The 57671-nt window shown below is 32.7% G+C and carries 34 protein-coding genes and 1 pseudogene (2 of these 35 cut by a window edge); 13 read left to right on the top strand and 22 right to left on the bottom strand.

Translation table 11 applies throughout. The annotated features are described in order from the left end of the window. The 12 genes from BN863_RS18045 to BN863_RS10425 all read right to left on the bottom strand — a co-directional run. Positions 1-237, bottom strand: the 5' portion of a protein-coding gene (locus BN863_RS18045; protein WP_051774695.1) for a Dabb family protein. The gene continues 1290 nt to the left of window position 1, outside the view; only the first 237 of its 1527 coding nucleotides appear in the window; its start codon is at positions 235-237; its stop codon lies beyond the left edge, outside the window. A 4-nt stretch (positions 238-241) separates the two neighbouring features. Then, a complete protein-coding gene (locus tag BN863_RS10470; RefSeq protein ID WP_038530289.1) occupies positions 242-742 on the bottom strand; it encodes a GlcG/HbpS family heme-binding protein in 501 nt (166 codons plus the stop codon). Positions 743-830: 88 nt separating this feature from the next. Continuing rightward, entirely contained in the window at positions 831-1403 is a 573-nt protein-coding gene (locus BN863_RS10465) for a Crp/Fnr family transcriptional regulator (protein ID WP_038530286.1), read from the bottom strand. A 44-nt stretch (positions 1404-1447) separates the two neighbouring features. Beyond that, positions 1448-3268 carry an arylsulfatase gene (locus BN863_RS10460; RefSeq protein ID WP_038530283.1) on the bottom strand — a complete coding sequence of 607 codons (1821 nt, stop codon included), beginning with the start codon at positions 3266-3268 and terminating at the stop codon, positions 1448-1450. A gap of 11 nt (positions 3269-3279) precedes the next feature. Further along, the gene (locus BN863_RS10455) at positions 3280-4635 is read right to left on the bottom strand and encodes a hypothetical protein (protein ID WP_051774694.1); all 1356 of its coding nucleotides are present in this window, start codon (positions 4633-4635) and stop codon (positions 3280-3282) included. Positions 4636-4733: 98 nt separating this feature from the next. Further along, on the bottom strand, positions 4734-5174 hold the full coding sequence (locus tag BN863_RS18810) for a hypothetical protein (RefSeq protein WP_051774693.1): 441 nt from the start codon (positions 5172-5174) through the stop codon (positions 4734-4736). After that, positions 5174-8050, bottom strand: a complete 2877-nt coding sequence (locus BN863_RS10450) for a glycoside hydrolase family 2 protein (protein WP_038530282.1) — start codon at positions 8048-8050, stop codon at positions 5174-5176. The genes BN863_RS18810 and BN863_RS10450 overlap by 1 nt, the downstream gene beginning before the upstream one ends. Positions 8051-8202: 152 nt before the next feature. Then, positions 8203-9789, bottom strand: coding sequence for a sulfatase family protein (locus tag BN863_RS10445; RefSeq protein WP_038530279.1), 1587 nt, complete (start codon positions 9787-9789; stop codon positions 8203-8205). A 10-nt stretch (positions 9790-9799) separates the two neighbouring features. Further along, a complete protein-coding gene (locus tag BN863_RS10440; RefSeq protein ID WP_084817517.1) occupies positions 9800-11194 on the bottom strand; it encodes a sulfatase-like hydrolase/transferase in 1395 nt (464 codons plus the stop codon). A gap of 3 nt (positions 11195-11197) precedes the next feature. After that, on the bottom strand, positions 11198-13696 hold the full coding sequence (locus BN863_RS10435; protein WP_038530277.1) for a glycoside hydrolase family 2 TIM barrel-domain containing protein: 2499 nt from the start codon (positions 13694-13696) through the stop codon (positions 11198-11200). Between the two features lie 29 nt (positions 13697-13725). Then, complete coding sequence (locus tag BN863_RS10430) at positions 13726-15258, bottom strand: sulfatase-like hydrolase/transferase (RefSeq protein ID WP_242404017.1); 1533 nt, start codon at positions 15256-15258, stop codon at positions 13726-13728. A gap of 110 nt (positions 15259-15368) precedes the next feature. Then, the gene (locus BN863_RS10425) at positions 15369-19679 is read right to left on the bottom strand and encodes a hybrid sensor histidine kinase/response regulator transcription factor (protein ID WP_084817516.1); all 4311 of its coding nucleotides are present in this window, start codon (positions 19677-19679) and stop codon (positions 15369-15371) included. 233 nt (positions 19680-19912) lie between these two features. Here BN863_RS10425 and BN863_RS10420 point away from each other — a divergent pair, with 233 nt between their 5' ends. The 10 genes from BN863_RS10420 (at position 19913) to BN863_RS10375 (ending at position 34517) form a co-directional block, all read left to right on the top strand. Continuing rightward, positions 19913-20923 (top strand): zinc-binding alcohol dehydrogenase family protein, encoded by a 1011-nt coding sequence (locus tag BN863_RS10420; protein ID WP_038530272.1) that lies wholly within the window; start codon positions 19913-19915, stop codon positions 20921-20923. A gap of 6 nt (positions 20924-20929) precedes the next feature. Next, the gene (locus BN863_RS10415) at positions 20930-22582 is read left to right on the top strand and encodes a UxaA family hydrolase (protein WP_038530270.1); all 1653 of its coding nucleotides are present in this window, start codon (positions 20930-20932) and stop codon (positions 22580-22582) included. Positions 22583-22599: 17 nt separating this feature from the next. After that, the gene (locus tag BN863_RS10410) at positions 22600-24039 is read left to right on the top strand and encodes a tagaturonate reductase (protein ID WP_038530268.1); all 1440 of its coding nucleotides are present in this window, start codon (positions 22600-22602) and stop codon (positions 24037-24039) included. A gap of 18 nt (positions 24040-24057) precedes the next feature. Beyond that, positions 24058-24885 carry an amidohydrolase family protein gene (locus BN863_RS10405; protein WP_038530266.1) on the top strand — a complete coding sequence of 276 codons (828 nt, stop codon included), beginning with the start codon at positions 24058-24060 and terminating at the stop codon, positions 24883-24885. A gap of 11 nt (positions 24886-24896) precedes the next feature. Continuing rightward, positions 24897-25844 carry an aldo/keto reductase gene (locus tag BN863_RS10400; protein ID WP_242404016.1) on the top strand — a complete coding sequence of 316 codons (948 nt, stop codon included), beginning with the start codon at positions 24897-24899 and terminating at the stop codon, positions 25842-25844. Between the two features lie 168 nt (positions 25845-26012). Next, positions 26013-29240, top strand: a complete 3228-nt coding sequence (locus BN863_RS10395) for a glycoside hydrolase family 2 TIM barrel-domain containing protein (protein WP_038530264.1) — start codon at positions 26013-26015, stop codon at positions 29238-29240. Between the two features lie 210 nt (positions 29241-29450). Then, positions 29451-31001, top strand: a complete 1551-nt coding sequence (locus BN863_RS10390) for an alpha-L-fucosidase (protein ID WP_038530262.1) — start codon at positions 29451-29453, stop codon at positions 30999-31001. Positions 31002-31104: 103 nt separating this feature from the next. After that, positions 31105-32421, top strand: a complete 1317-nt coding sequence (gene fucP, locus BN863_RS10385; protein ID WP_038533475.1) for an L-fucose:H+ symporter permease — start codon at positions 31105-31107, stop codon at positions 32419-32421. A gap of 7 nt (positions 32422-32428) precedes the next feature. Further along, entirely contained in the window at positions 32429-32779 is a 351-nt protein-coding gene (locus BN863_RS10380) for an L-rhamnose mutarotase (protein ID WP_038533473.1), read from the top strand. 43 nt (positions 32780-32822) lie between these two features. Continuing rightward, positions 32823-34517, top strand: a complete 1695-nt coding sequence (locus tag BN863_RS10375; protein ID WP_038530260.1) for a sulfatase family protein — start codon at positions 32823-32825, stop codon at positions 34515-34517. Positions 34518-34784: 267 nt separating this feature from the next. Here BN863_RS10375 and BN863_RS10370 read toward each other — a convergent pair whose 3' ends face one another. The 6 genes from BN863_RS10370 to BN863_RS10345 all read right to left on the bottom strand — a co-directional run bounded on the left by BN863_RS10370 (position 34785) and on the right by BN863_RS10345 (position 44496). Next, on the bottom strand, positions 34785-35651 hold the full coding sequence (locus BN863_RS10370; protein WP_051774691.1) for a hypothetical protein: 867 nt from the start codon (positions 35649-35651) through the stop codon (positions 34785-34787). A 461-nt stretch (positions 35652-36112) separates the two neighbouring features. Beyond that, entirely contained in the window at positions 36113-37171 is a 1059-nt protein-coding gene (locus tag BN863_RS10365) for a cytochrome-c peroxidase (RefSeq protein ID WP_242404015.1), read from the bottom strand. Positions 37172-37175: 4 nt separating this feature from the next. Next, positions 37176-38570, bottom strand: coding sequence for a DUF2231 domain-containing protein (locus BN863_RS10360; RefSeq protein WP_051774688.1), 1395 nt, complete (start codon positions 38568-38570; stop codon positions 37176-37178). Positions 38571-38605: 35 nt separating this feature from the next. Further along, positions 38606-39712, bottom strand: a complete 1107-nt coding sequence (locus BN863_RS10355) for an NHL repeat-containing protein (RefSeq protein ID WP_193363879.1) — start codon at positions 39710-39712, stop codon at positions 38606-38608. A 7-nt stretch (positions 39713-39719) separates the two neighbouring features. After that, entirely contained in the window at positions 39720-41231 is a 1512-nt protein-coding gene (locus BN863_RS10350; RefSeq protein ID WP_038530257.1) for a DUF1501 domain-containing protein, read from the bottom strand. 19 nt (positions 41232-41250) lie between these two features. After that, complete coding sequence (locus BN863_RS10345; protein ID WP_038530254.1) at positions 41251-44496, bottom strand: DUF1553 domain-containing protein; 3246 nt, start codon at positions 44494-44496, stop codon at positions 41251-41253. A gap of 162 nt (positions 44497-44658) precedes the next feature. Here BN863_RS10345 and BN863_RS10340 point away from each other — a divergent pair, with 162 nt between their 5' ends. From BN863_RS10340 to BN863_RS10330, 3 genes are all read left to right on the top strand, one after another. After that, complete coding sequence (locus BN863_RS10340; RefSeq protein WP_038530251.1) at positions 44659-45528, top strand: helix-turn-helix domain-containing protein; 870 nt, start codon at positions 44659-44661, stop codon at positions 45526-45528. A 28-nt stretch (positions 45529-45556) separates the two neighbouring features. Continuing rightward, positions 45557-46423, top strand: a complete 867-nt coding sequence (locus tag BN863_RS10335; RefSeq protein ID WP_038530249.1) for a helix-turn-helix domain-containing protein — start codon at positions 45557-45559, stop codon at positions 46421-46423. A gap of 156 nt (positions 46424-46579) precedes the next feature. Further along, positions 46580-48712, top strand: coding sequence for a thioredoxin domain-containing protein (locus tag BN863_RS10330; RefSeq protein WP_242404014.1), 2133 nt, complete (start codon positions 46580-46582; stop codon positions 48710-48712). A gap of 177 nt (positions 48713-48889) precedes the next feature. Here BN863_RS10330 and BN863_RS10325 read toward each other — a convergent pair whose 3' ends face one another. The 4 genes and pseudogenes from BN863_RS10325 to BN863_RS19000 form a co-directional block, all read right to left on the bottom strand. Further along, a complete protein-coding gene (locus BN863_RS10325; RefSeq protein WP_038530246.1) occupies positions 48890-52234 on the bottom strand; it encodes a VCBS repeat-containing protein in 3345 nt (1114 codons plus the stop codon). A 141-nt stretch (positions 52235-52375) separates the two neighbouring features. Continuing rightward, positions 52376-53860: a RagB/SusD family nutrient uptake outer membrane protein gene (locus BN863_RS10320; protein ID WP_158408993.1), complete on the bottom strand. Its 1485-nt coding sequence runs from the start codon at positions 53858-53860 to the stop codon at positions 52376-52378. 41 nt (positions 53861-53901) lie between these two features. Beyond that, on the bottom strand, positions 53902-56919 hold the full coding sequence (locus BN863_RS10315; protein WP_038530240.1) for a SusC/RagA family TonB-linked outer membrane protein: 3018 nt from the start codon (positions 56917-56919) through the stop codon (positions 53902-53904). A 590-nt stretch (positions 56920-57509) separates the two neighbouring features. After that, positions 57510-57671, bottom strand: a pseudogene (locus BN863_RS19000) (DUF3604 domain-containing protein); its annotated part runs 102 nt beyond the window's last position; the annotation flags it as partial.

The raw sequence follows: 57671 nt of genomic DNA, 5'->3' as shown, positions 1-57671 counted from the left end.
ACTTATTGGAGTTAGTATACCGTCTTCATCTAAACTAAAGACATCAATATTACCAACACCACCTGCAAATACATAATGAGAGCCGTCTTTCTCATAGCTTGTTACAGAAACCGTATTTTTGCCAGATATACTTTTGAAGTCTTTTCGGTAAATCATAGCATTATCTGTGACCTGAGAGAAGCTCATTTGTGATAATACTAAAAGGCTAAGAAGAAATATCTTTTTTATAAGATTCATGATTTTAGTTTTTTAAATGATTTAAAATAGCATTTGCTCCTGCAAGGGCAATATCATGATCTTCTTCTATGGTGCCCCCGCTTACGCCAATAGCTCCAATAATATTTTTGTTTTGATCTACTATCGGGATCCCTCCGGGGAAAGTAATTAGGCCACCATTAGAATGTTCAATATTATATATAATTCCTCCTGGTTGACTAAGTTTTCCTAAATCGCCCGTAGCCATATTGAAATAGCGCGATGTTTTTGCTTTTTTTATAGCAATGTCTATACTACCAAGAAACGATTCGTCCATTCTTATAAACGTTTTTAGGTTTGTGCCAGCATCAACTACGGCAATGTTAACGAGAACATTTAATTCTTCTGCTTTTTGTTTAGCCGTTAAAAGTGCTTTTAAAGCATCATTATGTGTAATATCATTCGATATTTGGGCTTTTGCTAAACTCGATGTTAATGCTACCATAATTAAAATGATACAAATTTTAAAATGTTTTAATGAATTCATTATTCTAATTTTTTATGAATTACAAAGATTAGAAACCACTAAGAGAAAAGAGTTGAACAAGTTCAACACCTATAAAATAAATATAAGATTAAGACTGCTTTTTTATCTTGCTCAAAAATTCGTGTCGGATGCCAAGGTAACCAGCTATTTGTTTATCTGTTAGCTTTGATGCAATGTCTGGATATTTTTTAATAAAATGAGAATATCGTTCTTTTGCGGTGAATGAATGATTATTTATTAACCGCCTTTGCCATGAAACTAAAGCTTTTTGAGACATTATTCTAAAAAGTTTTTCAACCTTTGGAAACCTATCGTATAGCGCCATTTTATCTTGCTTATTAATTAAAAGCACCTTACTATCTTCTAAAGCTTGCATATTTAAATTAGAAGGAATTTGATTCATAAAACTATCAATATCCATTAGCCACCAATCTTTAGCTGCAAAATATAAGGTGTTTTCATTACCTTTTTTATCGATAATAAATATTCTGAAACAACCTTCTAAAACAAAACCTTCAAATTTGCATATTTGACCTTGAGTTAACAAGAATTCCTTTTTTTTAATGGATTTTGAGTGAAATAGTTGGGTGAATTCTTCTAATTCCGTGTTAGAAAATGCTACATTTTTAGTTATATTTTCTATTAATAAATTGTTTGTCATTAAGCGCTTTGTTCTAAAATTTTTATATACACCATGTATTCATTTTATATTTTTTTGATATATGCATAATAGGCCACATTAGAGTTATCATCAGAGGTGCTGAACTTGGCCTCAAATTTTGTTTTTCCAGCTTTTAAATTAACATTGAACTTGGCTTCAAAATCATTTTCTTGAATTGAAATTTCAGATTTTATTTGATTTTCAAACTCAATGGAAGCTTTTACAAAATTCAAATTTTTTCCTTTTGGAATATCGTTTTCCAAACCAGGTAGGTCTTCTTTTGTTATAACAGGCGTGGTTGCATTAATCGCTAAATTTGATTCCTTTGGATAGCGCCTTAAAGAGACCTCGTAATTTCCACTCTTTAAAATATCGACACTCCAATAACCATGAGCAGTAATACCTTCTCTAACGTATATCTGGTTCCACGGATAAGCTCCTGATTCAGCATGTATATCGTGCGCTGTGAGTGTAATTGGATTTTCATGTTCAGAGCCTATTTTAAAGTAAATCTCCTTATCAAAATCTTTTGAAACTTGGGTCCACCAATTTTCATAAAAGGCTTTCATTTCGTTTACTTTTTTAGGAAACTCTGCTGAGATATTGTTTTGCTGTCCTTGATCTGTAGAAACATTATATAATTCTTTCCCGTTAATCAATCTCCAATGGTCTTGCATCACAGCAGAATTTTTCCATTTTTCAGGATGTTGCACGCGTTGGGAGTCTGTTACCAGCATTCTGTTTTTTAAGGAATCTTTTTCTCTTAAAAGTGGTACTAAACTTTGTCCGTCTATAGGTAGATGATTTTTAGGTAAATCGATGCCACACATTTCTGCTAAAGTGGGCATAATATCTAATTGTGCAGTTAAGGTTGAAAAATCTTTAGAAGTTGAAATATTTCCATTTTTCCAGTGTATAAAAAATGGCACTCTATGTCCACCATCATATTCACTTCCTTTTGTACCTCTCATATTAGCATTAAAACCTGTTGTTTTTCCGTTTTTATTATAATACCCAGCAGAAGTGCCATTATCTGTCATGAAAATTAAAATGGTATTATCTGCAACATTTAATTCTTTTAGCTTTTTTCTTAGTTTACCAAAATTGTCATCAATATTAGTAATCATTCCATAAAAACGTTTTTGTGTATCTGCTAATACATCTTCACCTAAATCTTTATATAAATTGTAATATTCCAGAGGTACATTATATGGGCCGTGTGGCGCGTTGGGAGCTATATAGCAGAAAAAGGGTTGGTTTTTATTTGTTTCGATAAAATTTAAAGCTTCGTTAAAAAACACATCGGTACAATAGCCTTGATACTTTTGAGGTTTTCCATTATGAAAATAAGTATCGTTAAAATAGGTGTTGTTCCAATAATCAGGAGTTTGCTGAACACCGCCACCACCATGCATTACCGTTTCTTGAAAACCTCTGTGTTCTGGTCTAAAAGGGTAGTTGTCTCCTAAGTGCCATTTTCCAAATCCACCTGTTTTATAGCCAGCTTCAGTAAACATATTTGCTATGGTTTTTTCGTTTTCTCTCAACAAAGACCATCCGCCAACGGTATGCCAAACACCTGTGCTATTGGCGTATCTGCCAGTCATTAATCCAGATCTTGTAGGAGCACAGGTTGGACCAACATGAAAGTTAGTTAAATGATAACTTTCTTTATGAAAATTATCAATATTAGGTGTTTTTATAATTTTGTTCCCATGTGCCCCAACATCACCATAGCCTTGATCATCAGTAATAATTAGAATTACGTTAGGTTTTGATGTGTTAGCAATTGGCAAGTTTTGTTTTTTTTCTGAACTACAACTCGTGATGATTAAAAAGCAAACTAAAATTTTTATAATTTTCATTTTATTGGTTGTTAATTCATGTTTTCAATATTTAATATCACAGAACTCACAAATCCGCCAGAATCTGGGAATGTTAATTCTATTTTATTAATTTGGGTATTAATATTTCTAATATTTGTAGGAATTGGAATTACTCCAAAAAACTGTTCGCGTCCTGCTTGGTCGTATCCTGCCCAATTGGATGGAACCTCTATAATTTCTCCATTAATTTTAACAGTGGGTTTTTTACTTAAATGATGCGCTCTACCAAGCCCCATTTTTATTATAGCGTTACCTTGTGTACTTGTTTTTACATTTTCAATAGTAAAAGTTATGGGTTGATTTGCTACAATAGGATGTAAACAGGTTTTTGAATAATGATTAGTTTCGGTGATTATGTTGGTAAAATTAACAGCATTAATACAATATTCTAGAATTATAGTTTCGCCGGTTTCTAAAGCGACTTTATCTAAAGGCATTTTGTTTTTTAAAAACTCGAGTTGTGGCGTTCCGTTTTCTGAAATAAAAGAGCGTCTAATTGTTAAGTCAGTAATAGATGACTTACTTTTATTTAAATAATCTAGATGTATAGTTTCTTTCGTATCTGATAAATTATTAAGCGCAACATATGCCTTTTCTTTGGTACTAAAAGCATGGACTTGAATATCGGGATTATTTGATGTTGAATACATTCTATTTCCACTAACATCTTTCCACAACTCCCAAAATTTTAATAGATGGGTGTACTCATAAGTACCGTCTTTAGTTTTTCGTAATAAAACCCAAGGGTAGGGTTGACCTTCTTTATTTTCTTCAGATTTATAAAACCATTCCGCCTTACCCGTAATAAAAGGTACAGCTTTTAATAACCGATCTGGTTTGTCTAGAAGAGACATAAGAATTTTGTTGTAAGACATTAGGCATATGCCATTAAGTTCTGGGGAATAGGGGGTGCCTTGTAAGCCTTTTGCGGTATACCCATATTCAGAAATTAAATGTGGTTTTACTTTACCCCATTTTTGAAAACTATAAGATTCGATTAAATCTAAAATAGCTTCGGAATTACTGCCAGATCGAAAATTAAAATCACCTTCTACGTTTCTCCCATCATAAATATGTGTTGCAAAAAAATCCATATTTTCACCCGCCAAATCCATAAAAACTTTCATTCTTGTATTCCATATGGCAAAATTATTTTTATCGTATTCTGGCCATGCTGCACTATAACCTCCAACAAGTATATTGGGTATTTCTGCTTTAACTTTTTCGGCTACTATTTTATGAAACTTAGACATTTCAATAATAACGTCTTCTGTTTCTTTGTACGTTTTAACAAAGTCTTTTGCGTGAACAAAAGGTTCATTCATTACTTCATAATATTTAGGCATTACCGGATATGCATTTTTAATGTATTCTGCATTAAATGCTGCTGCTTTTTGGTAATCTCCTTTATATTGAAAAGCTTCTCTTGGATGGTCTGTAATGATTAAATCTGTGGTTTTATACTTATTATATAGCAGAGCTTTTCGTGCCTTTCTGAGTTGTTTATACCTAAATTCAGTGCGTTTTCAATGGATAAGTTATTCTTATTTAATTTTGAATAGGGGCGGGGTCCACCAAAGGTTCTTCCAAACTTAATACCTAAATCGTCGAATAAATATTCGGGATTATCTGCTAATCCATTATCAGTATACGACCCGTGGATTGCAAAGTATTTTTCTCTGTTTAATTCGCTTTCAGAACCTATAAATTTTTGAGTTGTAAAATCTATATTTACGATGTTTTTTTGAGAAAAACACACAAGTGTTACTAGGTAGATAACGGAAAATAATAGGTGTTTTTTATATTTAGTTTTTCCTTCTGTTATACGAATAATAGTGTTATTTGCACCATACTGACTTTTAAAAATAATGTTCTTATTCTTCATTATTTTATTTGTTTAAGTATGAAACCATTTAGCCAAAGCGTACCTTTTTGATTGATACTTTTAAACTTCAATACAACCGGATTGGTACCATCAGATTTAAATGTAGATTTAATTGAAAGCGGATTACGTTCGCCACTACTATCATTGTCGTAGTAATTTACAATATGATCATCGGATATTCTGCTAAAACTGCCATCGACATCTTCAACACTAACTTCTATTTCATTCGTTAATTTGATGTCGGATTTTCTTGCATGATGGAACGTTTCTATTGCATATTCCCCCGCTTTTAAGTTTGTTAATTTTAAAGATAATTCTCCACTTTCTATATACACACCATCAGTACCTACAAAACTCAAATCACCAATCATACTCGTACCATTTCCTAACCAATTTATAGTTTGATCTGCACTTATTTCTACTTGAATATTGGTGTCTTTTAGTTTGTGTTTTAATTCATTATTTGAGCTTCCTGTCCATTCTTGCCATTCAAATTGTACCAATTGTTTATCTCCACCAATATCCACACGTTCTATAGGGAAATCGTAAATCGCTTTAGCATGGTTTGCAATTTCGTTGGTATTAAAATCAACGGTATTAATAGATGCTTTTCCTGTTTTTAGTCCATTTGCCTTTGCTGTAATTGTAAGAGTTCCAGGTTTATCTGTTCCTTTTACATAAATGGCAGCTACACCATTATAAACAAGCGCTGGATTTGCATAAATTTTACCATTATCAATTAGCTCACCAGCACCAGATACAGAAAAATGAATTTCATTTTTAGTTTGAGTTACAACTTCGCCATTTTCATCTAAAATAGTAGCATAAACTAATCTAATATCAGATCCACCGGCATAAAATGGCTGATTGTTTATATTAAAATCAATTCTTATATGATGTGGTTTTCCTTCTTTATGTCTTACAAATTCTGTTGCTTTTTCTCCGTTCGAATAACCAACAGCCTTTAATGTGCCATTTTTCCAATTATATTTAAATGTAAATGACGGATGATTTAAATTGGTTTTGGTAATATCATTATCGGGAAATTGTTTAGCAATAAGTTTTCCGTCTTGATATAACTCTACTTCTTGACAGTTACTAAACACTCTAACTTTTCCGTCTTTCGACGCTGTTTCATCTGCAATATGCACTATTGGTTTTTTTACAAGTTCTGATTGATACCAATAATAAACGGGCTTAGGTACTCTATAAGGTGACAATACACCATAGGTTGTCATAAAATCTCGTGACCATTGATCGTCTACAATATCTGGTTGTAAATGGTTATAATCTGCACCTAACCACGTAATGGCTGCAAAATTATTTTTATTGCCTTTATATCTTGAAATGTGAAATTGATTGACTTCGGCATTAGGAGAACTTCCATGTTCCATGACCATGGTAAAAGCACTTTCAGGAAATTCTGTTCTTCTGTAATCCATTGTAGCATGCACGTCTGTAACACCTTCATTTTTTGGTCCATCCCATGGTGCAGAAGCAGAAGCTGTTAATCTGAAAGGATCTTCTTCTTTAGCAACTGTTTGCATTCTAGGAACAGGACCCCTATGATTAATTCCTGCTCCCCATACAATAATTGATGGGTGATTTCTATGATTACGAATCATAGTTCGCGTTGCTTGTTCTAAGTTTTCAAACCACATGTCATCTCCCCATTCAATCCATGTTGAAGGTTCTTCATAAACAAAAATTCCTAATTCATCGCAGGCCTTAATAAAGGCATCATCTTGTGTATAATGGGACAATCTTATAATGTTCATACCTGCTTTTTTGTATTGCAATGCTTCGTTATAATGAAATGAATTAGGAACGGCGTCTCCAATATTAGGATAATTTTGATGGCGATTTGCACCCACTAAAAAAAGAGGTTCTCCATTTAAAACAAACCCTTTGCCTTTTTCTAAAGAAAATTTTCTAAATCCGAATTTGTTTTCTACAAAATCAACAGGTGTTTCGTTATCATAAATTACTGAATTTACACGGTACAAATAAGGTGAATCTGGAGACCATAAATGATAATCGTCTTCAACGGTTGTAGATTGTCTAAACGTATGTGAAGAATTTGCAGCAATGCTTGTTTCTGAAATTAATTTTTTAATTACAAACCCATCATTATTAATAATATTGGTAATTATCTTACTTTTTTTAGCCGTATTATTTTCATTTTTTACAGTTGTTTTAATCGTAACCGTACCATTATTTTTATTTACAGTAGGTGTTGTAATATGTACGCCAGCATCAAAATCTTCCCAATTAAAATTGACATGTAACTTATTAGTAGTTACCAAATACACATCTCTGTAAAGTCCACCAAATTTCACATAATCGGTTCTATGTGGGTCGGGTGCAATAGTTTGGTTATAAGTGTTATCTGCTTTGATAGCAATGGTGTTTTCTTGTCCAAATTGCACAAAATTGCTAATATCGAAATGAAAAGGGGTATAGCCATTTACGGCATAATTGCCCACTTTTTTTCCGTTAACCCATAACTCTGTTGCATTATGTACAGCTTCAAATTCAAGAAATATTTTTTGAGAATTATCAGCTTCAATTTTTAGTTTTTTTCTATACCAACTGACATCACGGAGGTATTTTTCTTGTACCCACGTTTCCTTAATACTATCGAGTTCATAAGAAACTAATTGTGGGGTGTGAGGCACTGAAACATTTTCCCAATTACTGTCATCAAAATTTATACTGGAAGGATGGGGTTCAAGGTCTCCTAAATGAAATTTCCAACCTAAATTAAGATTTGTTTTTGTTCTATTTCCTACTTCAAAACCTGTGGGTAACAAATTACTCTGAGCAAAATTTATTTGACAGAATAGAAGTCCAATAATTAAGAATTTGATTTTCATTTTTTGATGTATAAATTTGATTTACACCAAAAATATTTATTCTTTGCTTTTGCTTTAATTATATATGGTTAGATTGTTATAACATATGGTTAATATTAGAAAGGGCTTTGAATTTTCATTCAAAGCCCTTCTGTTTTAAAGTTTTTTACAATCTATTTTAACTCTAGTTCTTTTATTTCTACTTCTGTTTTTCCTCTTATTTTTTTGTAAATAGCAGTCAATTCATCCAATTTTTCTGGGTTACTTTGAGCTAAATTATTTTTCTGAGCATGGTCTTCTTTTAAATTATAGAGTTGAAATTCGCTAGAAATTCCTAACTCAATATTAACCTGGGTATTTATAGGGTTACCTTTGTAAGGCGGTATCATTACCCAGTTTCCACTACGTAAAGCCGTTTTTTGACCAGCTTCAATTATTAGATTTGTTTTTCCTGTTTTAGAGTTTCCTAAAAGAACATCTATAAGTTGATCACTATCTTCTGTTTTTATGTTACTTGCTGTTAATTTAGCCAAAGAACTTAATAAATCTACTTGGCAAATTAAAGCATCAGAAACCGAAGGGGTAATTTTGCCTTTCCAATATGTAAAAAATGGTACGTGGGTACCGGCATCAAATAAACTATATTTTCCACCTCTTAAAGCGCCTGCAGGTTTGTGATTACCCAATTTTTCTACTGCATCATCATAATAACCGTCATTTAAAACAGGTCCATTATCACTTGTAAAGATTATTAAAGTGTTTTCTAACAATTGTTCTTTTTCTAAAGTCTTTATAAATTCTCCAACTATCCAATCGGCCTCAAGAATAACATCTCCTCTAGGGCCCATTCCAGATTTGCCTACGAATCTTGGGTGTGGTGTACGTGGTACATGAGGTTGTTGTAGTGCATAATATAAAAAGAACGGATTTTCTTTATGTTGCTTAACATAATTTTGTGCTTCTACTAAAAAGTGATCTGCCATATCTACATCACTCCACTTCGCTGATTCACCACCTGTCATAAATCCAATTCTAGGAATACCATTAACAATACTGTTATTATGGCCGTGGTGCCATTTCATTTTAGTTAACTCTGGGTTGTCTTTTCCTGTAGGCTCTCCTTCAAAATTCTTAGCATAATTAACTTCAATAGGATCATTAGGGTCTAAATTATCAACGCGTCCATTTTTAATATATACAGTGGGAACGCGGTCTTGAGTAGCCGCCATAATGTACGAATAATCAAATCCAACTTCGTTAGGGCCAGGAGAGACGTGGTCGTTCCAATTAACATGTCCTGTACCTAAACCTAAGTGCCATTTACCAACAATTCCGGTTGTATAACCTTGTTGTTTTAACATTTTTGGAATTGTTGTTTGTTCAGGGTTAATAATTAAAGGCGCCGTTCCTGGAAGGATTTGAGCATCCTTATTTCTCCACGGGTAAACTCCTGTTAAAAGTCCATATCGGCTAGGAGTACAGGTTGCAGAAGTTGCATAAGCGTTAGTGAATTTTACACCACCATTTGCTAGTTTATCTATGTTAGGTGTACTTAATTCGGTAGCACCATAAGCACTAAGGTCTCCATATCCTAAATCGTCTAAATATATAATAACGATGTTGGGGTTGGATGTGTTTTCTTTAGGACTTACTTCTGTTAGGTTTGTTTTTTTTTCCTGTTTGCAACTAAAAACCGTTAAGAGTATTGTTGTCAATACAAAGCAAAGGTAGATTTTTTTGATTTTTATATTTTGAATCATATTGTGATAATTATTTATGTTTTAATGATTTGTTTCGTGTTGCTTCCCATCTTTGTTCTTCTTTTTTAACATTTTCAGCATGCGGATCGAACCAACCTGGAGCAATGTTTTTTGAATCCCATTGTCTGTATGCTTCTTCTAAATTTGCAATTATTTGAGGATGTGTTTCAGAAATGTCGTAACGTTCTAAATTATCATTTTCTAAATCGAAAAGTAATGTTTTGTTTTTATAAGCACTTTTATAAAGTTTGTATTTCCCTTTTCTTACAGCATATTCAAAATTACCAGAAGACCTCCAAAAGAGAGCATCATGTGGTTTTTTAGTTTTAACATCGTTAATATATGGTAAGAGATCTACCCCATCAAGCTGAACTTCTTTGGATGCTTTTCCATGAGCGGCATTTAAAAAGGTTGGAAATAAATCTAGAGACGAAATAATTTCAGAATAGGTTTGTTTAGCCTTAATTTTTTTAGGCCACGTAATAAAAAAGGGAACTTTTATACCGCCTTCAAACAACATGCCTTTATGCCCTCTAAAAGGCCTGTTATCTGCATGTTCAACTCGCCCTCCGTTATCACTTAAAAACACAAGAATGGTGTTTTCTTTCATTCCGTTTGCAACAAGAGTTGAATCAATCTTACCTACGTTTGTATCTACCGCATTAACCATGGCTGCATATACACTTCTTCCAGCATATTCTATATGCTTTGTTTTATCGAGATAGGCTTTTGTTGCTTGGTCTGGTGCGTGAGGTGCATTATACGCTAAATAAATAAAAAAAGGTTTATCGTCTTTTTTTGTTATAAAATCTATGGCTTCGTTTGTAAAATCGTCGGTTAAATAAGTAAGTTCATCTTCGGGTACTACCTTACGATCTCTGTATACCGTCTGAATTTCATTTTTTGACTCACCCCAATAATTCATACCTCCTCCTGGAAACCCGAACCAATGGTCGAATCCTTGTGCAGGTGGATATAAATCTGGATGATCACCTAAGTGCCATTTACCGATAGCACTTGTTCTGTATCCTTGTTCTTTTAAGGCTTCAGGGATCATTTTTTCTTTTAGAGGCGTGCCAATGGTTGCATCATTTTCTCCATCATAAGGCATATTGCAGTCATGCCCGAAACGTGCTTGATACCGTCCTGTTAATAGCCCTGCTCTAGAAGGACTACAATAAGGATGAGATACATAACCGTTAGAAAAGATTACACCTTCTGCGGCTAAGGCATCTAAGTTTGGAGTAGGGATATCTGTGGATCCATTAAAACCAACATCAGCCCAACCTTGATCGTCTGTTAAAATGACAATAATATTAGGTTTGTCTTGAGAAAACCCCTTATTAGATGCCAAAATAAAAAGTAAAATAATTAAGCTATTTCTTAAATATATATATGTATTCATAATTTATTTGGTTTCTATGGTTAAGCTATCTGAATCTAAAGTTTTTGACGTGGCCTCAATATGAATTTCTCCCATGTCTTTAGTCGATTTTACGATTAATAAACATTGTCCATAAAATGCTTTAATAAAGTTTTCTTGAAATGATTCTAATGAGGCCGAATTTCCATTCCCAACAGCTTCTAAAACTCCAGCTCCTTTTACATGAAAATTTACAAGGTTATCTGCATTAGGGCATAGATTACCATCTTTATCTTCTATACGAACAGTAATAAATGATAAATCTTTACCATCTGCATCAATAGATGATCTATCTGCTATGAGTTTTATTTTTGCAGGTTTACCAGCTGTTTTTATTTCCTTGGAAACGATTTCCTTTCCATTTTTGTAGGCAATAACTTTAATGCTTCCGGGCTGATATGGTACGTTCCAAGATAATCTGTATTTAGATTTATATATTCCTTTTTTAAATTCATAACCTGAATCTTTAAACCCTCTATATTCTGTGAAAACGTCGGTTAAATCTTTACCTTTTATTTTTTTACCAAAAGATTTTCCGTTAACAAATAATTCAACTTCATCACAATTCGTGTAGGCATATACAGGTATTGTTTGTCCTTCTTTGCCTTCCCAATTCCAATGTGGTAAAACGTGAACCATTGGTTCTGTTGTCCATTGACTTTGGTATAGGTAAAATCTGTCTTTTGGGAATCCACATAAATCAACAGGAGCAAAGTAAGAGGCGTGAGAAGGCCAATCGTCATTCCAATAACCATTTGTGGAATTATCTCGTCCACCATAAGGTGTTGGTTCTCCTAAATAATCGAAACCGGTCCAAATAAATTCACCTAAAGAATGAGGATTAGCTTCTTGAGCTGCAAATTCTACATCTGGAGAATATGCCCATGGTGGCCCCACGGTTACATCATAGCTTGAAACTTGACGAGTTTCTCTTTTTACGTCGGAATCTAGAGGTAAATCGTAATATCCTCTTGTGCTTGTTTGTGAAGATGTTTCAGAACCATAAAAAATCATTTCAGGATTTTGCTCTCTAATTTCTCCGTAGTATGCAGGTTTGTAATTTACTCCTACTACATCAATTTGATGTGCTAATTTATTTACAAATGACGCAGGATAGTAGTTAAAACCAGCAGTAGTTGGTCTGGAGTTGTCTTCGTTATGGCAAATGTCGTTTAACATTTTTGCTATTTTCCAACCATCTTTTTTACCCTGCTCTAAGATTTCATTACCAATACTCCACATGATAACAGATGGGTGATTACGATCTCTTTTAATCATATCTCTTAAGTCGGTTTCTGCCCATTGGTCAAAATATTTGTGATATCCGTTTGGTACTTTAGCTTCTTTCCATTCGTCGAAAGCTTCATCTATTACTACTATTCCTAATCTGTCGCATACTTGTAGGAGTTCTGTAGATGGCGGATTATGACTAGTTCTTAATGCATTTGCACCCATTTGTTGCATGATTTGCATTTGACGCTCTGTAGCTCTATAATTTACAGCAGCACCCAAAGGTCCTAAATCGTGGTGCATACATACGCCATTAAGTTCAACCGCTTTTCCGTTAAGGTAAAACCCTTCTTTTTTAAAAGCAATGGTTCTTATTCCAAACTCAGTTTCAAACTCATCAACCAGCACATTATCTATTTTAATTCTGCTAATGGCTTTGTATAGATTAGGTTTTCCAATATCCCAAAGAAGCGGATTAGGGACATTTATGACTTGAGTTTGTTTATCTTGGGCGTTATTTGAAAGTGTTATTTTTTTAGATGAAACCGCGACACTTGTGTTTTTTGTATCTAGAATAGTCGTTTCTAAAACAACCTCTTGTGTTTTATTTGTGGTATTTTTAATTTTAGTTTCGATGTTTACTTCTGCCATATCTGAAGTGACTTTTGGAGTAGTAATAAACGTTCCCCATTGTGGAATGTGAACGTTCTCGTTAATTTTGAGTCTAACATTTCGATAAATTCCCGCTCCTGGATACCACCGTTCTGATAAAATTTCTGGAGCCAGTTGTACAGCAATTACATTGTTTTCTCCAAATTTAATAAAGGGGGTTAAATCGTATTCAAATCCACTATAACCATAATGGCGTTCTCCTACATTATGACCATTAATAAAGACTGTAGAATTGTCCATTACACCATCAAATTCAATAGAGACGTGTTTGTTTTGATATTTTGAGTCAATCGTAAAATGTTTTCTATACCATGCAATACCATCTATTGGTAATCCGCCGTTACGGGCGTTGTTCTTCTTGTCAAACGGGCCTTCTATGGCCCAATCGTGTGGTAGGTTTAGAGTTCTCCAAGAGCTGTCATCTAAAGCAATTGTTTCACCGTTTGGAATAGTGTCTTTTAAAAACAACCAGTTTTCGTTAAAATCTTGATCAGGAACGACTTCAATTTCATTTTTGTTGCAAGAAAAGAGTGTTAAGATTCCGATTAGTGTAATTAAAGAGATGTATTTATAATTTTGCATACTTATTGAATTATAAAGTGTTTGTAAGTTTAATGAGATGGAAAACAATCTGAAATATCTAAAGGGTCTTCCATCTGTTTTTGAAGTTGTTGTAAGTCCTTAAAAAGAGAGATAACTCTGTTTCTTTCTCCTGATAGATTTGCAATGTCATGAATTTCTTCAGGGTCTGTATTTAAATCGAAAAGTAAGACTTTCTTTATTTTAGGAAAAACTAACAGTTTGTAATTATCTTTTCTAATCATGCGTTGTACATCTAAATATGCGCCATATATAGCATCGTATTTGCTTTGGTTTGACTGTGCTTTAGCAAGATCTAGAAAAGTGCTAAATTCAATATATTTTGGTTTATCTATTCCCGCCAAATCAAGAGTCGTTGCCATAATGTCTTGTAAATACACATCGGCATTGTTTTTTTTATTTTTAGGAATATCTGGCCCTAAAATAATAAGCGGAGGTCTTATGCTATGGTCAAACAAACTTTGTTTACCTAGTAAGCCATGTTGTCCCATTGCTAGTCCATGATCTGCGCTAAAAAAGATATAAGTATTGTCCATTTTTCCTGAAGATTTAAGGGCCTCAAGTATGCCACCTATTTGAGCATCTACATGAGTTATACTCGCATAGTATTCTTTTGTGTGTGTTTTTATAGCAAGTTCTGTTCTCGGGAACGGAGCTAATGCTTCATCTCTTAAATTATCGCCATTACCAATATCATTTCTAAAGGTATATTCGGGCATATAATTATTTGGGAGTGTTAATTCGTCAAGATTATATAAGTCTTGGTATTCTTGAGGAGCTTGTCTAGGATCGTGAGGTGCATTAAAGGCAAGATACATGAAAAATGGTTTGTCAGTATTTTTAGCCGTATCAATAAAAGAGATGGCATCGTCTGCAAGTACTTCACTCCAATGTTTTCCTCCATCCCAAAATCCACCTTTAGAGCTATCTGTTGGAGACCAAGATGTATCGCTAACACTCAGTGGTCTATTGTAGCCATTAGGCATTATACTTGCAGAATTTCTGTTTTTTACTTGTGCTAAAGAATCAAACTTAGCAATCATTTTATAGTGATTCCATGCATCTTTAGGCATTCCTGGCCTGATGTGTTTTGTGTGATTAAATATTTTATCGGCCTTTGCATCAACATGCCATTTTCCAGTCATATAAGTTTCGTAACCCTGATTTTCTAGAATTTTACTCCATGTTTTATTTAGTGAATCGTTTTCCGTCCAATGTTTTCTGAAATTATTTGCTCGCCAAACCGATCTCCCTGAGTTAAGCATTGTTCTTGAAGCTGTACATACGGCGCCACTCCATGAGCCCATATTATAGGCATGCGTAAATGTCGTACCGGCCTCGACTAATTTATCTATGTTTGGAGTAATAATTTCTTTGTTTCCTAATGCGTGGATGGATGTATTAGCTTGATCGTCGGTGAAAATAAATACAATGTTTGGTTTGGTTTTCTTAGCTATTTTTTCAGATTTATTATTGCAAGACGAGAGTATGATTGCTAAGATTAAAACACAAAATTGATATTGCATATAATAAGGAATTGTCATAGTTAATTTGCTTAGAAGACCTATTAGTTTACTAAGCAAATTTGAGATTTCTATCCTTGAATACGAATCACAGATGGTTTTTTAAGTAAAACAAATGTTTAAGCGTGTTCTTAATCTGCCGGAGTATCATCATTTTGACTAAGTCTTAAATACTTACTCGGTATAACTCCAAATTGTTTTTTAAAACATTTAGAAAAGTATGAAGCTGTGTTAAAACCTGTCATGTACATGATTTCTTTTACAGAAAGATCACTCTTTTCAAATAACTGTACTGCGCGTTTTAATCGAATGTTTCTTATAAATTCACTAGAAGTAAGACCTGTAAGTTCTTTAATCTTTAGGTACATATTACTTCTACTCATATTCATTTCTTTCACTAGCATTTCTACACTAAATTCAGAATTCATCATGTGTTTTTCAACGATTTGAATGGCGCTTTGAAGAAAGACTTCATCAGGAGATGTTACTGTAACTTCATTTGGTTGAAGCGTAATTTCTCTATTAAATTTTTTGCGAAGTTCTTCTCTATCTTTTAAAATGTTTGAAAGCTTTAATTCTAAAAGTTCTAAATCAAAAGGTTTTCTTATATATGCATCTGCACCTGTTTTTAAACCTTCTATCTCTTTTTCTTGCGATGTTTTTGCAGTTAGCATGACTACAGGGATATGACTTGTCTCTTGCGATCCTTTTAATTTATTACAAAATTCAATACCATCCATTACAGGCATAACAAGATCTGTAATAACAATATTAGGCATAAATTTTTTAGCTAATTCTAAGCCGACTTCTCCATTTTCAGCTTCATACACATAATAGTTTTCTCCTAATCCTTTTTTTATAAAAGATCTGATGTCTGGATTGTCGTCTATAATTAAAAGGAGTGGCAATTTAGATCGCGACCTTGTCATGTTTTGATCTATTATATCATCCATAAAACTTATAGCATGCGACTCTGCATCGACTTGGCTTATAAAGGTGTTGTCTTCAAATACTTCATGAAAATTAAGTTCAGAATTAGCTTCAAAGGTTTCTTTGTCTTTAGGTAGCCAAACTAAGAACGTAGAACCATTTTCTGAATCACTTTTAACTTTTATTATACCTTGATGTAATTCTACTAAGTTTTTGGTGTAAGATAAGCCTATTCCTGTGCCTTTTGTTTTAGCAGCAGTTGTTAGATTTATTTCAGTATAAAAACGCTCAAATATATGTTGAATTCTATGTGCTGGAATTCCAGGTCCTGAATCCTGAACTCTAATTACAATATATTTGGATTGCTCCAAATTAGTTTCGATATCTGTAGGTGTTTCAAAATCGTTTCCATCAAAAATATCAAGTGTAATGGTACCGTTTTCTGGAGTGAATTTAAAGGCGTTAGATAATAAATTATTGGTAATTTTCTCTACGGCATCAGGATCAAACCATGTTAGTATTTTATCTTGTGATGCTTTTATATTGAAGTGAATATGTTTTTTCTGGCTTAAAAATTGGAAGGGTTCTCCAACTTCTATTAAAAATGCTACGATGTCATTTTTACTTATATTTAGGTTCATTTTTCCAGTATCCATTTTCCTAAAATCCAATAACTGATTTACTAAGCGTAACAAATAATCTGTATTCTTTCGCATTAATAAATATTGATCTTTGGCTTCTTTAGTACTAACTTCTGCACCTTTTTTTAGTAAATAATCTAAGGGGCCTTTAATTAAAGTTAAAGGTGTCCTGAATTCATGTGATATATTGGTGAAAAACTCTAATTTTAAACGATGAATTTCTTCGTGTTTTTCTTTCTCTAAATGTTGAAGTTCTAATTTGTGCTTTTCAGTTGAACGTATAATGGTAAATCGTCTAAATGCTAAAAGTAATGCAACAGCTAAGAGTAGGTATAGTACTTTAGCAAGACTAGTTCTCCACCATGGTGGAGACACCTTTATTTTTAATTCTAACGGAGTTTCGTCCCATACTTGATCGTTATTAGATGCTTTAACTTTTAAGGTGTAGGTGCCAGGTTCTAAATTAGTATAAGTCGCATATCTATTGTCTGATGTAGTGTAAATCCAATCGTCATTAAATCCTTCTAACTTATAAGCATATTTGTTTTTTCTAGAAGCAGCGTAGTGTAAAGCTGCAAACTCGAATGAAAAACTATTTTCACTATATTTTAGCTTAATTTCATCGGTAGAATTAATGGATTGGTTTAAGATTACTCGACCATTTATTTGTTCCCCTATATGAACAGGTTTATTAAAGATTGAAAAGTTTGTAAAAACGGTTTCAGCATTTATTTCGTTACTAATAATTTTGTCTGGATAAAAGGCATTAAAACCATTTACACCACCAAAAAGCATTCTATTATCTTGTGTTTTAAAGGCAGTTAGTTCACTGAACTCATTACTTTGTAATCCGTCATTTACGTCATAGTTTTGGAATGTTTCGTGTTCAATATTAAATTTAGATAACCCTTTGTTAGTCGATAAATATAAATTGTTATGGTCGTCTTCTAATATGCCTTTTATTACATTATTAGGAAGCCCTTCATTAGTAGTGAAAGTTTTAAAATGTAATTTTTTTCCATCGTCTTGGGGGATCACTTTATTTAGTCCACCTCCAAAAGTCCCTATCCAGATATCTCCAGATTGACTCTCAAAAATGGTTAAAATGTAATTATGACTTATTGAGGAGTCATCTTCAGGATTATTTAAATATGTATCAAATACAGGGGATTTAGATTGAAGTTGGTCAGGTGTTAAACGAGCTAGACCACCACCTGTAGCGAACCATATATTCTTTTTAGAATCTTGAAAAATGTAACGAATTATATTATTAGGTAAACTACGTTCATCATTTGGGTTAGCTTTTATTTCATCTTTTGTAAATGTAGATTCATCATTATTAATTAACCAACGGTTTATACCACCATTATAGGTTCCAATCCAAATGTTTTTATCTTGATCTTGAAGAATTGAAAAAACACTGTTAGATACGCCAGTTATTGGTTTTAAATCGTCTTCAGTGTAAATCGTTTTCTCTGATAAATCAATTTCAAATAATCCAGGGGTATTTTCACCTCCAACAAATAATTTTCTAGAATCTTTTAACTGAATTTCCTCTATGGCAAAAACTTTATTAATTTTAGAAAAGTGTTCAAATTTGTTGAAACCATTATTTACGTCTTCTTTGTATACTAGATTAAGCCCACTACCTTCTGTACCAATCCACAGATTTTGAGAGCTGTCTTCAAAAATTGATCTAATTTTATCATTACTTAAACTGTTAGGGTCTAAATTTTTCTTAATGTGTAAAAATTGCTTTCTATGTGGGTCAAACTTGTTAATACCACCACCATTTGAACCTACCCAAACAATCCCCGTATGATCTATAAATACAGATTTTACTGTATTTCTACTTAAACTATAGTTTGGGTTTTTTTGATCGTATTTGTATATGCTTACTAATTTTGGAGTTTCGGTTTCAGATAGGTTTGTAAATTCAATTAAACCATTGTCTGTTCCTGCCCAAATATGGTTGTCTGATATCGCAACTGTATTATAAACACCTTCATAAATAAACTGAATAGGGTTGGTTTCATTATTTGGTAAATAACGATATATACCGTTGGCGGTACCTAATATTAAATTTCCAAAACTATCTTCGGTTATAGTTTTAACATTAATGTTTGGTAAATTTATAAGTTGATTTACGGGTTGGAAATAAATATCGCCTTGAGTGTCTCTTGAGAGTTTAGATAAACCATTCACGCCTCCAATCCATACTTGATGCTTACTGTCTTCATAAAAGACATTTACATTATTAGTGCTTTTTATAGGTAAAGCACTGTTTTGGTAAAGATTGTAATGCTTAAAAGTAATTGAATCTAAAGGAACGTTTAAATCGGCCATGTCTATTCCTTTAGAATTTCCTACCCATAACCTGTTGCTGCTATCCTTATATAGAGACGTTATATAATCACTTTGTAAACTAGAGTCATCTGTTTTAAGATGTTTAAAAATTTTAAACTCTTCAGTATTTTGATTAAAATAATTTAAACCACCACCAGTTGTACCAATCCATAAGTTTCCTTTAGAATCGTCGATTATTTTCCAAATTAAATTACTACTAATGCTTTTAGGGTTTTTATTGTCGGGTTTAAAAATTGTAAAATTATAACCATCGTACCTGTTTAATCCATCATGTGTGCCAAACCACATAAAGCCTTTTTGATCTTGAAAAATCGTGTTAATATCACTTTGAGATAAACCATCTTCTGTAGTAAGATGTTCAAATTTTAGAATGTTTTGAGCGTATATTTTAGATGTTAAAATAAAAAATACAAAGAGTAACCTAATTAAAATATAGGTGGATTTCTCTTTTTTATTGGTTTTAATTCTGTTTTTCATCATAAACAAATATATCAAATTAAACATATAAAATTGATGGTTTAAAATACCGTTTGTAAAATGATATTACTCTTTTTTAATATTAAACACTTTGTATTCAGCGGGTTTTGCAGATTGTGGGATTCTTTGTTATTGAATTAAAAATCATATGTTCTAGTTTTTAAAACATTTACTACAATAGAAAGAAAACATATAATCGAATTTTACACATTAATAACTAGCATTCCTATAACAGCAAATTCTGTTAAAAAAAATATAAGATGAAATATATAGTTTGTGAAGAGCCTGGAAGGTTCTTGTTAAAAGAAAAAGAAGCACCTGTTCGTAAAGAAAATGAAGCTTTGTTAAGGGTGAAAAAAGTTGGGATTTGTGGAACAGATTTACATGCGTTTTCTGGAAACCAAGCCTTTTTTACATACCCCAGAATTTTAGGACATGAGTTGGCTTCAGAAATTGTAGAGATTGGTGAAAATAATCGCGGATTAAAAGCAGGGGATAAAGTTGTAGTTATGCCATATGTAAGTTGCGGTAAATGCATTGCATGCAGAAAAGGTAAAACAAACTGTTGTACTAATATTAGTGTTCTAGGAGTTCATTCTGATGGAGGTATGCAAGAATTTATTACGGTGCGTCAAGATTTATTATTACCAGCTAATAATTTATCTGATAATGAAATGGCAATCGTAGAACCTTTAGCTATTGGAGCTCATGCTATTCGTAGAGCAAATGTTCAAAAAGGAGAAATTGTAGTTGTTGTTGGTTGTGGACCAATTGGAATTGGAATGGTGAAATTAGCACAAATAGCAGGCGCAAAAGTAATTGTTCTAGATGTAAACGATGCACGTTTACAATATACTAAAGATGAAATTGGAGCAGATTATATAATTAACGTCAATGATAATCCTGTTGAAAAAATAGCTGAAATTACAAATGGAGATATGGCAACTGCAGTTTTCGATGCAACAGGTTATAAAGGTGCTTTAGAGGTTGGGCCAGATTATATGTCGCATGGAGGTCGTTATGTTTTGGTAGGACTATCTAAAGGTGATTTAGTTTTTAATCATCCAAAGATTCATGCTAAGGAAACTACAATTATGTGTAGTAGAAATGCAACAACAGAAGATTTTGAACATGTTATAAGTGTTCTAAATCAATTTCCAACAGAATCGTTTATTACACATAATGTTGATTTTACAGATATGATAACACATTTTGAGAGTTGGACTAAACCTGAAACGGGAGTCATTAAGGCAATGGTTAAATTTAATTAAACGAAAATGGTTAGTAGTTACGCACAAATTGACCCTAAAGATAATATAATAGTTGCCATTCAAGGATTGGCAAAAGGGACAGAAATTGAAGTTGGGGGAGAAAGTTTAGTTCTTAAAGAAGATATTAAACAAAAGCATAAGTTTGCTTTATTTGATTTAGCAGTTAACGATGAAATTTTTATGTATGGTGTTTTAATTGGTAAAGCAACAAAACACATTCAATCAGGTTGCGCAATTACCATTGAAAATGTAAAACACGCTTCTTCAGATTATAAAGATAGCAAAGAAAAATACACGTGGAGAGCTCCAGATATTTCAAATTTTAAAGGAAGAACATTTAGTGGATATCATAGAAATGACGGAAAAGTAGGAACGGCAAATCATTGGTTGGTAATCCCTTTAGTGTTTTGTGAAAACAGGAATATTGATGTTATTGAAGCGGCACTTTCAGAAAAATTAGGATATCAAACTAAAAAAGATTTTGCAGTAGATACCGATGCTTTAATTCAAAAATATAAAGCTGGAGCATCGGCAGATGAAATTTTTAATACTCCAATAATCACATCTAAAGAGGAAATGGCTAAAAATAGAGTTTTCCCCAATGTAGATGGTATTAAGTTTTTAAAACACGATGGTGGTTGTGGCGGAATTCGCCAGGATTCGGAAACATTGTGTAGGTTATTAGCAGGTTATATTTCGAACCCAAATGTTGCAGGGGCTACAATATTAAGTTTAGGTTGCCAAAATGCACAAATAGAATTGCTGCAGAATGCAATTAAAACTATAGCACCCTCTTGTAATAAACCCGTTTATTATTTAGAACAACAACAAAGTAAAAGTGAACGAAGTCTTATTGAAAAAGCAGTAAAACATACGTTTATAGGTTTAACTGAAGCTAATAAAATAATACGACAGCCGGCACCTCTAAGTAAATTAGTTCTTGGTTTAGAATGTGGTGGTTCCGATGGCTTTTCAGGAATATCTGCAAATCCAGCATTGGGTTATGCTTCAGATTTATTAGTGGCTTTAGGAGGTAGTCCTGTTTTATCAGAATTTCCAGAATTAAACGGCGTGGAGCAAGATATTATTAATAGATGTAATACAACACAAGATGCTAAAAAGTTTTATGATATTATGAGAGCCTATTCTGCAGCAGCAGTTGCTGTAGGTTCTGGTTTTGAGAATAATCCGTCGCCCGGAAATATAAAAGATGGCTTAATTACCGATGCTATGAAATCTGCAGGTGCAGCCAAAAAAGGGGGTACGTCTCCGGTAGTGGAAGTTCTAGACTATACAGAACAAGTAACTAAGCCAGGTTTAAATTTATTATGTACACCAGGTAATGATGTGGAATCAACTACTGGTTTGGTGGGGTCAGGCTGTAACGTGGTGGTATTTACCACAGGTTTAGGGACACCAACAGGTAACCCTGTAGCACCAGTTTTAAAAATGTCTAGTAATACCGCTCTGTTTGAGCGTATGAAGGATATAATTGACATCAATGCAGGTACAGTAATTAGTGGTGAAGACACTATAGAAACAATGGGAGAGAAAATTCTAGACCATGTAATTCGTGTGGCTAGTGGTGAAACTGCTTCTAAAGCCGTACTTCATGGTAATAACGATTTTATTCCTTGGAAGCGAGGAGTTTCTTTATAAATATAGAAGGCGATACAATGAAAAATTTAAATAGAACAACAGTATACGTAAAATCGTATACAGAACGAATTATTCAATTTGGAGAAGGTAACTTTTTAAGAGCTTTCGCTGATTGGATGATTCATGAAATGAATAAAAAAGTAAATTTTGATGCAGGTGTTGTTGCTATACAACCTATAGACCAAGGGCTAGTAAAAATGCTAAATGATCAAGATGGTTTATATACATTATATTTAAATGGTATAAAAAAAGGAAAATCTATTAGTGAACACGAGATAATAGATTGTATTCAACGTGGTATTAATCCTTATGAAAATTATGCAGACTATTTAGCAGTTGCAGAAAATCCTAATCTTCGTTTTGTGATTTCTAATACTACAGAAGCTGGTATTTCTTATGATGTTCAAGATAAGTTAGAAGATGCTCCGCAGTCTAGTTTTCCAGGGAAATTAACAGCCCTATTATATAAAAGGTTTCAAGTTTTTAAAGGGGCTTCAGATAAAGGATTAATTGTGATTCCTTGCGAATTAATCGATAAAAATGGTGATAATCTAAAACGTATTATTTTACAATATGCTGAAAATTGGAACTTAGGCTCCGGTTTTATGGAGTGGATTAATTACGATAATATTTTCTGTAATACTTTGGTAGACCGTATTGTTCCTGGATATCCTAAAGATAAGATGGAATCAATTACTGAAGAATTAGGCTATAAAGATAATTTAGTTGTAGAAGGCGAGCAATTCCATTTATGGGTTATTGAAGGCCCAGCTTCTGTAAAAGATGAAATTCCTGCAGAAGCTTGTGGTTTAAATATTGTGTTTACAGACAATATGGAGCCTTATAGAACACGAAAAGTTAGAATTTTAAATGGAGCACACACTACTTTAGTTCCCGTGGGTTATTTATATGGCATTGATAAAGTGCGTGAATCTTTAGAAGATGACATTGTTGGCACGTACTTAAAGAATACAATTTTTAACGAAATTTGTCCAACCTTAGATTTACCAGAATCAGAATTAAATCAATTCTCTAACGATGTGTTAGACCGTTTTAGAAATCCATATTTAGAGCACGAATTGATGAGCATTTCGTTAAATACAACCTCTAAATTTAAAACAAGAGTTTTACCATCCGTTTTAGAATATATCAAAAGAAAGAATGCGTTGCCAAAAGGGTTGTTGTTTTCGTTAGCCGCTTTAATTGCTTTTTATAAAGGTGACCGTAATGGTGAAAAAATAAATTTAAAAGATGATCAGTTTGCTTTAGATTTTTTCGAAACACAATGGGCGACTGGAGATGTTGAACAAGTGGTGAAAGCAACGTTAGAACATATAGAATTCTGGGGAGCTGATTTGTCTAAGATTAATGGTCTACAAGAAACGGTAACTACTTATTTACAAGAAATTGTAAATAATGGAATGCAAGCTGCCTTACAAGATTTTTTAAAGAATTAAATTCCAAAACAAGATAAAATGACAATAGATTCTCATCAACATTTTTGGAAATACGAGCCTGTAAAACATAGCTGGATAGATGATGATATGGCAAATATTCGTAAAGATTTTATGCCGTTAGATTTAAAACTAATTTATAATCAAAATAATATCGATGGGTGTGTTGCTATACAATCAGATCAAACGCTAGAAGAAACCAATTTTTTAATAGACTTGGCTGCTAAGAATGATTTTATAAAAGGCATTGTTGGTTGGGTAGATTTTAGAGGGAATGACATCGATACAGTTTTAGAACATTATAGTCAATTTGATAAAGTAAAAGGATTCCGTCATATTGTTCAAGGCGAAGCAGACCCCAATTTTTTATTAAGACCAGATTTTTTAAAAGGTATCTCTAAACTTGAAAAAAACAATTTTACTTACGATATCTTGGTGTTTCCACATCAATTAGGAGCGGTTTTAGAGTTTGTTAAACAATTTCCAAACATCAAATTTGTAATTGATCACATTGCTAAACCTTATATTAAAGATGGTTTTTATGAAGGTTGGGCTGTGTTAATGACAGAAATTGCAAAACAACAAAATGTGTATTGTAAATTATCAGGAATGATTACTGAAGCCGATTATAAAACTTGGACTTATGAGGCGTTATTACCTTATATGCGACTGGTTTTAAATGTATTTGGGGTAGAAAGAATCTTGTTTGGTTCGGATTGGCCAGTGTGTTTAGTAGCAGGGAACTATGAAAAAGTAAAAAAAATAACAACCGATTTTATAGCAAAATTAAGTCTCGAAGAACAACGAGCTATCATGGGATTAAATGCTGTAGAATTTTACAATTTATAAATGAAGAAAAGATGATTACAAGACCAACATATATAGAGGGAGATTATAAAAAAAGTGAATTCTTCAATAACGAGAGCAGATTAGTTTGTGGTTGTTCTGGTTTAGGAGGAGTTTGGAGATCTATAGAAGAAAAAGATGCAGTTGGAACTTTAATGTATGCTTTAGAGAATGGAGTTCGTGTTTTCGATACGGCGCCATCCTATAACAAATCTCAAGAATATTTAGGAAAAACATTAAAATTATGGACTGGAGAAAAACCATTTATTAGTACTAAAGTAGGGCGTTTACGCGCAGATAGAGCAGATGATTGTATTGTAGATTATTCTCCAGAAAGTATGAAGAAAAGTGTGTACGAAAGTTTAGAAGTGATAGGAGTCGATAAAATCGATTTATTGTTTTTACACGAACCACATTTAGTGCCGGTAGAACGTATGGACGAAATCATGGAATGTTTGAATGGTTTAAAAAAAGAAGGAATTGTAGGTATGTTAGGCATTGGAGGAAATCCAACAGAACCATTTTATCCTCATATGATAAAAGATAATTTTGATGTGCTTTCAGGCTTTTTAAAAATGGATGCTTGTAATTTATCAGGATTTGAAAGAGATATTCCTCAAATTAAAAATGAAAACATTGCCTATTATGCAGCGTCAGCTTTACATATGGGGCTGTTAGGTAGACGTTTAAAGGAGTACAATGAAGACAGACCGAATAACGAATGGATTACCAATTTAGATGTGGATACCGCCCTTAAAATAAATGATATCGCTCTAAAACATAGCATTCCATTGTCACGATTAGCATTAAGATATGTTTTCTCAATAAAAGAAGCCGACAGAGTCGTTGTGGGGCCTACTAAAAAAGAACAAATGGTAGATTTGTTAAATGCTTGGGATGAAGGGAAATTAGAAGCATCTATTTTCAACGAAATTACAGACATTATTTTAGATAAGTTTTAAGTATTATCTGAACATCCGAAATCATTAATACAGTTAATTGTCATCCTGAATTTAGTTCAGGGGCTCATTGTAGTTATCACGTTAGAGTCAGTTGTGGGGTGCTTAAACAAGTTCTGCATAACGAAAACGGACAATCATAAAGTATTATATAACAAAATAAAATTTATAATGAAACACGTCTTTAGTTTATTCATTTTTTTGATTTCCATTTCAAGTTTTTCTCAACAAAATGATTGGGAGAATCCACTAGTAAATCAAATTAACCGCTTACCAGCACATGCCACGTTTTATAATTTCGACAATGAAACGCAAGCCTTAAAGAACGATAGAGCAAGTTCAAGTTCGTTCAAATCATTAAATGGTGATTGGAAATTTAATTGGGTCGCAAAACCTGCCGATGCGATTTCTAATTTTCATGAAGCTAATTTTGATGCTTCAAATTGGAAAACGATTGATGTGCCTTCAAACTGGGAAATGCGCGGTTATGGAACGCCAATTTATACAAATTCGACCTATCCATTTTTTAGTGATTTTCCTAAAATCAATCATAACGATAATCCAATAGGGCATTACATCAAAACGTTTACAATTGATAATTCGTGGAAAGAGAAAGATGTTATACTTCATTTTGGAGGAGTATCTTCTGCATTTTATGTTTGGGTAAATGGTGAATTTGTTGGATATAGTGAAGACACACGTTTACCTTCAGAATTTGATATTACTAAGTATTTAAAATCAGGAGAAAATAGTATTGCTGTAAAAGTATACCGTTGGAGTGACGGAAGTTATTTAGAAGCACAAGATCATTGGAGATTAAGTGGGATAGAGCGCGAAGTGTATTTACAAGCTGTTCCTAAAGTGAGATTATCTGATTTTACAGTTCGAACAGATTTAGATGAAAACTACGACAATGCTTTACTTCAAATTAGACCTGAATTTGTTGTCAATATCGCAGATAAATATGTGGAGAAAATAGGATATTTTGGAAACAACCCCTTACAGACAACGGTTGATGACTGGACATTAAAAACACGCTTAGTGGATGCAGAAGGGCTTTCGGTTGGAGATGAAAATACTATGCCTTTAGGGAAGTTTCTAGGCGAATTTTATCCGCAACGCGATAATGTCGCATTTGGCATTATGCAAACCGAAGTTAAATCGCCTAAAAAATGGTCTGCAGAACGTCCATATTTATATACATTATTGTTTTCTGTACAAGATAACAATGGAAAAATTATTCAAACTACTAGCACGAAAGTAGGGTTTAGAGAAGTAGATATTGATGATCGTGGTCGTTTCTTAGTTAATGGTAATCCGGTTAAAATGATAGGTGTAAATAGACATGATCATGATATGATTGATGGTAAGGCATTATCTCGAGCAGATATTGAAAAGGATGTACAACTTATGAAACAGTTTAATTTCAATGCAGTAAGAACATCTCATTATCCAAACGATCCCTATTTTTATGAATTATGCGATTTGTATGGATTATATGTAATGGACGAAGCTAATTTGGAAACGCATGGTTTAAGAGGGAAGTTGTCAAACGTTCCTTCTTGGTCGAATGCTTTTTTAGAACGTGGTATTAGAATGGTGCAACGTGATAAAAATCATCCAAGTATTGTAATCTGGTCTTTAGGAAACGAATCTGGTATGGGGCCTAATCACGCAGCCATGGCAGCTTGGATAAAAGAAAAAGATCCTACCCGTTATATCCATTATGAGGGTGCTCAAGGAGATGCTACAGATCCACGCTATAAAAATAATTATTATGATCATGGAAAGGGGAATCCTACCGATCCAAAATGGGTAGATATGTTAAGTAGAATGTATCCACAAGCTAGTGAGTTACAAAGTTTGATAAATGATACAAGTTTCGATAATCGCCCTGTAATTATGTGTGAATATGCACATGCTATGGGGAACTCATTAGGAAATATGCAAACCTATTGGGATGTTATTTATCAAAATGATCGAGCTTTAGGTGGTTATATTTGGGATTGGATTGATCAAGGACTTTTAAAAACAGATGATAAAGGCAATGAGTTTTTAGCTTACGGAGGAGATTTTGGAGATAAGCCCAATGATAATAGTTTTTGTTTAAACGGAATTATTGCATCGGACAGAACACCAAAGCCTGAGATTTATGAAGCTAAAAAAGTAAATCAACCAGCCGTTATTTCTAAGATTGATGCATCGCAAGGGCAATTCAAAATTTTAAATAGACATCATGCTATAGATTTATCGGGCTATGATGTGATTTGGGAACTTTTAGAAGACGGGAAATCTATAGATAACGGCGCTATAGAAACATTAAATACAGCTCCTTTTGCTTCAGAAACTATTCACATTCCATTTAAAACTTCAAAATTAAAAGCAGACAAAACATATTTTGTAAATATAAAGGGTATTCTAAAACAAGCGAATTTATATGCTGAAAAAGGTTTCGTTGTTTTTGAAGAGCAATTTGAATTAGAAAAGAAACAAATATCTGAAAAAATACAGAAGACAAAAAAATATCCAACTTTAAGTGTGAATGAAACTGGATCCAAAATTACTATAAATAATAAAGAGGTTTCAGTAATTATAAATAAAGAGTCAGGGTATATTTCAACATTTAAATTTAAAGGAAATTCTGTTTTAAACTCACCATTGAAATTAAATTTTTGGAGACCAGAAACAGAAAATGATGCAGCTTATAGAGAGGCTAAAAAACAAACAAATGAACGGGATTGGTTAGAAGCAGGTGATCGTTTTAAAGTTACTAAATCAAAAGTAGAGTACTCTGAAAAAGGAAAGGTAGTTGTTAAAATTGAGGGTGGAATTGAAAACCCATCTACACAATTAGTTCTTGTATATACCATTTTAGGCAATGGAGAAATTCAAGTAGACTACGAATCTAATATTGCTAAAGATGCTCCAAATGTGCCTAAAATAGGAATGCAGTTTGATATTTCTAATGCGTATAAAGATGTGGAGTATTTTGGTAAAGGGCCACAAGCCAATTATCAAGACCGGAATACGGGTGCTTTTGTAGGGATTTATAAAAACGATGTAAATACAATGAATTATGAATATGTAGTGCCCCAAGAGTATGGGAATCGTATGGAGACTCGTTGGTTTAAATTGGAAAATGCTAATGGAAAAGGTGTTTTAGTTAAAGGAAAAGATGTGTTAAATTTTAGTGTATTACCTTATAGTACAACCAATATTGAAACAGCAACACATACAAACGAGTTAATTAAGCGCGATGTGTTTACTGTAAATATCGATTTAATTCAAATGGGAGTTGGAGGAGATAACACTTGGTCGTTTAGAGCAGAGCCACATCAAGAATATTTGATTAAGCCAGGTAGTTATAAGTACAGTTTTAGTATAATTCCTTTAAAATAAGGGATTGTTCCTGTAGTTAGGCCATTTGTTTTACTATAAAAAACATATGTCGCATATCCTTTTTTATAAAAAAATAATATTTGTAAACAGGTAAAATAAAAATTAGTGTTAACGGTTCGTTTTTAAGAACCACTAAATTTTACTATTTACTTTTTAAAAATATTAATTAATACATGAAGCATTTGGCTTCAATTAACACAAAATGTATACATGAAAATACATAACAAGATAGTTTTAGTTTTAATGGTGGTTCTAAATGTTGTAACATCATCTTGCGAAAAGAAGAAAGACGCAGTAACACCTGTAGTGGAAAAAAATGATGAACCTCGATTTGAACCTAATTGGGAGTCAATTAAAGCCAATTATAAAGACCCTAAATGGTTTAATCAGAAAAAATTCGGAATTTTTATACACTGGGGAGCATATGCCGTTCCTGCATATAGTTCAGAATGGTATCCAAGACAAATGTACATGGATTCTGCAAACTTTACAGCTCAATTAAAATTGTCTAAAATGGGACCTTCAGATGTGTACTTACATCATAAAAAGGAGTGGGGTGATCAGAAAAAATTTGGTTATAAAGACTTTATTCCAATGTTTAAAGGTGAAAACTTTGATGCCAAAGAGTGGATTGATTTATTTAAAAAATCTGGTGCAAAATATGTTATTCCAGTAGCCGATCATCATGATGGATTTGCCATGTACAAATCTAATACAACACGTTGGAATTCTGTAGATATGGGACCTAAACGCGATGTTCTTGGAGAACTTTTTAAAGAAGGACGTTCTCAAGGTATGATTATGGGTGCATCTTCTCACTTTGCGTTTAACTGGTCTTTCTTTAATAAAAAAGATAAGTTTGATACAACAGACCCTGAATATGCTGATTTATATTCTAGCAAAGGGAAAAACCTAAGAGAACCAGTTTCCGACGCCTTTAAACAACGTTGGTGGGATAGAACCGTTGATTTAATTGATAATTATCAGCCAGATATTTTATGGTTCGATTTCTATTTAGATATTCCAGATTTTAAAGATTTAAGACCAAAAATAGCGGCTTATTATTACAATAAAGGTCTTGAATGGGGGAAAGAAGTGGTGATAAATGATAAGAATTTTGATCACGAAGCATTTCCTGAAGGGACTGTAATTTATGATTTAGAACGAGGGAAATTGCCAGGAATTAGAAAGTTGCCTTGGCAAACAGATACCTCTATTGGTAAGAATTCGTGGTCTTATGTAACCAATTGGCAATCTAAAACAGCTAATCAATTAGTAGATGATTTAGTCGATATCGTTTCAAAAAATGGAAATTTATTACTTAATGTAGGACCAAAAGCAGACGGAACAATACCAGAAGATCAAAAAGATATATTATTACAAATTGGACATTGGTTAGATATAAATGGTGAAGCGATTTATGATACCAACTATTGGAGAGTATTTGGAGAAGGTCCGACAGAAGTAGAAGAAGGTCATCATTCTGAAGGTAAAAATAAAGATTTTACGGGACAAGATATACGTTTTACAACCAAAGATAATCACGTCTTTGCAATAATGATGGCATGGCCTGAAAGTGGAAGTGTAATAATTAAATCAATTACTAATGGTGAAGATGACGTTTTGGATGTGAAGCTTTTAGGTAGCGATGCTACTTTAAAATGGTCGTTAACACCTGAAGGTTTAGAAGTGAAATTACCTAAAGAAAAACCAGGCGATTTTGCTTTTGTTTTAGACTTAAAAATGAATAATAATAAATAGTTTGTAGTTTGTTAATTTAGTTTGATTTAAAAGAGTACACCAAATTAATAGTGTACTCTTTTTTTAATTAGAGAATCTACTTGTGAAAAAAAATATTAAAGAAATGAAAACAAAAATACCTGTGGTTCGTAAAGAACTTCTTTTTCCATTCATTATTATAACATCTCTCTTTGCTCTTTGGGGAATAGCAAATGACTTAACGAATCCTATGGTGTCTGCTTTTAAAAAAGTGATGCCAGAATTATCGAATACTCAAGCTTCATTAGTTCAGTTTGCTTTCTATTTTGGGTACTTTTTTATGGCGTTACCTGCTGCTTTATTCATTAGAAAATATAGTTATAAATCGGGGATTGTTTTAGGTTTGGCTTTATATGCTATTGGAGCATTTTTATTTTATCCTGCTGCAGTAAATGCAGAATTTACTTATTTCTTAATTTCCCTTTGGGTGATTACATGTGGTTTAGCATTTTTAGAAACAACTTCAAATCCTTTAATTCTATCCTTAGGAGACAGAGAAACAGCGACACAGCGTCTAAATTTAGCGCAAGCCTTTAATCCTGTAGGGTCTTTATTCGGAATGATTATCGCGCAAGTTTTTGTGATTAATGCATTACGTTCAGACGATTATACGCGAGAGGCTTATAATGCCCTTCCTGTAGAAGAGATTGCTGTAATTCGTGATAATGATTTAAGTGTAATAAGTTTACCATATATAGGTTTAGGGTTATTAGTTGTTTTAATAATGGTAGTCGTTATTTTTATGAAATTTCCAAAATCTATAGAAGAAGAAAAAATAAGTATCTCAGATTCTTTTAAAAAGTTATTTGCTAATAAAAATTATGTGCAAGGTGTCGTTACTCAAGCTTTTTATGTGGGAGCACAAATTATGTGTTGGACCTATATTTTTCAATATGTAGATAATTTAAATGAAACTCAAGGGTGGAGTTTAACGGCAACTTATTTTAATGTCGCTGCTATGGTTTCTTTTTTAGTAGGGAGATGGATTGGAACAGCATTAATGAAACGTATTAATCCTTCTAAAATTTTAATGCTTTTTGGTATTGGAGGTGTTGTATGTTCGGCAGGAGCTGTTGTTTTGCCAGGAATGGCTGGGTTAATCTCTTTGGTGTCTGTTTCAGTATTCATGTCTATCATGTTTCCTACTATTTATGGAATTGCTTTAAAAGATATGGGCGATGAAGCAAAAATAGGTTCAGCAGGACTTGTAATGGCCATTGTTGGTGGTGCATTAATGCCAGTCTTACAGGGAAGTATTTTAGATTGGGGCGGACCAGGATTTTCAGACGAAAAGATATTAGGTTATATACCTGAGGTAAATTTTTCTTTTATACTACCCTTAATTTGTTTAACTGTTGTGGCGTATTATGGCTACAGTACATATAAATCTTCAAAAATTTAATTGTATTATGATTACTGAAACGACTAGATATTGTTTGACTTGCGATTTAATAAATAATCAGAAACTTATTGCAGAATACAAGGACTTTCATGCTAAAGGAAAAGCATGGCCTGAAATAACAGAAAGTATAAAATCGGCAGGAATTGTAGATATGCAAATTTATTTAACAGGAAATAGAATGTTCATGATTATGGAATGTGATTCGTCATTTAATCCAAATAAAAAAGCAGAAATGGATGCTAATAATCCTAAGGTCCAAGAATGGGAAATGTTAATGTGGAAATATCAACTAGGAGTTCCTTGGGCAAAAAATGGAGAAAAATGGGTTGAAATGGAAAAAATATTTCAGTTAATCTAAAATTAAATCATTAATATAATTTACTCAAAAAAACTAAATCATTATGCTTAATAAAATCTATTCACATATAATTTGCATAGCAAGTGTTGCAATTTGTTTTACGAGTTGTGCTAAAAAGGTTGAAGAGGAAGTTCCGAAGCAAAAACCTAATATTTTATATATCATGTCAGACGACCATACTACTCAGGCAGTTGGGGTTTATGGCAGTCGATTGGCGAAATTGAATCCCACACCAACGATAGATAAAATTGCTAATGAAGGTATGATTTTTAATAATTGCTTCGTTACAAACTCTATTTGCACACCAAGTAGAGCAACTATACTTACTGGACAATATAGTCAAGCAAATGGAGTGTTAGATTTAGAAGGTGTATTACCTACAGAAAATCAATATTTACCTACAGAAATAAAGAAATTAGGATATCAGACAGCATTAATAGGGAAGTATCATTTATCATCTAAGCCGAATTTTGATTATTACAATGTGCTCACCGCTCATGGTGAACAAGGCACTTATTTTGATCCGGTACTCACAGAAACAGGGATGAATTTTGCTTTAGAACACGATCCTGAATTTGAAGGTAAACAATATAAAGGTCATAGTTCAGATGTAATTACAGACATTTCAATAGATTGGTTAAAAAATAAAAGGGATAAGAATAAACCGTTTATGTTGATGTACCAATTTAAGGCTCCACATGATAATTTTGAATATGCACCACGTTACAAGGACTATTTAAAAGACACGCACATCCCGGAACCCGAAAGTCTTTATGATAACGGAAACAATGGATCTATAGCAACCCGAGGAGCAAATGATTCTTTAATTCATGTTATTGGGTCTTCTGTTTCAAGGCGAAATACGATTAGAAGTATGGGGATGACAATGTGGGATAAAAAATCAATTGCAAAATCTGATCCAGAGTTTAATTCAACAAATAAATCATATGATTTATTGTCAGATAAAGAATATACACACGAAACGTATCAAGAGTATTTAAAACGCTATTTACGATGTGTTAAAGGTGTAGATGATAATGTTGCTAGAATGATACAATTCTTGAAAGATGAAGGGTTATACGAAAACACTATAATCGTATACACAGGAGATCAAGGGTTTATGTTGGGAGAGCATGATTATATTGATAAGCGTTGGATGTATGAAGAATCTTTACGTATGCCTTTTATTGTTAGATATCCTGAAAGTATAAAAGCAGGAACACGTAGTGATGCAATTATTAATAATACAGATTTTGCACCAACACTTATTGATTTAGCAGGAGGTACGGCACCAGAACAAATGCAAGGTCATAGTTTTAAAACGATTCTAGAAACAGGAGAAGAACCTGAAGGTTGGCAACAATCTACATATTATCGATATTGGATGCATATGGCACATAAACATGCTAATCCAGCTCATTTTGGATTAAGAACTAAACGTTATAAACTTATTTTCTTTTATGGAAAATATTGGGTAGATACAAAAGATCCAAATGCCACATGGAACAAAAAAAGTTGGGGTAATGCATTTGAAATGGATACACCGGCGGCTTGGGAATTCTATGATTTACAAGAAGATCCAAAAGAGATGAATAATGCTTATAACGATCCTAAATATGCTGAAACGATTGCCGATTTAAAACTGCAGCTCCTTGTAAAACGAAAGGAATTAAATGAAGAAGATGGAGATAAGTTTCCCCATATACAGAAAGTAATTGATGCACATTGGAACGATTAATCCGTGTTGAAATCTTTTATTCATTTTCAATAAATACTCTTTGTTTTGATTATGAAATCTTAAAGATTTAACGTAAAAAATTCATTTTGTTGTTATTAAATTTTAACAAATGAAATGATTTATTCAATTAAAATAATAAGCCCCATATATCATGGGGCTTTATGTTTTTTATCAAGATACTGAGGTAGATTAGATGCCAATTTTGAACTAATTGTTGCAAACCTTTCGTATGGTTTGAAACATATTTTCTGTAGTTAAGTAACGGTATTATTTAAGAATTCCGGATCCAATAAAATGTTTAAATTTTTCGGGTGTACCATTGTCGTCTCCAACTAATAAAAAGTAAAACATTCCACAATCAGAAATATCTGCAACGCCACCACTGTGTGCTTGTATTCTTTTGTACATCCAACGTATGTTTGGATCTTTATGGTCTCTCATCCAATACCAAACTGAAAAATCTTTTCCGGAGTGCCATAAATCATTTGGAACCGTTTTATTGTTTTGATCTTTAATTTTTTTATAATTAATTCTATTGCCACAAAGCTCTTGTACGTCGTTCCAAGTATGATGGTATGTGCGTCTTATTTCATTTTCATTAAAACCGCTATGAGAAAGTAAGTAGACATGACTTAAAGCTTCAATATTTCCTTGCTTAATAACTTCTTCTACTACCAAATATAAAAATTCTGAAAGTCCAGCATGTATAAAATACAAAGGGTTTTCTTTTGTGGAAGTTCCAATTTCTAGAGCCAAATTTTTTATAGCAGGTTCTAAACTGGTTGTAACATCAAAAAATATTTTTGGATTAAAATCCCAACGTTCTATAAGTCCATCACAACTAATTTTGAGTTCATTTTCTTCATCGGGTCCAGAAGGAGCATCGATAAAATTATTATAAGAAAAATGAACTACTTTATCTTGCAAACCTAACTTGGCAATAATTGCTCCTGATGCTACCGCTGCTCCCCAATCATCAGGATCTCCTGTTGGCCATTTATAGGCATTGTCTGGTGCACTATTCCCGTCAAAACTCACAGCCATACGATTATTGTTATATCCCCAAGCTTGAGCAGATATATTAGTATGGCTATGTAAAAGTGAAATAAAAAATATAAAAAATAACTTTTTCATAAATATCATTTTTAAATTAAGAAGTAATATGTGCTTCCATCAAAAATAACCATAAGTATAATTAATTCTGATTTTCAGACTTTAGATTGCTATAATAAATGAGTTAATGAATATAGTAGATGTTTAAAATTTTTAAAACAGGATATAAAGCACTTAATTTTTATTGTATCACTTTAGTTATTCAAATTTTAAATCTGTATAAAATGTAATAACATCAACTAAAAGTGTTTTATAATTAGTGTTTTATTTTATGATACACGTTCGCACCACAAGTATAAATATAAAATATAGAAAGGAGCTGTTTAATTTAGTTGTCAATAGACTTAAGTCTATAGTGGTTTTAATTAAAAATATTACCCCCTACAGGAAGTTTGCTAGGCACATTCTCAGGGATAACTTTGTCGAAAGTGTCATCGTTTAAACTATTAAAAAATGAAATTATAGGTTGCATATCTATAACTTTAATGTCTATTTTTTTTATTTAGTGAGTCTATTTTTTCATTTTCAATATTTGAATTTTTAGAAACTCCAGAAGCGATGTCTTCATAAAACTCTAGGACCTCGAGTAAATTTTCAAATTTACCGTTGTGCATATATGGAGCTGTATATCTTAAGTTTCTTAGCGTAGGTGTTCTAAAAGCATATGTTTTTTCAAATCCGTCATCTGGAAAATTTAGCTTTTCGTTTTCAGGTACAGTTAATACATGCATTTTAAAATCTGAAAACATTGGGCCGCTATGGCAACTATGGCAATTAGCCTTTTTAAAAAGGTTGAATCCTTTTTTTTCTGAATAAGATAATGCAGATGAATCTCCTGCGATATATTGATCGAACCTAGAATTGTTGGTTACTAATGTTCGTTCAAATGCAGCTATAGCTTTTCCTAAGTTTATACTTGAAATTGCTGGTTTGGTTTTAAAAACGTCTTGAAACTTTAATACATATTCGGGAATATTTCGTAATCGATTTACGATAGTGTCTAGAATGATGTCTTCAGAAAAGGAGTGTCCCATCATTTCTTCTAATGTTTTTATTGGTGCCAAGGCTTGTTTTTCTAAGCTTTCTTCTCTAGAATCCCAAAACATTGCGGCCTTTTCAGGAGAATATTCTCCATTAACATTTATACCATTAAAAGCGGTATTTAGTATGGTATGAGCATTTCGTTTTACTATAGGGATATTATTGGGGCTGTTAAATTTCCTATTCATACTTAAGCCTTTACCATTTACTCCAATAGAAAGGTCTTTTAATTCTGCATATCCGAAATCGGGATGATGGCAGGTAGCACAAGCCACATCTTTATTCCCAGATAAGATGGGGTCATAAAAAAGTAGCTTTCCCAAAGCCACTTTTTCAGGTGTTGTAGGATTATCTTTTGGAGATAAAATAGTTTTCGGTAAGGGTATATATACTGCATTGTCAAATAATCCGATTGTCGATTCTTTACTATCGTTACAGCTTAAATACAATAGTGTAACGATATTTATAAAAAAGATTTTATTTAATTTAAAAAGTTTCAATTTGCTATGAACCAAAAACAATATTTAAAGTTTTGTCCGTTTCTTTAGTATAAGGTAATACATCTTCTTTTGTTATCTCGGTTTCCCATATATATACATTTTGAAGATTTGGCATATTATAAAAGGTTTCTAAACTGTTTTTAGTAATGTTCGTACTGTATAGATTTAAACTTCTTATATTTTTATGACTTACAATTTTAGAAATTCCTGTATCGGAAATAGGATTTTTATCAAGCTTTAATTTTTGTAGATTTTTAAATTGATTGATTGTATTTATTTGGTCATCTGTAACCTGATTATCTTCTAAGTACAACCAAAGGACATTATCTTTAATTTTTAATAATTTTTCGAGTTTTTCTGAAATGGCTTCGGGATTACTTTCTGTAACCGTTTTAGATGGTAAAACCACTTCGTAAATATTAGAATCGAAAACCAGTTCTGTAAGTCTGAATCCTTCAGCAATTAAAAGCTTAATATCTGATTGGTCAACTTTATTTACGGTTGGTAAGGCTGTTTTAGTATTATTGCCTCCATCTCCTAAGTTCAAAAAGTTAGATGCAATTTTTATTATATTTTCGGGTGTTTTAATATCGCCTACTTTTGTCTGGAAGCCAGCGTTAGTATTATCAATCCAATACGTTAAAATAGCAGTTTCTTCTTCTGTTAAAGGTGTTTTTCCTTCTGGAGGCATAAAGTCATCATGACTAGGATTTAAAAGAACTCGCTTAATCATTTCAGATTTTAATGCATTTCCTGCAATTAGGATATTTCCATTTTTCCCACCTTCCATAATTGCTAATGAATCCTGAAGCGATAAACCTCCTTTCATCTTACTTGCATTATGGCAACTAAGACATTTATTTTCGAGAATAGGGTTTACTAAATAATCATAAACTACAGCATCTTCAATATTTGTAACAGGAATTAATGCAGCTTTTTCTGTTTTTCCAAAAGGTAAATATTTCGTTAAATAATCACTTCCATGAGTAAGATTTCCTCCATAATGGCCTGTAACACTAACTAGAATAACAAGAAGTGTTAGGGTTGAAATATTGGTTTTAACCTGATTTGTTTTTGGAATTTTTATTTTCTCGATACGAATTAGCCATGCCAAAAAGGTAATAATTGTTGTGGCTATTCCGAACCAAAAATGACTGTCGACCATGTCTTCTTCATAATCCCCACTTAGTGAAAGCATATAGCCTAAAATACATGCTATTAAAGCACTGGCAGCTCCAGCAAACAAAGCTAGAGGTATGGCGTTTGTTAAGGTGTTATCTTTCTTAAACCGACTAAAAATTTCTAAAAGAAATGCAAATACTAAAAAGCCTATTGGTAAGTGAACCATAATAGGGTGAAATCTTCCAAAAAAAAGTACTAAGTCTGATGTATTATCCATGTAAAGTGTGTCTATTCTTTTTTAATCAATTAAAATTATACGCGTTCTAATTTTAATGGCGCAGTTTTGTTTGCATTCCATTGGCAGATGTATAAGTTTTTATCTTCATCTACACACACATCATGTCCGTGTAAAATGGGTTTGTCTTGAAGTTGATATGACTTTTGAAGTATTCCTCCTTTATATTCAGGTGCTGTACCTCCAGGGTTAGAAACAACTTTGTCTCCATCAATTATCGTTACGAAACCAGTATGGTCTTTCCAATTCGTTTTTCCAACTTTAGGTTGAGACCAGCAAACACCGGCATATAAATTATTGTCGTTAAAAACGGGACGACATACTTGCATATTAGGTAAGTGTAATGTTTTTACATATTTGCCATTTAAAGTAAACCATTTAAAAGATTGTTCATTTCTAGATGTACAGACTACCATTGGGTTGTTTTTATCTCTATAATCTATGGCCACACCATGAGCATTAGATAGTTTATAGTTTTCGTCTGGATTATCTGCTCCACCCCAATGTCTAATATATTCCCCGTTATGGTTGTATTGAATAATATAATCCATGCCATACCCATCTGCTACATAAATATCACCGTTAGGACCAACAGCCGTTTCTGTAGGGCAGAAGGAGTCTCCAGGTTTGTATATGCCAATAGTTTGTGGATGACCAATATCGAAAATTACACGACCATCTGTGGTTGTTTTGGTTATACGGCCATTGTGTTTTGTCCATTTTCCGTATTTATTTAAAAACCAACCAGAATCTGTTAGAAATAAAAAATCTTCTTCTCCTTCTTGTGATAATGATAGACCATGGCCTCCAGGATAAGCCGTTCCCCAATAGTCTAATAGTTTTCCAGATTTATCAAAAATTAAAATATTGTTTTTGGGGTTATCTCCCATCATAATTAAACGTCCTTTTCTATCCATTATCATTTCATGACAATTTAGAATAGGGTTTCTTACAGAGCTTACTTGAGCCCAATCGTTAATTAACTTATATTGGTAATCGCCATGACCTAAGATTGTTTCCTGTGGTTGTGGTTTTTTCAAGATATGAAATCCAAAAGACGGTGTTGCTGCAATAGCAGCAGTTGCAAAGCTGGTTTTTTTTATAAAGTTTCTTCTTGTGGTCATAGTGTATTTATGTTAAGATGTCTTTTGCTACATGACCATGTACATCGGTTAATCGGTATCGTCGTCCTTGATGCTTAAATGTGAGTTGTTCGTGGTCGACCCCAAAAAGATGGAGTAGCGTGGCATGAAAATCGTGAACATGTAATGGGTCTTTTACGACGTTATAACTAAAGTCGTCTGTTTCTCCATATTCAAAGCCAGGCTTAACACCAGCACCTGCCATCCACATGGTAAATGCTTTTGGATGATGGTCTCTTCCATAATTTTTTTCGGTTAATTGCCCTTGAGAATAAACAGTTCTACCAAATTCACCACCCCAGACAACAAGCGTGTCGTCTAGCATACCGCGTTGTTTTAAATCTTTAATCAACGCTGCTGTACCTTGATCCGTTTTTTTACATTGATTTTTTAGACCGCTAGGGCAGGCAATGTGTTGGTCCCAACCTTGATGATATAGTTGAACGAACTTAACGCCTTTTTCAAGAAGTTTTCTAGCCATTAAACAGTTTGCTGCGTATGTACCTGGATCTCTACTATCTTTTCCATACATTTCAAAGATATGATCTGGCTCGTCTGAAATATCTGTAACCTCAGGAACTGAAGTTTGCATTTTAAATGCCATTTCGTATTGTGCCATTCGTGCCTGAATTTCAGGGTCTCCATAGGCATCATGCTGGATGTTGTTTAGTTTTCCTAAATAACTTAGCATTTTTTCACGGTCATGACCATCATAATTATCTGGGTTGTTTAAGTATAATACTGGGTCTTTTCCTGCTCTAAATTGTACTCCTTGGTGTTCTGTTGGTAAAAACCCATTTCCCCATAAACTTGATTTTAAAGGTTGTCCTTTACCGTTTTTAGATACAAGTGTTATAAATGTTGGTAAATTTTCATTATCGGACCCTAAACCATAGCTTAACCAAGATCCTATCGAGGGTCTTCCAGGAAGTTGATGTCCTGTCTGAAAAAATGTTATGGCAGGTGTATGATTAATTTGGTCTGTTTGCATCGATTTTATAAAGCATAACTCATCAACAATTTCTGCGGTATGTGGCATAAGTTCACTTACCCAAGCTCTAGACTCTCCATATTGTTTAAAATTAAAAATTGAAGGAGCTATAGGGAGAGTAGATTGGCTTCCGCTCATCCCTGTAAGGCGTTGCCCTCCAATAACTGATTTGGGTAAGTCCTTACCAAACATGTCTACTAATTTAGGTTTATAGTCAAACAAATCCATTTGAGATGGTCCACCACTTTGAAACAAGTATATAATGCGTTTGGCTTTTGGCAAATGGTGAGGAAGCCCTAATCTGTTTTTATTATAGTTTTCTAAAATAGCCTCAGTGTTGTTAGCGTTAGCTATTGAACTCCAGGCTTTTTCAGTATTAAGCAAACTTCCTAAAGCTAATGCTCCTAAACCTAATGTTGTAGTTTTTAAAAAATGTCTTCTGTCAATCTGTTTCTCTAGATCTTGAAAGTCTTTGTTGTTTGATTTTAATATATCATGATGGTTACACATGGCTTAGTTTTTTTAATAATTATCGTTTTGTTATAAAGGCATCTGAATTTATAATGGTAGATGCTACAACCGAATTAGCAGCGATTAATGCTTTGTCGAGTTCAAGAGGCATTATGTTTTCACCCAAGCTTATCCAACCCTCGGCTTTTCCTGGATATTCTTTAAATTTTTCTAATTCAGTTTTTTGTACTGTTAATAGAATTTTTAATTCTTCAGGTTTAATTGTTCGTCCGGTAAGTTTTCGGAATGTATTAGAAATACCGTCAGTTAAATTGTCATATTCAGACATTCGTATACCTAAAACTCTAGAGGCTTCAACAAAAGTTGGGTCGTTAAGTAGCACCAATGCTTGTAGAGGGGTATTAGTTTCTTGTCTTCTAGTTGTACATAAATCTCTAGTTGGCGCATCAAAAGTTGCTAGAGTAGGGTGTGGCACAGTGCGTTTCCATATGGTATACATACTTCTTCTATATAAATCTTCACCAGAACTAGGTTTGTATACATCTCCATTTACTAACCATAATCCTGGGGGTTGATACGGGCTTACGCTTTCTCCTCCTATTTTATCGTTTAATAAACCAGACGCAAAAAGTGCATTATCTCTAAGCATTTCACCAGAAAGGCGTTTTGCAGGGCCTCTAGCTAAGAATTTGTTTTCTTTATCTTCGCTCAACAGTTTTTCACTAGCAATACTACTTTGTTGATAGGTGTTAGACATCATAATTAGTTTATGAAGTGCTTTAACATCCCATCCTGACTCCATAAATTCTATAGCTAACCAATCTAATAGTTTAGGATGACTAGGTAGCTCACCCTGATTTCCAAAATCTTCAGAAGTGTTAACGATGCCTCTTCCAAAAATATTTTGCCAATATCTATTTATAGTAACACGAGATGTTAATGGGTTGTCTTCATGAGTTAACCACTTAGAAAAACCAATTCTGTTTCTTGGTAGACTGTCAGGAAATGGAAAAATACGTTCTGGAACATCTGGAAAAACCGAATCTGTAGGCGAATCGTACTGCCCTCTATCTAGAAGATAAGCTTGTCTAGGGGTTTCCATTTCTTTCATTACCATGATTTCTTTTACAGGCTCAATACTATCAACATAGGTTCCTCTTGTTGCTTTCAAATCTGCTAGATGTTCTTTATAAGAATCAGATTTGTTAGTTAAATAATACTGAGTAAGTAACGTTTTTTCTTTTTCTGAAAGATTATCTTTAGATTTGGATTGTATGTTTTTAAGCAGGTCTACATTAGCTATTTGCATAACTTCAATTTCGCTTAATTCACGATTAAAGACCTTTAGGTCGTCTACTACTCCTCCAAGTAAACCTTTACCTCTCCATATGGCACCAATTCTTAAACCAGGTTCCGTTTTTCCTTTGTAAATACCGATAGACTGATTTTGAAAAATGATGTCTTTATAGAGGTTGTCAACCTCAATATTGGTTTCTAATTTTTTACCGTCTAAATATATTTTAATACCCTTAGCTTTACTAGAACCATCATAAGACATCGTTAATTGAATCCATTTATCTTTTGGAACATCAATTATAGACTGAGTTACAATAGCATTATCTGGGTAAACGTGAGCAAGTAACGCTTCAATTTTATTGTTTTTTATATTTAAATGATATCCACGATAACTATGTAATTCGGGACCTTGCATTTTGTGGAATATTACCCCATTTTCTAAATCTTTAGGAATAAAAACTTTTATACCAATGCTAAAAGGTTCGTTTCTTTTGTAAATACCAATCTTGTCTAAATCCATCCACGTATCTCCATCCATATAAAGACCATATCCAGAAGCTCCTTCTTTAAATACCTGCTTTTGATTATCGCCAAATTGTTGACGCATTTGAATGTTTTGATTTGATTTTTGAGGAACTTTGTTTTTTAAATTCTTTTGATTGAAATCAAAATCTGCTACAAGACCAGACGGTGTACTATTAATATTTTTGTAACCTTCTGATGCAATCCATTTATCAACGTTATTAGATTCTAGATTAACCATATTGTTTACGGTTTTTTCTTTTTCATCTACTAAGGTTTCTAGATAAGCAAGTACTTGTTCTTGTTCTTTTGTAGGGAGCATCATATTTGGAACAGGTGTTGCTAAATCCCAAGGAATAAGCCCTGTTTCATTTATGTTGTTAAAAAAGCTATACATTTCAAAATGATCTTTCTGAGATATTGGATCGTATTTGTGATCATGACATTTAGCACAAGCTACAGTTAATCCTAAAAATGCTTGAGATACGGTAGCCGTTCTGTCTGATACGTATTCGGATCTATATTCTTCATCAATTATACCTCCTTCAAGATTTTGTGGATGCAACCTATTAAAAGTAGTTGCTAAACGTTGTTCTCTAGTAGCGTCAGGTAACATATCTCCGGCAAGTTGCCAAAGCATGAATTCATCGTATGGCATGTTTTCATTAAACGATTTAATTACCCAATCTCTCCAAGGCGAAACATCTCTGTACCAGTCTACGCTATACCCATGTGTATCTGCATATCGAGATAAATCCATCCAGTCTAAAGTACGTTGCTCTCCGTATGCAGGAGAAGCTAATAATCTATCTAACTGTTTTTCAAATGCATTTGGAGATTCATCTTTTAGAAAACTATCTAATTCAGATACAGTAGGAGGTAAGCCTGTTAAATCTAATGATGCTCGTCGTAATAATATTTCTTTATCTGCTTTATTAGATAACTTTAAATCTTGTAATTCTAATTCTTCTAAAACGAAATTATCTATAGGATTTGCTACCTGGTCTTTGTTTTTAACATTTGGGACATCATAATGTTCAGGTTTAATAAAAGCCCAATGGTCTTTATATTCCGCACCATCTTCAATCCATTTAATAAGAATCGCTTTTTCGTAATCACTAAGTGATAAATGCGAACTAGGTACAGGCATAACCATATTAGGGTCATCACTCATAATACGATGAAAGAATTCACTTTCTTCAAGTTTCTTTGGTGTGATAGCAAATTTTCCTGGATTCTCGGAAAGTTCGCTATAAGCTAATTCTGCAGTGTTTAACTGTAAGCCACCTTTAATGTTACCAGCGTCTGGTCCATGACATAAATAACATTTGTCGGATAAAATAGGTTTAACGTGTTGATTGAAATCTACTTTTTTTGGTAGTTTTTGATATTCTACATATACAGGTTCTGGTATATTTGGTCCTCCACAAGAAAAGAGAATTAGCATTCCAAAACAGAGACAAAATAATTTTATTCTATTAATCATGAAAATTTTAATTGGATAATAGCAAATATAGAAGTAGCTACATTTAATTATCATATTCTAATCAGTTAAAAAAATGTGTATTTCCGACATTTTGGTTATTTTTATAATCTTAATGGTGAATAAATAGACAGTTAATTTATAGTTTTAAAAAAAATCATATTAATGAATTCTCTTATTGAAGGTGTGAAAATTGGATTATTGCATGTTGGTTATGCAAAAATAAGACGATATTCGTATTATGAGAATGTTGTGAGTCCGTTTAGTAGATTGATTTATGTGAAAAGGGGGTGTGCTGAGGTTTGTCATACAAATCAGATATTTGTTTTAAAATCTGGGTCTTTGTATTTAATACCAAGTTATGTTTATAATAATTTTAAATGCGAAGAGGATTATGAGCACTATTATATAGATTTTTTTGAAGAAATTAAATACGGTTTGTCTATATATAATTTTAAAGATTTTATTTATGAAGTTGAAGCAATCGCAAGTGATAAAGAGTATTTTGAGCGTTTACTAGAGATAAATCCTAAAATTGCAATTGTTGATACTGAACCAAAATTTTATACAAATCAATTATTCTTTAAGACAAGTAACACTGATGACAATGTTTTTTTTAAAAATCAATATATAGAGACTAATGGGATTATTTCAATTCTTCTTTCTAGGTTTATTAAAAATACATCAGGGTTAAGTGAAAAAGAAACTATAGAGGGGGACTTAAACAGTATAATTATTTATATAGCTAAAAACTTAGATAAAGAAATAACAGTAGAAGGATTAGCAACTTATTGTTCTTTAAATACGGACTATTTTTCTAGAATTTTTAATAAAAGGTTTCATACTAGACCTAGTAAATACATTCAACAGAAACGAATTGAAAGAGCTCAGGTATTGTTATTAACTACACATGATACTTTAAAGCAAATAGCAGTTAAAGTGGGGTTTCAAGACATAGCGCATTTTTCAAAAACATTTAAAAAAATAACAGGTAATTCGCCTGGTAAATACAGGAAAAATTATATCACTATTTAAGTTGTTTAACTCCCTATATTTTTAATACATGAAAGATTATTTACAGCTTTTAAAACTACGTTTATTAAATATTGGTTATGATAAACTGGACGATAATTGGAATTTTGATAATGTAATAAGCCCTTTTTCTAGAATGTATTTTATTACTAAGGGAAATGCGAAAGTTTACCACAATAACCAAGTGTTTTACCTTAAGCCTGGTTATATGTACCTAATTCCAAGTTACACATACAGTAGGTATAAATGTGATTTGTATCATGAACAATTCTATATTAGTTTTTTAGAAGCAGTAGCTAATAATTTGTCGGTATATAATTTAAATAGTTTTCATTATGAAATTAAAGCATCTCAAAACGATTTAAAACGATTTGAGCGTTTATTAGAAATAAATACAGATAGAACACTTATTAATAATGACCCAAAAGTCTATGACAATAAGCCTGTACTTATGGAATTTAATAAAAAAAATGAAGCGCTAACTACAAAGCAATATCTAGAAACTAGAGGAATTTTATTAGTCTTATTTTCAAAGTTTATTAATAACTCTAATAGTGAAGGAAAATTAATAACGAATAAACATATGCGAAACACAATGATTTATATTTCTGAAAATTTACACGAAAAATTAACGGTAGAAGACTTGGCCGCATATTGTTACTTAAGTAAGGATCATTTTTCAAGAAGTTTTAAACAATGTTTTGGTGTTCGCCCCATTAAATATATTCAATCTAGGCGTGTACAAAGAGCACAATTACTATTATTAACTACTTCAGATTCTTTAAAAGAAATATCAGAAAAAGTGGGTTTAGAAAACCTGTCTTATTTTATTAAAATATTTAAAAAGAATACAGGTAAAACGCCTACTGAATTTAGAAATGAAAAATTACACGTTTAAACTAAACTTTAACTTCAGTAGAATTAAATTTTGCTATTAGAATTATGTCTTTTAGAAGAAGATTAAGATTCTATATTTTAAAAAATGTGCAAATTAATTTTTCAGTATAAAAAGCCTATATTTAAACTTATAATTAGAACTTCAATATCGATTTTTGTGAAATATCTTTTAAGTGTTTTTCTGTTACTTCAATTATTTTTTGCGTGTTCAAATAAAAGTGATTCTTCTAAAGAAGTTTATACGCATACCAATGACCTTATTAAAGAAACAAGCCCATATTTATTGCAACATGCACATAATCCTGTAGATTGGAAAGCATGGAATCCTGAAACTTTAGAATTAGCAAAAAAAGAAAATAAATTAATAGTTATTTCTGTAGGCTATTCAGCTTGCCATTGGTGTCATGTTATGGAGAAAGAGAGTTTTGAAAATGATTCCGTAGCCAAAATCATGAATGCTAATTTTATTAATATAAAAGTAGATCGAGAAGAGCGGCCAGATGTGGATCAAGTCTACATGCAAGCAGTACAGTTATTAACAGGTAGTGGAGGTTGGCCATTAAATTGTATCGCGCTTCCAGATGGTCGTCCAATTTTTGGAGGAACTTATTTTGAGAAAGACCAGTGGATTAAAATTTTAAAAGATGTCTCAGATTTATATAATAAAGATCCTGATAAGGCAATCTCATATGCAGAACAACTTACAAAAGGCGTAAAAGAAATTGATTTAATTACTTTAAACGAAACTCCAAAAGTCTTTAACCAACAGGATCTTTCTAATTCTATAGATGCTTGGAAGAGTCAGTTTGATACAGTTTATGGTGGTGCAATAGGGACTGAAAAATTTCCGTTGCCAAATAATTTAAGTTTTTTATGGCGATATGGTATTCAAAATAATGATATAGAGGTTCAAAATCATGTAACTCATACCTTAACTAAAATGGCCTATGGTGGAATCTACGATCAAATAGGTGGCGGATTCTCTAGATATACAGTAGATGAATCTTGGCATATTCCACATTTTGAAAAAATGCTTTATGATAATGCTCAATTAGTGAGTTTGTATGCTAATGCTTATGTAGTAACTAAAAATGAACTTTATAAAAAAATAGTTGTTGAAACGCTACAATGTATAGAGCGTGATTTTTTAGATGAATCTGGAGCATTTTATTCTGCATTAGATGCCGATAGTGAAAATGAAAAAGGTGAATTAGAAGAAGGCGCTTTTTATGTTTGGAATGAAGCCGAGTTAAAGGCTGAATTGGGTGATGATTTTGAAATCTTTAAAACATATTATAATATTAATTTTAATGGCCTTTGGGAAAATGATAATTATGTGTTTTATCGCACTAAGTCTGATGAAGAGGTCGCTGAAATAGCAAATTTAACCGAAATAGAACTGCAAGAAAAGCTTAAAAGATGGAAGGCTCAACTTTTAAAACTAAGAAATAAACGTAAATCGCCACGTATAGATGATAAAGCATTAACGAGTTGGAATGCTTTAATGTTAAAAGCTTACACAGACGCGTATCGTGTGTTTAAGAACCCACATTATTTAGAAATGGCACTTAAAAATGCTACGTTTATTAAAGAAACACAGTTTCGTGATGATGGCGGATTGAATAGAGTTTATATTAATGAAGCGAGTTCTATAAATGGTTATGCTGAAGATTATGCGGTAACCATTGAGGCATTTATTAGTTTATATCAAGTTACTTTAAATGAAAAGTGGTTGTCATCAGCAAAGGATTTAATGACCTATACTATTAATCATTTTTATGATGAAACCACAGGGATGTTTTATTTCACATCTGATTTAGATGCATCGTTAATTTCAAGAAAAATGGAAACTGTAGATGGTGTTATACCTTCCTCGAATGCGGTTCTTGCTCAGAATTTATTTAAATTAAGTTTATATTATTATAATGATGATTACGAAAAAAAAGCAAAACAAATGCTTAATAACGTTTATAAAGATGTGTTAGAACATCCGTCAAGTTATAGTAAATGGTTAGATTTAATGAGCAATTATACAAACCCATTTTATGAGATTGCTGTATCTGGAAGTGCTGCTAAACAGAAGATTTCAGAATTTGGAAAATTTTATATTCCAAATGTGATATTTTCGGGAGCCACCTCAGATAGTAAATTACCTTTGTTAGAATACAAATTTGTCACAGACGAAACTTATATTTATGTATGTACCAAAGGAAGTTGTAAAGCCCCAAAAACAGAGGTTTCAGAAGCTATTCAAGTTGTAGAATATTCCTTAAGTAAGTTTAATAATTAATTTCTCAACTAGAAATAATAAGCAGAACAGGCTATATGGTTTAAACTCATTTTAGATTAAGCATTCTAGAACGGATTAGTAAAAAACTCATTCCGATTACTGTTATCGTTTAAAGAGTTTATAACCATGACTATTACTTAAATAATAGCCATGGTATTATAGGAATATAACACCCTACTAATTATTTATTTTAAATAATTGGTGGTTGCTGTTATTATTTATAACTAATATTAAGTTGCCTAATTTACTTTTTAATTCTAGCATATTTCTAGTATCCATTGGAGCAAAAAATCCAGAATTTTTATCGGATAAGACTTTAAAGCTAGCATCAGAATTCCTTAATAATAATGATCCAATTCCAGCATCAGCTCTTGTAGTTTCTACTTCAGACTGGAAATTGTTTCCAACAAATAATAAATCCTTGTTACTGTCATTATTAAAATCATTATATATAATTCCGTTGATTGGCGATTTCTGTAGTTGGTTAGAAAAAGGTTCGAAACTAAAATTGCCATCTCCATTATTTCTGAATATTCCAGATCGGAATTCATTTACAGAAAAGTGAAGTGCACTTTTAACACCTTCACCTAAAATTCCAACTAAATCTCTACTGGCAAAGTCTCCATACGATTTTATTTTATTTGCCAAATGTGGCATTTGTTGAGCAGTACAGCCTTTACCTCGAATAGGAACTTCCTTGTCATCTACATATTTGGCTAGCATGATATCTTCTACACCGTTAAAATCGAAATCTTTAGTATAAATTTGAAATGGTTTTTCTGTACTTGCATGAAACTTATAATTTAATCCAAGATTTCCAGCGATTATGTCTTGATCACCGTCATTGTCAATATCAGTAATATATAGTTTATTCCACCAACCTGTAGTTTCCGAAAGTGATTTATAAGCTTCACTTTTTACTAATTTATTATTTTGATTTAAAAATACTTGAATCCCCATCCATTCCCCTGTAACAACTAAGTCTAATATGCCATCTGCATTCATATCACTCCAAAGAGCATCTGTAATCATACCAATGTTTTCTAAATCAGGAGCTGTCGTACTTGTTACAATACTAAACCTACCATTGTTATTCTTTAGTAAATAACTAGTAGGGGCATAAGGATATTTATTTGGGATAACGCGACCCCCAACAAATAAATCAAGATCACCATCTTTATCATAATCGCATGCTGTTACAATAGATCCAGCAGAAATCATTTCGGGTAAATTTTCATTAGCTCTTGTAAAGTTTCCGTTACCCTGGTTTAGATATAATCGATCTTGTAATAATTTAGGCGTTTTAGAAAATTCGTAACTTCCGCTAACGACATATAAATCTTGATCACCGTCATTATCCGCATCAAAAAATAAGGCACTCACATCTTCAAATTGCTTATCGGCTTCAAACGCAGCAATTGTTTTTGCTTTAAAACTACCATCATTCTGACTTAATAATAATTGACCAGTTTGAGTATGACCTCCTCCTAAATAAATATCATCAAAGCCATCACCGTTAAGGTCTGTTTTTGCTGCAGCAGGTCCTGTTTGAGATAATTTATGTGGTAATAAAATTTGAGTTTCAAAATCGTTATAATACGGGTCAATATGTTTGTAGTTAAAAGAAACTTCAGTTAATAGGGTAGAGGTGTTTTGTTGAATATTCTCCTGGATTTTAGCATCAGAATATGCAATTTTAAGCACTTGATTTAGGTTAACTTTAGGAATGATTAGTGTTTTACCATCTGGCCAAACAATTTCTAATTTTTCAATTATGGCATCTTTTGCTAATCCGAAATGAATTTTATTAGAAACGGATGAAAGAAATCCTTTAGAGTTTACTAATTGTCTTGTTAAGATAGATTTATCTTTTAAATGAATTGAAGAAGTAACACCATTTCCGAACAAATTATTTTTAGGTCCTTCGAATTCTATTTGTAAATAATTTCCAGAGTTTTGTTCTATAGCATTGTTTTTTAAAAGAGTAACATTGTCGTTAATATTGTTCACTACTATATCTAAATCGCCATCATTATCTAAGTCGGCATACACAGCACCGTTTGAAAATGTTGGTATAGTATCTGCCCATTTTGCAGAAGTATCTTCAAACGTTAAGTCGCCTTTATTTTTAAAAAAATAGTTGACCAATTTTTGTTGTGGAAGCATTTTTGCAAACTTTAGGAAATCTTCTTTTGTTGGTTTTCTTTTATTTTCTCTTAAAATAGCTAATATTTCATTGTTTTTATCTTTATCAATTACATCTCTAAAGACACCATTTGTTACGTATATGTCGTTATACCCATCTAAATCGAAATCGGCAGAAAGTATAGACCAACTCCAATCTGTATTACCAATACCCGCTAGTTGAGATATTTCGCTAAATGTACCGTTACCATTATTTAATTGTAGCATATTATGCATGTACTGGTAATGATAATTACTAGCAACCATTTGTTCAAACATAGGGATGGACGTCATTCCCATTGTTGTTTTAGATCGCACATAATCCTGAGGATTCATGTCTAGAGTTAGGATGTCTTCTAATCCATCATTATTTATATCGGCCATATCACCGCCCATACTATTAAAGGACATGTGTTTTACCGTTTCATTTCTACCTTCTCTAAATGTTCCGTTTTTATTATTGAGATATACGAAATCGGGCATGTTAAAATCGTTACACACGTAAATATCTGGCCAACCGTCATTATTTAAATCACCTACTTGCGGATTTAAACCAAAACCTAAATCGGGTAGTATTCCTGCTGTTATAGAAACATCTGTAAAATGACCATTTCCATCATTTTGATACAATTTGTCGCTGCCTTTCGCTGCAATTGTTTCAGAATTTGTTTGAAGCGCTTTTAAATCTATAACTTCTATTTTTCTAGTCATATCAGGTGTATTGGCGATATACACATCAAGGTCTCCATCTTTATCATAGTCAAAGAAAGTTGCCTGAATCCCTCTGTTAGCATCGGCTAAACCAAATTGTTCAGCTTTTTCTGTAAACGTTAAATCGCCATTGTTAATATATAGCATGTTAGCAAATTTATTGTCCTCAGCATCAGAACCTCCACGAACAATATAAATATCTAAATAACCATCTTGATTAACATCGGCTACAGAAACGCCCGTATCAAAACCTGTTCTTTTTTCAATTCCTGATTTCGTTGTGATATCTTCAAACTTTAAATTTCCTTTATTCAAGTATAGTTTATTATCAAAAGTATTGGAGATAAAAAATAGGTCGACTAAACCATCTTTATTAAAATCTGCAGCAGCAACACCTCCTCCAACATAGGCGTACATATATTGGTAATAGTTTTCATCAAGGGTTTCAATCATTTTATTGTTGAAATCAATACCTGATTCATTAGACGTTACAGTTGAAAAGAGTAACTCTTTAGCGTTGCTTGTAGAGTTTAGTTTTTGCTGCTTACTGCTATCTGAACAAGAAAACAAGATTGTTACAATAGATAGTAATAAACAATTATTAATTATTCTTTTATGACGATTCATATTAAACTTTATTATTTTCAGTAATAAGTTGTAAAATACATTAAATTCACTCAAATTAAGTTTTACAAGTTAAACGTAAAACGGTAAGACTTAGTAGTTAAGGCTTACCGTTTATTGAAAAACTAATTCAAACTAAATTGTTTAGTTGTTTGGATCTAAATTTGGATTCAAATCAATTTCAATTTGTGGTATTGGTGCATAATAATTATCTGTTGATAAGGAGCCTAACACAGGGTTTGCTATTGGAATATTTGGATCTAAAGGTGTTCTAGCCGAATCATTAAGTGCTTCTTCAACTCTTTCCATTCTAACTAAATCATTGTAACGTAAATATTCTCCGGCAAACTCCCATTTTCGTTCAGTAAAAGCCAATTCTGCTAAATTCCCAGAGGTTACATCTATGCTAGGGTCTGGTATGTTGTGTGGTTTTCCTGCGGCTCTTCTTCTAATTTTATTTAAAGCTTCCCATGCATCAGCACCGTTGTTTCCAGATCTTCCAGATGCTTCAGCATAGTTTAAAAGCACTTCTGCATAACGCATGTAAAAATCATTCCTATCTGTAGACCACTGACTAGGAAGGTCGCCAAGAGGTCCTGCAATTTTTGTAAATACAGGCTGTACTTGGTCTTTAAAGTTTTTCCAATCTAAATCTGTTCTATATGTAGCTTCTTTTCGAGGACCTTCAGGAAAGTCTTCAAAAAAGCGTACTTCTGCAAAAGTTTCAGACCAACCTCCTTCAACATCAGAAGGGTAACCTAAAATACCATATTTTCTGTTTCCTAAATTGGCAGGGTTATTATAGGCTATTGTCCATACCGATTCCTTATTAAAACGATTTTCAACTTTCCATAAATTATTTAAGTCGCTTAACAACTCAAAACCATGTGCAGAGTGGTTATCTATCACCTTTTTTGCAACGCTAGCAGCATCAGTGTATTTTGCATTATCTTTTAAAGGGAATCCAGCCCAATTCATATATAGGCGAGATAAAATAGCCTGAGCGCTTCCTTTGTTTGGGCGAGGAGCTCCTTGCTCTACACCAGGGTAAATTTCAGGAAGTAAACTTTCAGCTAGTAATAAGTCTTTTTCTATTTGTACATACACCTCTTCTTGAGAAGCTAATGCTATATCAAAATCAGGTACAGATGTTAAAGGTAAGGGAATTCTACCATGAATTCTTGACATATGTAAAAACAGTGTTCCTCTTAAAAAATAAGATTCACCTAAAAGTCTGTTATAACCATCTTGATCTGTTACGTTCATGCCTTCTGCACTTTCTATTACAGTATTTACTGCGCGAATCATGGAAAAAACATCATTCCAATTACTTAATGATCTTGGATTATCTCCAGAAACATTCATTTGGTCATATTCTCTAAATGGCGCTTTATTTAAAGCTTTATGTGTAGTCATGTCATCTCCAGCCCAACCAAAAACATTAAAAGTTGTCCATTGTGCAGCAGTACGTAGTTTACCATAGACTCCAGTTACCCCCAGGTTAAAATCTTCTAAAGAGGAAAATTGTCCGGGAGCAAGTTGTGACTGTGTTGGATCTTCATCTAAATCGGCACAGCTTTGGAAGAAAAACGCTACAATTAATGCAAGCGCAATTTTAGCTGTACCCATATTTTTTATCTTTTTATTTATTGTATACATATTTTGCTTAATTAAAAGTTTAATTTAAAACCTAAAGTAATAGTTCTTGGATTAGGATACGCTCCTGCATCAATTCCAGCTGCAACATCTCCATTACCTCTTTTTTCTACATCAGGTGCAACAGATGTAAGTTCAGGATCATACCCTGAATAATCTGTAATTAAAAATAAATTTTGACCACTTACATATAATCTTAAAGATTCTATAGAACCTATGTCACGAAGCGTATAACCTAAAGCTAAATTTTGTAAACGTACAAAACTACCATCTTCAATAAATCTAGTTGACCCAATAATACTTTGTCCTCCAGCAGGTATGTCAGTTTCGTTTTCAGGAGTCCATTGGTTTAATTGATCAGGTGACATAAAACTTCTTTGTGGACCTGTAATTGTTCCTCTCATGGTGTTGTAAACGTCAAAACCACTTACTCCTTGTATTAATAGGTTTAAATCCCAATTTTTGTATGTTAGTGTATTATTGAAACCCCAAAATGTAGTTGGTGTTCCATTACCAATAGCTTGATAAACAATATCACCAGAATCATCTCTCAAGTATTTAGGATCTCCAGGTGCTCTACCAAAAACAGCTGCTTCGGTAGCTTCAGCAGTTTTCCAAGTTCCTAGAAAAGTAGCACCTAGAAACTGTCCTAAAGGTTGCCCTTTCTCTATGACATTCCAATAAGACTGCGTACCATCTGTTGCTTCAAAAGAACCTTGTATAGAATTTACTCCTCCAAGATCGATAACTTTGTTTTTAACATAAGAGAAGTTAAAGTTTGAATCCCAATTAAAGTTTTCACTTCTTATAATATTTCCTCCTAAAGAGACATCTATACCATAATTTTCAACTTCACCAATATTTTGAGTAATTACTCCTCCACCGTTTGTACCTGGAACAGGAACATCTAATAATAAATCGGTTGTGTTTTTTTGATACCCATCAACCGTTAAGTTAGCTCTTCCATTCCAAAAAGAAAGATCTAATCCTACGTTGGTTTGAGTAGTTGTCTCCCATGTTAAATCAGGGTTTCCATATCCTAATGGTATAGCTCCAGGGGAGGGGGTGCCTCCTGAAAAAGGATATGATGCATCTAGACCTCCAATTTGCGAGCTTGGATATGTAGAGTATGGTGCTATATTTTGATTCCCTACTTGTCCCCATCCTGCTCGAATAGCAAAATCAGTTAATACGGTTCCGTTCTCTAAAAAGTTCATTTTTTTAAAGCTGTATTTTAATGCCAATGAGGGAAAGTATCCTGTATTGTTGTCGTCTCTAAATCTAGAAGATTGATCCATTCTAATAGTAGCTGTTGCAAATAAGCTTTCGTTAAATACATATGAACCTCTTGCCATAAGAGACTGTATATCTGATTTATTATAAATGTTTGAAGCGGTAAACGACTGTGCTAGTTCTGCTAAATAAAAATTTCCAGAAATGATATAGTCATTTGATGCCCATCCATTTTGGCTATATTCACTTTGAGAAAATTCGTATAATCCTGTTGCTGAAATATTGTGCTTACCATATGTTTTATTCCAAGTTAAAATATTACTTACTTGATAACCAGTAGTTCTGGCTCCACTGTAATTTGCGTCTGGTAATGTCTGACTAACAATATAATTTTGTTGAGAGCTGTTAATTGAACTTGCTCCTACAATTAATGAATATGTAAGGTTATCAGTAAAACTATAATCTGCATTAAAGTTAATATCAACCCTATCTCTTACATTTTGTATGTCAGATTCTAACATATCTGCTATAGGGTTATAGGTACCACTACCTACACTTTTTAAAGAATATAAATTATAATCACCATTTTCGTTATAAATAGGTGTTGTAGGATCCCATGTTAAAGCTTGAAAAATTTTGCGTCCTTCAAATAAGTTGAATTGATCTAAATTATTCTTTGTTTTTGCTCTATTTGCAGATAGATTTAAACCTAATTTTAGCTTATCACTAACTTTAGCATTTATATTTGAACGAATAGAATATTTTTCATAACCCGTTTCTATAACCATTCCTTCTTGTTGTACGTAGTTACCTGAAATGAAATAATTTATATTCCCATTTTCAGACCCCCCACTGGCAGATAATTGAAGGTTTTGTGTTAGCCCTTGTTGTCCTAATAATTCTTTCTGGTAATTAGTACCTCCGTTTCTTTCAAAAAAAGCAATTTCTTCATCTGTATAAATAGCAGGAGAATTCACTCTCGCTCTACTTGAATTTTCTATTCTAGCAAAATCTGCTGCACCTAATGTAGGGATATATTCGCGTACATCGTCAAAAGACACGAAATAGTCTACGCTAATTTTACCTTTTCCATGACCTTTTTTAGTTGTAACAAGTATTACACCATTAGACCCTCTTGAACCGTAAATGGCAGTTGCTGAGGCATCTTTTAATACATCCATAGAAGCAATGTCGTTTGGATTGATGGAGCTCAAATCACCACCAATTACTCCATCCACAACTACTAAAGGACTGTTATTACCAGTGATTGAATTTACACCTCTAATACGGACTTTAATTTCTCCTCCAGGCTGACCTGAATTTCTTGTTACCTTAACACCAGATGCCCTTCCTTGTAATGCATCTTCTGTTCTAGTTACGGGTTGGTCCTCGAAAGATTTAGCGGTGACCTGAGATACAGAGCCCACGACATCGCTTTTCTTTACCGTCCCGTATCCAACGACTATAACTTCGTTTAAACTTTCAGCATCGACAGCCATGCGTATATCGATAGTGGTTTGGTTACCTACTTGTATTTCTTGTGTTTTAAAACCTATGAAAGAAAAAATTAAAACATCTTCCGGAGAGGCTTCTATACTATAATTCCCATCAAAGTCTGTAGTTGTTCCTTGAGAGGTTCCTTTTATTAAAATGGTTGCACCAGGGTTTCCCATTCCAGTGTCGTCTAAAACTTTACCTGTAATTATGCTTTGTGCAAATCCAGATAAAGGAATAAAGATTAAGAGTAGAAAACTAAAGATAAGTTTTTTACACTCAAATCGATTTTTCGTGTGTTTCATAAAGTTTGTTTTAGTTAGTGTTTGTTGTTAAAATCTTGATAATTATCAATTGGTAAGATCGAAATTAGCAATTATTAATTCTGATTTAACATCTAGTTAACTTATTACAACTAGATATTAACTGAACAATTATAAAATGTCTAGTTGAGATGGTGTTTAATTAGTTGATTTTTAGACGTTTGTGAATTTTATTTGCATAAGTGCTGTCAGTAAGTTGTTTAGATGAAACACCCCTAGATACCATAGAATTTATAAAAACACCATTAATTTTTATAATCTAGAGTTATTAAATAATTAAATTTTTATGTAAAAAAATGAAGTTTATTAATTAAATAAGCTTGATTGATAATGAATTTGTAATTTACTAGAATGGTGTTTTTACAGATTGATTTGCACTTCTATTACTATATTATTGTTACTTGAAAAAACTTTTAGTGAGAACAACGTTTTATAAAGGCTATAACTTCTGCTTGAATGACTACTTTAAATAGTATCTTATTTTTTATTTTAATTAACTATAGAGTTTGGGTAAGTACATTTCCTATTTTATAAAGCAGGCTTATTTTTTAAGCTTATTATTTTGGAGTTTACTAAATTGGTGATGAAACAGCACGTTCCTGAATTACCATAGTCATGTCTTTATCCATTTTTAGATTGAATTTTGCCGCATCGTAAAGTGTCCAGCGTCGTGTAGGAATTTTAATGACACGAGCGTAGTAAAACGCACTTTGTGAGGCATCGAAATCTAGGTT

Origin of the sequence: Formosa agariphila KMM 3901, from assembly GCF_000723205.1 — a bacterium.
Taxonomy (GTDB): Bacteria; Bacteroidota; Bacteroidia; order Flavobacteriales; family Flavobacteriaceae; genus Formosa; species Formosa agariphila.
The sequence above is the reverse complement of the archived record's forward strand: the minus strand, read 5'-3'. Positions and strand labels throughout refer to the sequence as shown.

Excerpts from the sequence above, each read along its gene's own strand:
- BN863_RS10470 (WP_038530289.1), bottom strand. The coding sequence starts at position 742 with ATGAATTCATTAAAACATTTTAAAATTTGTATCATTTTAATTATGGTA.
- BN863_RS10465 (WP_038530286.1), bottom strand. The coding sequence starts at position 1,403 with ATGACAAACAATTTATTAATAGAAAATATAACTAAAAATGTAGCATTT.
- BN863_RS10460 (WP_038530283.1), bottom strand. The coding sequence starts at position 3,268 with ATGAAAATTATAAAAATTTTAGTTTGCTTTTTAATCATCACGAGTTGT.
- BN863_RS10455 (WP_051774694.1), bottom strand. The coding sequence starts at position 4,635 with ATGCCTAAATATTATGAAGTAATGAATGAACCTTTTGTTCACGCAAAA.
- BN863_RS18810 (WP_051774693.1), bottom strand. The coding sequence starts at position 5,174 with ATGAAGAATAAGAACATTATTTTTAAAAGTCAGTATGGTGCAAATAAC.
- BN863_RS10450 (WP_038530282.1), bottom strand. The coding sequence starts at position 8,050 with ATGAAAATCAAATTCTTAATTATTGGACTTCTATTCTGTCAAATAAAT.
- BN863_RS10445 (WP_038530279.1), bottom strand. The coding sequence starts at position 9,789 with ATGATTCAAAATATAAAAATCAAAAAAATCTACCTTTGCTTTGTATTG.
- BN863_RS10440 (WP_084817517.1), bottom strand. The coding sequence starts at position 11,194 with ATGAATACATATATATATTTAAGAAATAGCTTAATTATTTTACTTTTT.
- BN863_RS10435 (WP_038530277.1), bottom strand. The coding sequence starts at position 13,696 with ATGCAAAATTATAAATACATCTCTTTAATTACACTAATCGGAATCTTA.
- BN863_RS10430 (WP_242404017.1), bottom strand. The coding sequence starts at position 15,258 with ATGACAATTCCTTATTATATGCAATATCAATTTTGTGTTTTAATCTTA.
- BN863_RS10425 (WP_084817516.1), bottom strand. The coding sequence starts at position 19,679 with ATGTTTAATTTGATATATTTGTTTATGATGAAAAACAGAATTAAAACC.
- BN863_RS10420 (WP_038530272.1), top strand. The coding sequence starts at position 19,913 with ATGAAATATATAGTTTGTGAAGAGCCTGGAAGGTTCTTGTTAAAAGAA.
- BN863_RS10415 (WP_038530270.1), top strand. The coding sequence starts at position 20,930 with ATGGTTAGTAGTTACGCACAAATTGACCCTAAAGATAATATAATAGTT.
- BN863_RS10410 (WP_038530268.1), top strand. The coding sequence starts at position 22,600 with ATGAAAAATTTAAATAGAACAACAGTATACGTAAAATCGTATACAGAA.
- BN863_RS10405 (WP_038530266.1), top strand. The coding sequence starts at position 24,058 with ATGACAATAGATTCTCATCAACATTTTTGGAAATACGAGCCTGTAAAA.
- BN863_RS10400 (WP_242404016.1), top strand. The coding sequence starts at position 24,897 with ATGATTACAAGACCAACATATATAGAGGGAGATTATAAAAAAAGTGAA.
- BN863_RS10395 (WP_038530264.1), top strand. The coding sequence starts at position 26,013 with ATGAAACACGTCTTTAGTTTATTCATTTTTTTGATTTCCATTTCAAGT.
- BN863_RS10390 (WP_038530262.1), top strand. The coding sequence starts at position 29,451 with ATGAAAATACATAACAAGATAGTTTTAGTTTTAATGGTGGTTCTAAAT.
- fucP (WP_038533475.1), top strand. The coding sequence starts at position 31,105 with ATGAAAACAAAAATACCTGTGGTTCGTAAAGAACTTCTTTTTCCATTC.
- BN863_RS10380 (WP_038533473.1), top strand. The coding sequence starts at position 32,429 with ATGATTACTGAAACGACTAGATATTGTTTGACTTGCGATTTAATAAAT.
- BN863_RS10375 (WP_038530260.1), top strand. The coding sequence starts at position 32,823 with ATGCTTAATAAAATCTATTCACATATAATTTGCATAGCAAGTGTTGCA.
- BN863_RS10370 (WP_051774691.1), bottom strand. The coding sequence starts at position 35,651 with ATGAAAAAGTTATTTTTTATATTTTTTATTTCACTTTTACATAGCCAT.
- BN863_RS10360 (WP_051774688.1), bottom strand. The coding sequence starts at position 38,570 with ATGGATAATACATCAGACTTAGTACTTTTTTTTGGAAGATTTCACCCT.
- BN863_RS10355 (WP_193363879.1), bottom strand. The coding sequence starts at position 39,712 with ATGACCACAAGAAGAAACTTTATAAAAAAAACCAGCTTTGCAACTGCT.
- BN863_RS10350 (WP_038530257.1), bottom strand. The coding sequence starts at position 41,231 with ATGTGTAACCATCATGATATATTAAAATCAAACAACAAAGACTTTCAA.
- BN863_RS10345 (WP_038530254.1), bottom strand. The coding sequence starts at position 44,496 with ATGATTAATAGAATAAAATTATTTTGTCTCTGTTTTGGAATGCTAATT.
- BN863_RS10340 (WP_038530251.1), top strand. The coding sequence starts at position 44,659 with ATGAATTCTCTTATTGAAGGTGTGAAAATTGGATTATTGCATGTTGGT.
- BN863_RS10335 (WP_038530249.1), top strand. The coding sequence starts at position 45,557 with ATGAAAGATTATTTACAGCTTTTAAAACTACGTTTATTAAATATTGGT.
- BN863_RS10325 (WP_038530246.1), bottom strand. The coding sequence starts at position 52,234 with ATGAATCGTCATAAAAGAATAATTAATAATTGTTTATTACTATCTATT.
- BN863_RS10320 (WP_158408993.1), bottom strand. The coding sequence starts at position 53,860 with ATGGGTACAGCTAAAATTGCGCTTGCATTAATTGTAGCGTTTTTCTTC.
- BN863_RS10315 (WP_038530240.1), bottom strand. The coding sequence starts at position 56,919 with ATGAAACACACGAAAAATCGATTTGAGTGTAAAAAACTTATCTTTAGT.